General features: G+C 72.3%; 52 protein-coding genes (2 of these 52 only partly in view). 25 read left to right on the forward strand and 27 right to left on the reverse strand.

The genetic code is table 11. From position 1 onward, the window contains the following. Together ACLB9X_RS25215 and deoC are read right to left on the reverse strand one after the other, a co-directional pair. A protein-coding gene (locus ACLB9X_RS25215; RefSeq protein ID WP_410362672.1) for an aldehyde dehydrogenase family protein crosses the window boundary here: on the reverse strand, positions 1–1,144 show its 5' portion. The gene continues 293 nt to the left of window position 1, outside the view; only the first 1,144 of its 1,437 coding nucleotides appear in the window; the start codon lies at positions 1,142–1,144; its stop codon lies off the left edge, out of view. Between the two features lie 5 nt (positions 1,145–1,149). Then, the gene (gene deoC, locus ACLB9X_RS25220; RefSeq protein ID WP_410362792.1) at positions 1,150–2,097 is read right to left on the reverse strand and encodes a deoxyribose-phosphate aldolase; all 948 of its coding nucleotides are present in this window, start codon (positions 2,095–2,097) and stop codon (positions 1,150–1,152) included. 144 nt (positions 2,098–2,241) lie between these two features. On the opposite strand from deoC, the gene ACLB9X_RS25225 reads away from it, so the two are divergent. After that, positions 2,242–2,877 carry a PH domain-containing protein gene (locus tag ACLB9X_RS25225; RefSeq protein WP_410362673.1) on the forward strand — a complete coding sequence of 212 codons (636 nt, stop codon included), beginning with the start codon at positions 2,242–2,244 and terminating at the stop codon, positions 2,875–2,877. A 222-nt stretch (positions 2,878–3,099) separates the two neighbouring features. On the opposite strand, the gene ACLB9X_RS25230 is transcribed toward ACLB9X_RS25225, so the two are convergent. The 3 genes from ACLB9X_RS25230 to ACLB9X_RS25240 all read right to left on the reverse strand — a co-directional run bounded on the left by ACLB9X_RS25230 (position 3,100) and on the right by ACLB9X_RS25240 (position 6,970). After that, a complete protein-coding gene (locus ACLB9X_RS25230) occupies positions 3,100–4,776 on the reverse strand; it encodes a phospho-sugar mutase (protein ID WP_410362674.1) in 1,677 nt (558 codons plus the stop codon). A gap of 770 nt (positions 4,777–5,546) precedes the next feature. Continuing rightward, on the reverse strand, positions 5,547–6,377 hold the full coding sequence (locus tag ACLB9X_RS25235; RefSeq protein ID WP_410362675.1) for a purine-nucleoside phosphorylase: 831 nt from the start codon (positions 6,375–6,377) through the stop codon (positions 5,547–5,549). A 155-nt stretch (positions 6,378–6,532) separates the two neighbouring features. Further along, positions 6,533–6,970: a gamma-glutamylcyclotransferase gene (locus ACLB9X_RS25240; protein ID WP_410362676.1), complete on the reverse strand. Its 438-nt coding sequence runs from the start codon at positions 6,968–6,970 to the stop codon at positions 6,533–6,535. 239 nt (positions 6,971–7,209) lie between these two features. Here ACLB9X_RS25240 and ACLB9X_RS25245 point away from each other — a divergent pair, with 239 nt between their 5' ends. Together ACLB9X_RS25245 and ACLB9X_RS25250 are read left to right on the forward strand one after the other, a co-directional pair. After that, positions 7,210–8,649 (forward strand): NAD(P)H-quinone dehydrogenase, encoded by a 1,440-nt coding sequence (locus ACLB9X_RS25245; RefSeq protein WP_410362677.1) that lies wholly within the window; start codon positions 7,210–7,212, stop codon positions 8,647–8,649. A 164-nt stretch (positions 8,650–8,813) separates the two neighbouring features. After that, the gene (locus ACLB9X_RS25250) at positions 8,814–9,734 is read left to right on the forward strand and encodes a DeoR/GlpR family DNA-binding transcription regulator (RefSeq protein WP_410362678.1); all 921 of its coding nucleotides are present in this window, start codon (positions 8,814–8,816) and stop codon (positions 9,732–9,734) included. Between the two features lie 388 nt (positions 9,735–10,122). Here the strand turns inward: ACLB9X_RS25250 and ACLB9X_RS25255 are convergent, their stop codons facing one another. Beyond that, complete coding sequence (locus tag ACLB9X_RS25255; RefSeq protein WP_410362679.1) at positions 10,123–10,761, reverse strand: TetR/AcrR family transcriptional regulator; 639 nt, start codon at positions 10,759–10,761, stop codon at positions 10,123–10,125. Between the two features lie 139 nt (positions 10,762–10,900). Beyond that, positions 10,901–12,652 (reverse strand): acetyl/propionyl/methylcrotonyl-CoA carboxylase subunit alpha, encoded by a 1,752-nt coding sequence (locus ACLB9X_RS25260; protein ID WP_410362680.1) that lies wholly within the window; start codon positions 12,650–12,652, stop codon positions 10,901–10,903. 379 nt (positions 12,653–13,031) lie between these two features. On the opposite strand from ACLB9X_RS25260, the gene ACLB9X_RS25265 reads away from it, so the two are divergent. Continuing rightward, on the forward strand, positions 13,032–13,445 hold the full coding sequence (locus tag ACLB9X_RS25265; protein ID WP_410362681.1) for a hypothetical protein: 414 nt from the start codon (positions 13,032–13,034) through the stop codon (positions 13,443–13,445). A 3-nt stretch (positions 13,446–13,448) separates the two neighbouring features. Here the strand turns inward: ACLB9X_RS25265 and ACLB9X_RS25270 are convergent, their stop codons facing one another. The 4 genes from ACLB9X_RS25270 to ACLB9X_RS25285 form a co-directional block, all read right to left on the reverse strand. Further along, a complete protein-coding gene (locus tag ACLB9X_RS25270) occupies positions 13,449–14,054 on the reverse strand; it encodes a nucleoside triphosphate pyrophosphatase (protein ID WP_410362682.1) in 606 nt (201 codons plus the stop codon). A 111-nt stretch (positions 14,055–14,165) separates the two neighbouring features. Next, positions 14,166–14,294 (reverse strand): morphogenic membrane protein MmpB, encoded by a 129-nt coding sequence (mmpB, locus tag ACLB9X_RS25275; RefSeq protein WP_410362683.1) that lies wholly within the window; start codon positions 14,292–14,294, stop codon positions 14,166–14,168. 163 nt (positions 14,295–14,457) lie between these two features. Next, complete coding sequence (locus ACLB9X_RS25280) at positions 14,458–14,667, reverse strand: acyl-CoA carboxylase epsilon subunit (RefSeq protein ID WP_410362684.1); 210 nt, start codon at positions 14,665–14,667, stop codon at positions 14,458–14,460. A 12-nt stretch (positions 14,668–14,679) separates the two neighbouring features. Further along, positions 14,680–16,281, reverse strand: a complete 1,602-nt coding sequence (locus ACLB9X_RS25285) for an acyl-CoA carboxylase subunit beta (protein ID WP_410362685.1) — start codon at positions 16,279–16,281, stop codon at positions 14,680–14,682. A 135-nt stretch (positions 16,282–16,416) separates the two neighbouring features. On the opposite strand from ACLB9X_RS25285, the gene ACLB9X_RS25290 reads away from it, so the two are divergent. From ACLB9X_RS25290 to hutH, 5 genes are all read left to right on the forward strand, one after another. Then, positions 16,417–17,289 carry a biotin--[acetyl-CoA-carboxylase] ligase gene (locus tag ACLB9X_RS25290; protein WP_410362686.1) on the forward strand — a complete coding sequence of 291 codons (873 nt, stop codon included), beginning with the start codon at positions 16,417–16,419 and terminating at the stop codon, positions 17,287–17,289. Between the two features lie 203 nt (positions 17,290–17,492). Further along, positions 17,493–18,653: an adenylate/guanylate cyclase domain-containing protein gene (locus tag ACLB9X_RS25295; protein ID WP_410362687.1), complete on the forward strand. Its 1,161-nt coding sequence runs from the start codon at positions 17,493–17,495 to the stop codon at positions 18,651–18,653. Positions 18,654–19,020: 367 nt separating this feature from the next. After that, on the forward strand, positions 19,021–19,821 hold the full coding sequence (locus ACLB9X_RS25300) for an enoyl-CoA hydratase/isomerase family protein (protein ID WP_410362688.1): 801 nt from the start codon (positions 19,021–19,023) through the stop codon (positions 19,819–19,821). A gap of 47 nt (positions 19,822–19,868) precedes the next feature. Further along, the gene (locus ACLB9X_RS25305) at positions 19,869–21,041 is read left to right on the forward strand and encodes a diguanylate cyclase domain-containing protein (protein ID WP_410362689.1); all 1,173 of its coding nucleotides are present in this window, start codon (positions 19,869–19,871) and stop codon (positions 21,039–21,041) included. 96 nt (positions 21,042–21,137) lie between these two features. Beyond that, positions 21,138–22,679, forward strand: coding sequence for a histidine ammonia-lyase (gene hutH, locus ACLB9X_RS25310; protein ID WP_410362793.1), 1,542 nt, complete (start codon positions 21,138–21,140; stop codon positions 22,677–22,679). Between the two features lie 65 nt (positions 22,680–22,744). Here the strand turns inward: hutH and ACLB9X_RS25315 are convergent, their stop codons facing one another. Further along, positions 22,745–23,029, reverse strand: coding sequence for an LAETG motif-containing sortase-dependent surface protein (locus ACLB9X_RS25315; protein WP_410362690.1), 285 nt, complete (start codon positions 23,027–23,029; stop codon positions 22,745–22,747). 108 nt (positions 23,030–23,137) lie between these two features. On the opposite strand from ACLB9X_RS25315, the gene ACLB9X_RS25320 reads away from it, so the two are divergent. The 3 genes from ACLB9X_RS25320 to ACLB9X_RS25330 all read left to right on the forward strand — a co-directional run bounded on the left by ACLB9X_RS25320 (position 23,138) and on the right by ACLB9X_RS25330 (position 26,351). After that, positions 23,138–23,512: a hypothetical protein gene (locus tag ACLB9X_RS25320; protein WP_410362691.1), complete on the forward strand. Its 375-nt coding sequence runs from the start codon at positions 23,138–23,140 to the stop codon at positions 23,510–23,512. A gap of 352 nt (positions 23,513–23,864) precedes the next feature. Continuing rightward, positions 23,865–25,136: an Ig-like domain-containing protein gene (locus ACLB9X_RS25325; protein WP_410362692.1), complete on the forward strand. Its 1,272-nt coding sequence runs from the start codon at positions 23,865–23,867 to the stop codon at positions 25,134–25,136. 216 nt (positions 25,137–25,352) lie between these two features. Beyond that, positions 25,353–26,351 (forward strand): GNAT family N-acetyltransferase, encoded by a 999-nt coding sequence (locus ACLB9X_RS25330; protein ID WP_410362693.1) that lies wholly within the window; start codon positions 25,353–25,355, stop codon positions 26,349–26,351. 6 nt (positions 26,352–26,357) lie between these two features. On the opposite strand, the gene ACLB9X_RS25335 is transcribed toward ACLB9X_RS25330, so the two are convergent. After that, on the reverse strand, positions 26,358–27,221 hold the full coding sequence (locus ACLB9X_RS25335; protein ID WP_410362694.1) for a helix-turn-helix transcriptional regulator: 864 nt from the start codon (positions 27,219–27,221) through the stop codon (positions 26,358–26,360). A 128-nt stretch (positions 27,222–27,349) separates the two neighbouring features. Here ACLB9X_RS25335 and ACLB9X_RS25340 point away from each other — a divergent pair, with 128 nt between their 5' ends. Next, the gene (locus ACLB9X_RS25340; protein ID WP_410362695.1) at positions 27,350–28,402 is read left to right on the forward strand and encodes an NAD(P)-dependent alcohol dehydrogenase; all 1,053 of its coding nucleotides are present in this window, start codon (positions 27,350–27,352) and stop codon (positions 28,400–28,402) included. A gap of 145 nt (positions 28,403–28,547) precedes the next feature. Here the strand turns inward: ACLB9X_RS25340 and ACLB9X_RS25345 are convergent, their stop codons facing one another. Next, positions 28,548–28,784, reverse strand: a complete 237-nt coding sequence (locus ACLB9X_RS25345; RefSeq protein WP_410362696.1) for a hypothetical protein — start codon at positions 28,782–28,784, stop codon at positions 28,548–28,550. A 28-nt stretch (positions 28,785–28,812) separates the two neighbouring features. Further along, positions 28,813–30,339, reverse strand: a complete 1,527-nt coding sequence (locus tag ACLB9X_RS25350; protein ID WP_410362794.1) for a hypothetical protein — start codon at positions 30,337–30,339, stop codon at positions 28,813–28,815. Positions 30,340–30,752: 413 nt separating this feature from the next. Between ACLB9X_RS25350 and ACLB9X_RS25355 the strand changes: the two genes are divergently transcribed. Beyond that, positions 30,753–32,318 carry a serine/threonine-protein kinase gene (locus ACLB9X_RS25355; RefSeq protein WP_410362697.1) on the forward strand — a complete coding sequence of 522 codons (1,566 nt, stop codon included), beginning with the start codon at positions 30,753–30,755 and terminating at the stop codon, positions 32,316–32,318. Between the two features lie 223 nt (positions 32,319–32,541). Here the strand turns inward: ACLB9X_RS25355 and ACLB9X_RS25360 are convergent, their stop codons facing one another. Continuing rightward, positions 32,542–33,135 carry a DUF4291 domain-containing protein gene (locus ACLB9X_RS25360; protein WP_410362698.1) on the reverse strand — a complete coding sequence of 198 codons (594 nt, stop codon included), beginning with the start codon at positions 33,133–33,135 and terminating at the stop codon, positions 32,542–32,544. Positions 33,136–33,336: 201 nt separating this feature from the next. On the opposite strand from ACLB9X_RS25360, the gene msrA reads away from it, so the two are divergent. Continuing rightward, positions 33,337–33,849 carry a peptide-methionine (S)-S-oxide reductase MsrA gene (gene msrA / locus ACLB9X_RS25365; protein ID WP_033323708.1) on the forward strand — a complete coding sequence of 171 codons (513 nt, stop codon included), beginning with the start codon at positions 33,337–33,339 and terminating at the stop codon, positions 33,847–33,849. A gap of 106 nt (positions 33,850–33,955) precedes the next feature. Here the strand turns inward: msrA and ACLB9X_RS25370 are convergent, their stop codons facing one another. Further along, a complete protein-coding gene (locus ACLB9X_RS25370) occupies positions 33,956–35,059 on the reverse strand; it encodes a hypothetical protein (protein ID WP_410362699.1) in 1,104 nt (367 codons plus the stop codon). Between the two features lie 205 nt (positions 35,060–35,264). Between ACLB9X_RS25370 and ACLB9X_RS25375 the strand changes: the two genes are divergently transcribed. Next, positions 35,265–36,419 carry a cystathionine gamma-synthase gene (locus ACLB9X_RS25375; RefSeq protein ID WP_410362700.1) on the forward strand — a complete coding sequence of 385 codons (1,155 nt, stop codon included), beginning with the start codon at positions 35,265–35,267 and terminating at the stop codon, positions 36,417–36,419. 70 nt (positions 36,420–36,489) lie between these two features. Here ACLB9X_RS25375 and ACLB9X_RS25380 read toward each other — a convergent pair whose 3' ends face one another. The 4 genes from ACLB9X_RS25380 to ACLB9X_RS25395 form a co-directional block, all read right to left on the reverse strand. Further along, a complete protein-coding gene (locus tag ACLB9X_RS25380; protein ID WP_307713756.1) occupies positions 36,490–36,681 on the reverse strand; it encodes a DUF1059 domain-containing protein in 192 nt (63 codons plus the stop codon). Between the two features lie 109 nt (positions 36,682–36,790). Then, the gene (locus ACLB9X_RS25385; RefSeq protein ID WP_410362701.1) at positions 36,791–37,042 is read right to left on the reverse strand and encodes a hypothetical protein; all 252 of its coding nucleotides are present in this window, start codon (positions 37,040–37,042) and stop codon (positions 36,791–36,793) included. After that, positions 37,039–37,512 carry a sigma factor-like helix-turn-helix DNA-binding protein gene (locus ACLB9X_RS25390; protein ID WP_410362702.1) on the reverse strand — a complete coding sequence of 158 codons (474 nt, stop codon included), beginning with the start codon at positions 37,510–37,512 and terminating at the stop codon, positions 37,039–37,041. Before ACLB9X_RS25390 ends, ACLB9X_RS25385 begins: the two co-directional genes overlap by 4 nt. A 68-nt stretch (positions 37,513–37,580) precedes the next feature. Further along, positions 37,581–38,093, reverse strand: coding sequence for a MarR family winged helix-turn-helix transcriptional regulator (locus ACLB9X_RS25395; protein WP_410362703.1), 513 nt, complete (start codon positions 38,091–38,093; stop codon positions 37,581–37,583). A gap of 155 nt (positions 38,094–38,248) precedes the next feature. Here ACLB9X_RS25395 and ilvA point away from each other — a divergent pair, with 155 nt between their 5' ends. The 3 genes from ilvA (at position 38,249) to ACLB9X_RS25410 (ending at position 41,654) form a co-directional block, all read left to right on the forward strand. After that, positions 38,249–39,478: a threonine ammonia-lyase gene (gene ilvA, locus ACLB9X_RS25400; RefSeq protein ID WP_410362704.1), complete on the forward strand. Its 1,230-nt coding sequence runs from the start codon at positions 38,249–38,251 to the stop codon at positions 39,476–39,478. Positions 39,479–39,780: 302 nt separating this feature from the next. Continuing rightward, a complete protein-coding gene (locus ACLB9X_RS25405) occupies positions 39,781–40,806 on the forward strand; it encodes an ATP-binding cassette domain-containing protein (protein ID WP_410362705.1) in 1,026 nt (341 codons plus the stop codon). Next, complete coding sequence (locus ACLB9X_RS25410; protein WP_410362706.1) at positions 40,803–41,654, forward strand: ABC transporter permease; 852 nt, start codon at positions 40,803–40,805, stop codon at positions 41,652–41,654. Before ACLB9X_RS25405 ends, ACLB9X_RS25410 begins: the two co-directional genes overlap by 4 nt. A gap of 88 nt (positions 41,655–41,742) precedes the next feature. On the opposite strand, the gene greA is transcribed toward ACLB9X_RS25410, so the two are convergent. Both greA and ACLB9X_RS25420 read right to left on the reverse strand, forming a co-directional pair. Beyond that, positions 41,743–42,240, reverse strand: a complete 498-nt coding sequence (gene greA, locus ACLB9X_RS25415) for a transcription elongation factor GreA (protein WP_365993898.1) — start codon at positions 42,238–42,240, stop codon at positions 41,743–41,745. Between the two features lie 175 nt (positions 42,241–42,415). Beyond that, entirely contained in the window at positions 42,416–42,823 is a 408-nt protein-coding gene (locus tag ACLB9X_RS25420) for a DUF4307 domain-containing protein (RefSeq protein WP_410362707.1), read from the reverse strand. A 96-nt stretch (positions 42,824–42,919) separates the two neighbouring features. On the opposite strand from ACLB9X_RS25420, the gene mca reads away from it, so the two are divergent. Both mca and ACLB9X_RS25430 read left to right on the forward strand, forming a co-directional pair. Next, the gene (gene mca, locus ACLB9X_RS25425; protein WP_410362708.1) at positions 42,920–43,801 is read left to right on the forward strand and encodes a mycothiol conjugate amidase Mca; all 882 of its coding nucleotides are present in this window, start codon (positions 42,920–42,922) and stop codon (positions 43,799–43,801) included. Continuing rightward, a complete protein-coding gene (locus tag ACLB9X_RS25430; protein ID WP_410362709.1) occupies positions 43,794–44,033 on the forward strand; it encodes a hypothetical protein in 240 nt (79 codons plus the stop codon). Before mca ends, ACLB9X_RS25430 begins: the two co-directional genes overlap by 8 nt. Positions 44,034–44,349: 316 nt before the next feature. Here the strand turns inward: ACLB9X_RS25430 and ACLB9X_RS25435 are convergent, their stop codons facing one another. Then, positions 44,350–47,553 carry a tetratricopeptide repeat protein gene (locus ACLB9X_RS25435; protein WP_410362710.1) on the reverse strand — a complete coding sequence of 1,068 codons (3,204 nt, stop codon included), beginning with the start codon at positions 47,551–47,553 and terminating at the stop codon, positions 44,350–44,352. Positions 47,554–47,800: 247 nt separating this feature from the next. Here ACLB9X_RS25435 and ACLB9X_RS25440 point away from each other — a divergent pair, with 247 nt between their 5' ends. Further along, positions 47,801–49,819 (forward strand): thioredoxin domain-containing protein, encoded by a 2,019-nt coding sequence (locus ACLB9X_RS25440; RefSeq protein WP_410362711.1) that lies wholly within the window; start codon positions 47,801–47,803, stop codon positions 49,817–49,819. 58 nt (positions 49,820–49,877) lie between these two features. Here the strand turns inward: ACLB9X_RS25440 and ACLB9X_RS25445 are convergent, their stop codons facing one another. Further along, positions 49,878–50,510, reverse strand: coding sequence for a TetR/AcrR family transcriptional regulator (locus ACLB9X_RS25445; RefSeq protein WP_410362712.1), 633 nt, complete (start codon positions 50,508–50,510; stop codon positions 49,878–49,880). 64 nt (positions 50,511–50,574) lie between these two features. After that, the gene (gene trhA / locus ACLB9X_RS25450) at positions 50,575–51,252 is read right to left on the reverse strand and encodes a PAQR family membrane homeostasis protein TrhA (protein WP_410362713.1); all 678 of its coding nucleotides are present in this window, start codon (positions 51,250–51,252) and stop codon (positions 50,575–50,577) included. Between the two features lie 226 nt (positions 51,253–51,478). On the opposite strand from trhA, the gene ACLB9X_RS25455 reads away from it, so the two are divergent. The 3 genes from ACLB9X_RS25455 to rfbD all read left to right on the forward strand — a co-directional run bounded on the left by ACLB9X_RS25455 (position 51,479) and on the right by rfbD (position 55,813). Next, positions 51,479–53,296, forward strand: a complete 1,818-nt coding sequence (locus ACLB9X_RS25455) for a phosphoenolpyruvate carboxykinase (GTP) (protein WP_410362714.1) — start codon at positions 51,479–51,481, stop codon at positions 53,294–53,296. A gap of 451 nt (positions 53,297–53,747) precedes the next feature. Then, the gene (locus ACLB9X_RS25460; RefSeq protein ID WP_410362715.1) at positions 53,748–54,515 is read left to right on the forward strand and encodes a hypothetical protein; all 768 of its coding nucleotides are present in this window, start codon (positions 53,748–53,750) and stop codon (positions 54,513–54,515) included. A 392-nt stretch (positions 54,516–54,907) separates the two neighbouring features. After that, positions 54,908–55,813 carry a dTDP-4-dehydrorhamnose reductase gene (gene rfbD / locus ACLB9X_RS25465; RefSeq protein ID WP_410362716.1) on the forward strand — a complete coding sequence of 302 codons (906 nt, stop codon included), beginning with the start codon at positions 54,908–54,910 and terminating at the stop codon, positions 55,811–55,813. 77 nt (positions 55,814–55,890) lie between these two features. Here rfbD and ACLB9X_RS25470 read toward each other — a convergent pair whose 3' ends face one another. Next, positions 55,891–56,300, reverse strand: partial view of a glycosyltransferase gene (locus ACLB9X_RS25470; protein ID WP_410362717.1) — the 3' portion only. It continues 865 nt past the right edge of the window; the window shows 410 of its 1,275 coding nt (coding positions 866–1,275); the start codon falls outside the window, past its right edge — the gene reads right to left on this strand; its stop codon occupies positions 55,891–55,893.

Genomic DNA, 56,300 nt, shown 5'->3' on the forward strand with positions numbered 1-56,300 from the left:
CCTGCGTGACGTTCGTGAACAGCGTCGGCGCGAACCAGTAACCGGACGTCGGCAGCTCGCACGCCGGGGACCAGCGCTGGGCGCCTTCCGCCTCGCCCTGCTCCACGAGCGTGGTGATCCGGGACAGCTGCTCCTCGGAGTTGATCGCCCCGATGTCGGTGTTCTTGTCGAGCGGGTCGCCGAGGCGCAGCGTCGACAGGCGGCGCTTGAGCGACGCCAGCAGCTCGTCCTGGACCGACTCCTGGACCAGCAGGCGCGAGCCCGCGCAGCAGACCTGGCCCTGGTTGAAGAAGATGCCGTTGACGATGCCCTCGACGGCCTGGTCGATCGGGGCGTCGTCGAAGACGATGTTGGCGCCCTTGCCGCCCAGCTCCAGGGTGACCTTCTTGCGGGTGCCGGCGACCTGGCGGGCGATGGCCTTGCCGACCGCGGTCGAGCCGGTGAAGGCGACCTTGTCGACGCCCGGGTGCTCCACGAGCGCCGCACCGGTGTCCCCGTAACCCGGGAGGATGTTGACGACACCCTTGGGCAGGCCCGCCTGGCGGCAGATGTCGGCGAAGAACAGGGCGGACAGCGGGGTCGTCTCGGCGGGCTTCAGGACGACCGTGTTGCCGGTCGCGAGCGCCGGGGCGATCTTCCACGCGAGCATCAGCAGCGGGAAGTTCCACGGGATGACCTGGCCGGCGACGCCCAGCGGCTTCGGGTCCCGCCCGAAGCCGGCGTGGCCGAGCTTGTCGGCCCAGCCCGCGTAGTAGAAGAAGTGCGCCGCGACCAGGGGGAGGTCCGCGTCGCGGGTCTCCTTGATTGGCTTGCCGTTGTCCAGCGTCTCCAGCACGGCCAGCTCGCGGCTGCGCTCCTGGATGATCCGCGCGATGCGGAACAGGTACTTGGCGCGCTCCGAGCCGGGCAGCGCCGACCACTTCTCGAACGCCTTGCGGGCGGCCCGCACGGCGCGGTCGACGTCCTCCGCGCCGGCCTGGGCGACCTCGGAGAGGACCTCCTCGGTGGCGGGCGAGACGGTCTTGAAGACCCTGCCGTCGGCGGCGTCGGTGAACTCGCCGTCGATGAACAGGCCGTACGACGGCGCGATGTCGACGACCGACCGCGACTCGGGTGCGGGTGCGTAATCGAATGCGGAAGCCATGATGATCAGTCCACCGTCACGTAGTCGGGGCCGGAGTAGCGGCCGGTCGCCAGCTTCTGGCGCTGCATCAGCAGGTCGTTGAGCAGGCTCGACGCGCCGAAGCGGAACCAGTGGCTGTCCAGCCAGTCCGCGCCCGCGGTCTCGTTCACCAGCACGAGGAACTTGATCGCGTCCTTGCTGGTGCGGATGCCGCCGGCGGGCTTCACGCCCACCTGTACCCCAGTCTGCTCCCGGAAGTCGCGGACGGCCTCCAGCATGAGCAGGGTGTTGGCCGGGGTGGCGTTGACCGCGACCTTGCCGGTCGAGGTCTTGATGAAGTCGGCGCCGGCGATCATGCCGAGCCAGGAGGCGCGGCGGATGTTGTCGTACGTCGAGAGCTCGCCGGTCTCGAAGATGACCTTGAGCCGGGCGTCGCCGGACGCCTCCTTGACGGCCCGGATCTCCTCGAAGACCTTCAGGTAGTCGCCCGCGAGGAAGGCGCCGCGGTCGATCACCATGTCGATCTCGTCGGCCCCGGCGGCCACGGCGTCATGGACGTCCGCGAGCTTCACGTCGAGGGCGGCGCGCCCGGCCGGGAAGGCGGTCGCGACGGAGGCGACCTTGACGCCGGAGCCCGCGAGGGCGGCCTTGGCGGTCGCCACCATGTCGGGGTAGACGCAGACCGCCGCGGTGCGCGGGGTCGTGCGGTCGGTCGGGTCGGGGTTGACGGCCTTGGCGGCGAGCGCCCGGACCTTGCCCGGGGTGTCCGCGCCTTCCAGCGTCGTCAGGTCGATCATCGAGATGGCCAGGTCGATGGCGTACGCCTTCGCCGTGGTCTTGATCGAACGGGTGCCGAGGGACGCGGCGCGCGCTTCGAGGCCGACGGCGTCGACGCCGGGCAGCCCGTGCAGGAAGCGGCGCAGCGTGCTGTCGGACGCGGTCACGTCAGCGAATGCTGGTGCAATGGTGGGCATGGTCACCAGATGAGCATATCTACGCGCGTAGCGACCTGTACAGGGGGTGCGGCGCTCCAACAGGTCACGGGTCGGTCGCACCTCGGTCGCGACCGGGGGACCGGTCCCGGCCGACGCCCTTGGGCGTACGGCAGAATCGGACCCATGACGAGCCCCCAGCAGCCTGCCGAGCCCTCCTACGCCGACCGCGTCTTCCGGTCGCCCGCCGGGATCGCGGGCGGCGGACTGCTGCTCGCGCTGATCGGCTGGATGGTCGTGGACGCGCTGGTGCGCGGCGAGGGCCGCACGCCGTGGCTCGCCCTGGCGGCCGCGCTGCTCCTGGTGCCGCTGATCGTTGCCTTCAGCGTCCGCCCCGCCGTCTTCGTGAACGAGGAGCGGGTGCGGATCAGGAACCCGTTCCGGACGATCACGCTGCCCTGGGGCACGGTCGCCGACGTGCGGGCCGGGTACTCCAGCGAGCTGTTCACCACGGAGGGTGTGAAGTACCAGTTGTGGGCCATCCCCGTCTCGCTGCGCCAGCGCAAGCGGGCGGCCCGGCGGCAGATGCAGCGTGCGGCGGACGACCCGCACGGCACCACCTCCGTCACGGCGGACGTGTCCGACGCGCAGGCGCGCAGGGCGCCCGCGGACCAGACGATCGCGGACCTGCGCGAGATGGCCGAGCGCCTGGGCCCGCGCTCGTCCGCACAGGGCGGGCCCCGGGTGCGCTGGGCGTACGAGGTCCTCGCGCCGGTGGCGGCGGGCGCGGTGCTGTTGGTGGTGCTGCTGGCGGTGGGCTGACGGGTCACGCGCGCCGGTGGCGGCGGGCGCGGTGCTGCCGGCGGTGGGCTGACGGGTCAGGCGCGCGGTGCTGCTGGGCGGTGGGCGCGGTGTTGCCGGCAGTGGGCTGACGGGCCGGGCGCGCGGTACTGCTGGCGGTGGGCTGACGGGCCGGGCGCGCCGTTGCCTCCGCCCTGAGTTCGGCGGAGGCACCGGCTTCAGCCCGATGCGGCGGGGTGGGTCTCAGATTCCGGCGGCGGCCGAGAGGTCCCGCTTGATGTCCGCGAGGACGCCCGCCGCGCGCTCGCGGGCCGTGCCCAGCTCGCTCGCGTCGGCGACCGGCACCACCACTTCCAGGTAGCACTTGAGCTTGGGCTCGGTGCCGCTCGGCCGGACGATCACGCGCGCGGCGAACTCGCCGTCGAGGTAGTACCGCAGCCCGTCCGTCGGCGGCAGCTTCTCCGTGCCCCGCGTCAGGTCCTCGGCGCTCGTGACCCGCAGCCCCGCGAGCATCACCGGCGGCCGCTCGCGCAGCGTGCGCATGGCGTCGGCGATCACGCCGAGGTCCTCGACCCGCACCGACAGCTGGTCGGTGGCGTGCAGGCCGTGCTCGACGGCCAGGTCGTCGAGGAGGTCGGACAGCGTACGGCCCTGCTCCTTGAGCTCCGACACCAGCTCGGCGACGAGCAGGGCGGCAGTGATGCCGTCCTTGTCGCGCACGCCGCCGGGGTCGACGCAGTAGCCGAGCGCCTCCTCGTAGCCGTAGCGCAGCCCGTCGACGCGCGCGATCCACTTGAAGCCCGTCAGCGTCTCCTCGTGGCCGAGGCCCGCCGCCCGGGCGATGCGGCCCAGCAGGGACGAGGACACGATCGACTCGGCGAAGACACCGGTGGCGCCCTTGTGGACGAGGTGCGCGGCGAGCAGCGCGCCGACCTCGTCGCCGCGCAGCATGCGCCACCCGGCCTCGGCCGAGTCGTCGGGGACGGCGACCGCGCAGCGGTCCGCGTCCGGGTCGTTCGCGATGACGACGTCCGGCCCGACCCGGCGGGCGGTCTCGAAGGCGAGATCCATCGCGCCGGGCTCCTCCGGGTTGGGGAACGCGACGGTCGGGAACGCGGGGTCGGGCTCGGCCTGCGCCTCCACGAGCGCGGGCGCGGGGAAACCGGCCCGCGCGAAGGCGCTGAGCACGACGTCCTTGCCGACACCGTGCATGGCCGTGTAGACGACGCGGGCGGTACGCGGCGAGGCGGCGGTCAGGACGGCGTCCGTACGCTCCAGGTACGCCTCCAGGACCTCGTCGCCGAGGGTCTCCCAGCCTCCCCCGGAGCTTCGCCCGGGAGGTGCCCCCACGGCACGCGGCACGTCGTCGATGCTCGCGATCGCACCGATCTCGGCGGCGATCTCCGCGTCGGCGGGCGGCACGATCTGCGAGCCGTCGCCGAGGTAGACCTTGTAGCCGTTGTCGCGGGGCGGGTTGTGACTCGCGGTGACCTCGACGCCCGCGACGGCACCCAGCTTCCTTATGGCGAAGGCGAGTACGGGCGTGGGCAGCGGCCGCGGCAGCACGGCGGCGCGCAGGCCGGCGGCGACCATGACGGCGGCGGTGTCGCGCGCGAAGTCGGCGGACTTGTAGCGGGCGTCGTAGCCGATGACGACGAGGCCGTCGCCCTGGCCCTTGGCCCTGAGGTACGCCGCGAGTCCGGCGGCGGCCCGGATGACGACGACGCGGTTCATCCGCATCGGGCCGGCGCCCAGCTCCCCGCGCAGGCCGGCGGTCCCGAACTGCAGCGTTCCGCTGAACCGGTCGCCCAGTTCGGCGAGGTCACCCGCCTCGATGAGCTTGCCGAGCTCGTCCCGGGTCTCGCTGTCCGGGTCCTCCGCGAGCCACGCCCGGGCCCGCGCGATGAGGTCCTGCTGCACGGTAGGTCCGCCTCTCGTGTGTGCGTACGTCGAGTGTGCGCGCCGTGCGGCGGCGCGCGATGCTTTTCCGCCCCGGCGGCGTCGCCTGTCGGGGCTGCGCCCCGCCCCGGGCGGCGCCGGTTGGAGCGGTGCCCTTGTCGGGGCTCCGCCCCGAGCCCCGCGCCTCAATCGCCGGCGGGGCTGGTTTTCCTGGCGGTCTTCCTGGACGCGGCGCGCTTGTCGGGGCTCCGCCCCGAACCCCGCGCCTCAAACGCCGGCGAGGCTGGAGTGGCCTTGCGAGGCCGGGCGGGCCCCCGCGCCCCAAGCGCAAGCGGCGGACGCCCGGGAGCTCCCGGTCCCGTGGAACTCCGGAGCCGGCGCCTGTCCAGGCGGGGAGCCACCGGGCCAGGCCCGCGTTCGCGCCCGTGAGGACGCAAAGCCGGCCACCCATGGGCCCTGGGCGAACCGGAGCGTCCGCCAGGACGCACAGTCCACGGGCCCGTGGTGCGGGCCCTTGCCCGGTGCTTGTCCGGGTGGGGAGCCCCCGAAAACCAGGGGCCCCAGGCGAACCGGAGCGTCGCCAGAACGCCCAGCTCACGGACCCGTGGTGCCCGCGCTTGTCCGGGTGGGGAATCCCCGGACCCACGCGCCTCGGGCGAACCGGAGCCGGCGTCCCCCAGGACGCGCAGCGAACCCTGGGGCAGCCAGGAGTCCGGGGCAGCCGAGGAAGCCCACGCGACCGGGCGCAGCGTCCGCCGGGTCCGGGGCAGCGCCCCGGGACGCCGGGTGGGTCAGATGCGCGCGAGTACCCGCGTCAGCAGCTCGCCCATGCGCGCCGCCGAGTCGCGCCCCGCCTGCAGGACCTCTTCGTGGTTCAGCGGCTCGCCCGTCAGGCCCGCCGCCAGGTTCGTCACCAGCGAGATGCCGAGCACCTCCGCCCCGGCCTCGCGCGCCGCGATCGCCTCGAGGACCGTGGACATGCCGACCAGGTCGCCGCCCAGCACACGGACCATGTTGATCTCGGCCGGGGTCTCGTAGTGCGGGCCGGGGAACTGGACGTACACGCCCTCCTCCAGCGTCTCGTCCACCTCCTTGCACAGCGCCCGCAGCCGCGGCGAGTACAGGTCCGTCAGGTCCACGAAGTTCGCGCCGATGATCGGCGACGTGGCCGTCAGGTTGATGTGGTCGCTGATCAGCACCGGCTGCCCGGGGCGCATGCCCTCGCGCAGGCCGCCGCAGCCGTTCGTCAGCACGACGGTCTTGCAGCCGGCGGCGACGGCGGTGCGCACGCCGTGCGAGACGGCGGCGACGCCACGGCCCTCGTAGAAGTGCGTGCGGCCCAGGAAGACCAGCGCGCGCTTGTCGCCGATGCGGTAGGAGCGGATCGTGCCGCCGTGGCCCGCGACCGCCGGCGGGGGGAAGCCGGGCAGTTCGGTGACGGGGAACTCGGCCTCGGGCGCGCCGAGCGCGTCGACCGCGGGGGCCCAACCGGAGCCCATCACCAGCGCGACGTCATGGGTCTCGGTGCCGGTCAGCTCGCGCAGCCGCGCGGCGGCGGCGTCGGCCGCGGCATGGGGGTCGGCGAGAGAGCCGACGAGGTCCGGATTCACAGATGCGTTCACGCCGACGAGGGTAACCCGACAATCCCTACGCGCGTAGATGCCGCAGCTCACGGTCTTCGGATCGTTGCCTTGTCGTTTCCGACGAAGAGCCGCGGAGTCACCGTGCAGACGCGTACGTTGCACTCCGCGACCGTCCGGAATCCGCCGCCACCGCTTCAGCAGGGGCGCTTGCGCAGCTCCATCACGTAGTCGTGGGGTGCGCCGGCGGACTCGGCCGCGTCGGCGATCTCACCGAGGTAGCGGGCGGACGGCAGCCCGCCCTCGTAGGCGTTCAGCACGTACACCCAGGCGGCCTCCTCGCCGTCCAGTGTGTGCACCCGCACGCGCATGCGCCGGTATATGTCGAGGCCGACGCCCTCCCAGCGGTCCATCGAGTCCTCGTCCATCGGCGCGATGTCGTACAGCGCGACGAAGACCTGGGAGCGCGGAGCCTCCACGATGGTGGCCAGCGCCCCATCCCAGCCCATCTGCTCGCCGCCGAAGGTCAGCCGCCAGCCGTTGAGCCAGCCGGTGCCGCGCAGCGGCGAGTGCGGTGCGCGGCGGGTCATCAGCCGCGCGTCGAGGTTGCCGGCGTACGCGGCGTAGAGCGACATGAGATCGAGGGTACGGGAGGGCGGGGAGGGACCGGAGACGCGTCCGGGGGCCGCGACCTGCCGGGCGGCCCCTCGCGAGCGGCAAGTGCCGTGGTCGTGGCCGTATCTCGCCCCCGTGGCGAGAACCGGGACACGGTGCGGGACAATGAAGTACGTACTGCATTCCCCCGGGGGCACCCCCGGACCCCCGGCAGAGCGGGCAGGCGGGCCGGGAACGACAATGCGAGGCGGACTTTTTCGTGACCCGGATCGTGATCATCGGTGGCGGACCCGGCGGCTATGAGGCGGCGCTCGTCGCCGCCCAGCTCGGTGCGGAGGTGACCGTCGTCGACTGCGACGGTCTGGGCGGGGCGTCGGTGCTGACCGATTGCGTACCGTCGAAGACCCTGATCGCCACAGCCGAGGTCATGACGACCTTCGACTCCTCCTACGAGGAGCTCGGGATCATCGTGGCCGACGACACCCCGCACATCGAGCACGCGGCCCGCGTCGTCGGCGTCGACCTCGGCAAGGTCAACCGGCGTGTCAAGCGCCTCGCGCTCGCCCAGTCGCACGACATCACCGCCTCCGTCACCCGCGCCGGCGCCCGCGTCATGCGCGGCCGCGGCCGCCTCGACGGCCAGCAGGCGATGGACGGCTCCCGCAAGGTGGTCGTGCGCGCGGCCGACGGCAGCGAGGAGACGCTCGTCGCGGACGCCGTCCTGATCGCGACCGGCGGTCACCCGCGCGAGATCCCCGACGCACTGCCCGACGGCGAGCGCATCCTGAACTGGACGCAGGTCTACGACCTGAACGAGCTCCCCGAGGAGCTCATCGTGGTCGGTTCCGGTGTCACGGGCGCCGAGTTCGCCGGCGCCTACCAGGCCCTCGGCTCGCGCGTCACCCTCGTCTCCTCCCGCGACCGCGTCCTGCCGGGCGAGGACCCGGACGCCGCCGCCGTCCTGGAGGAGGTCTTCCGCCGCCGGGGCATGAACGTCATGGCCCGCTCCCGTGCCGAGTCCGCCAAGCGGGTCGGCGACCGGGTCGAGGTCACCCTCTCCGACGGCCGGGTCATTTCGGGCACCCACTGCCTGATGGCCGTCGGCGCCGTCCCGAACACGGCGGGCATGGGCCTGGAGGAGGCCGGCGTCCGGCTGAAGGAGTCGGGCCACATCCGGACCGACAAGGTCTCGCGCACCTCCGCCCCCGGCGTCTACGCGGCCGGCGATGTCACCGGCGTGTTCGCGCTCGCCTCGGTGGCGGCGATGCAGGGCCGCATCGCCATGTACCACTTCCTCGGCGACGCGGTCGCCCCGCTGAACCTGAAGACCGTCTCGTCGAACGTGTTCACCGACCCGGAGATCGCGACCGTCGGCTACACGCAGGCGGACATCGACGCGGGCAAGATCGACGCCCGGGTCGTCAAGCTGCCGCTGCTGCGCAACCCGCGCGCCAAGATGCAGGGCATCCGGGACGGCTTCGTCAAGATCTTCTGCCGGCCGGGCACCGGCATCGTGGTCGGCGGCGTGGTCGTGTCGCCCCGCGCTTCGGAACTGATCCATCCCATCTCGATCGCCGTCGACAACAACCTGACGGTGGAACAGATCGCAAACGCGTTCACCGTGTACCCGTCTCTGTCGGGCTCGATCGCCGAGGTGGCACGCCAGCTGCACACCCGTAAGGCCACCGCGGAGAGCTGACGGCGGCCCGCGAGGGACGAAACCCGGCGAAGTACGGGCACTCCACGCGGCGCGCGATCAACTGGGAGGCCGCCTATACCACTTGGCGGCCTCCCAAACGCGCATTTTCCGTTATCCGGCGCATAGAGCTGAAACTGACGGGCGGTGGGGTTACTGTCAGTTTCGTGTTCGCTGCAGAACGTCGTCAGTTGATCCTCGAAATGGTGCGCGCCAACGGAGCCGTGTCGCTCCGGGAGCTCGCCCGCGTCGTCCAGACCTCCGAAGTGACCGTACGGCGGGACGTGCGGGCACTGGAGGCAGAAGGACTCCTCGACCGCCGGCACGGCGGTGCGGTACTGCCGGGCGGCTTCACCCGCGAGTCCGGCTTTCCGCAGAAATCCCTGTCGGCGACCGCCGAGAAGACGGCCATCGCCGACCTCGCCGCCGGACTCGTCGGCGAGGGCGAGGCCATCGTGGTCGGCGCCGGGACGACGACGCAGGAGCTGGCGCGCCGGCTCGCCCGCGTGCCCGGGCTGACCGTGGTCACCAACTCCCTGCTCGTCGCGCAGGCACTGGCCCACGCCAACCGGGTCGAGGTCGTCATGACCGGGGGCACGCTGCGCGGCTCCAACTACGCCCTGGTGGGCAGCGGGGCCGAGCAGTCGCTCCAGGGGCTGCGGGTCTCGCGGGCCTTCCTCTCGGGGAGCGGGCTCACGGCCGAGCGCGGCCTCTCCACGTCCAACATGCTGTCGGCCAGCGTGGACCGGGCGCTGGTGCAGGCCGCCGCGGAGGTCGTCGTGCTGGCGGACCACACCAAGCTCGGCACCGACACGATGTTCCAGACGGTGCCGACGGACGTGATCACCCGCCTGGTGACGGACGAGCCCCCGCCCCACGACGACCGGGCCACGACGGAGCTGCAGGCGCTGGCGGACCAGGGCGTGCAGATCGCCGTGGCGGGCCCGGCCGCGGGTCCCGGCCGCCACGACGTCCCCCTCCCCGGCCAGCGCCGTACCCGCGCCCAACTGCGCAATGCGAGCAACTCGTTGACGCCGGAGCAGCTGCAGGACCGGACCCCGCGGGTCGCGGACCTCCGCCGCCGCTGAGCCCTCCACGCGGCGCCCACCCACGGCGCGATGCCGTGCGCCCGGACCAGCTCGCGGATGCGGCCCACGCCCTCGTCGGCGGGCCGTGCCTCGAGACGCCGGCCGTCGCGCACACGCAGCGCGACCAGGTCGCCGACCGCCTTCCCGGGACCTGTCACCGCCTGGTACGGCACGAGCCGCGCGGCCCGCACCCGGGCACCCAGAGTGCCCTCTTCCGGACCGGTGAGCCGAGCCCGCACCCCCAGGTCGAGGCAGTGCGCCACGAGCCGTCCCGCCGGATCCGGCTCGCGTCCGAGGCGCGTGCCTCGTCGGCGACCTGGCCGAGGGTGCAGCCCACGCGGGTGTCGGCTGCTGCGGCGAGGCGGTTGCGCATCGTCGCGTCAGGCGCTCATGCGTCCGCCGGCGCGCCGTCCGGTCGGTCCGCCTTCAGGCCGCGCAGCGTCAGCGTCAGCAGCCGGTCCGCCAACTGGCCATCGTCGGGGCTCTCTTCGGCCGCCAGCGCGATCGCGTTCGTCAGCTGCATCAGATCGCCGATCGAGACATCGGTCCGCACGGTGCCGCTCTCCTGCGCCCGCGCCAGCAGGCGTTCGCCCGCCGCGCGCAGGGGCACGCTGCACGACGCCAGCGCCGAACCCTTGTCGGCGGACGCCGACATGAGCGCGCGGGCCAGCCCCCGGTACTCACCCGCATGAGTGATCAGGGCGCGCAGCCACTCCACGAGTGCTCCGCAGGGCTGCTCGGCGCCGGCCAGGGCACGGGAGCGGTCCAGCAGGTCCGCCAGGGCCTCCTGGAAGACCGCGCTCATCATCGCGTGGCGGTTGGGGAAGTGCCGGTACAGGGTGCCGATGCCCACGCCCGAGCGGCGGGCGATCTCCTCGAGAGACGCGTCGGTGCCGTGCTCGGCGAAGACGGTGCGCGCCTCGGTCAGCAGACGTTCGTAGTTGCGGCGGGCGTCGGCCCGCATGGGCCGCGGTGCGGACATGCCCGGTGCCGTGCCCGCCGCCGTGCCGGCCGTACTCGTTGCCATCGCCTCATCCTTCCGGAGTCCGCCCCCGGTTCCAGGATGCCATTGCCGGACCGGCGTCCCGCCGCGGCATGGACACGAATGTGGGGCCCGCCGGTCCGCTCCGGGCGGACGGGCAGGCCCCACATACCGGTGTGCCGGTTCAGTCCTTGATCTCGCAGATCGTCGCGCCCGAGGTCAGCGAGGCGCCGACCTCCGCGGTCAGCCCCTTGACGGTGCCGGAGCGGTGGGCGTTCAGCGGCTGCTCCATCTTCATGGCCTCGAGGACGACGATGAGGTCGCCCTCGGTGACCTCCTGGCCCTCCTCGACCGCGACCTTGACGATCGTGCCCTGCATGGGCGAGGTGAGCGTGTCGCCGGAGGCGGCCGACGTGGACTTCTTGGCCGCGCGGCGCTTGGGCTTCGCGCCGGCGGCGAGGCCGGTGCGTGCCAGCGTCATGCCGAGCGACGAGGGGAGGGAGACCTCCAGGCGCTTGCCGCCGACCTCGACCACGATCGTCTCGCGGCCGGCCTCGTCCTCCTCGGCCTCCGCGGGGACGGCGAACGGCTTGATCTCGTTGACGAACTCGGTCTCGATCCAGCGGGTGTGGACCCGGAAGGGGTCCGCGGTGAACGCCGGGTCGGCCACGACCGCGCGGTGGAACGGAATGGCGGTGGCCATGCCCTCCACCTCGAACTCCGCGAGCGCGCGGGCAGCACGCTGCAGGGCCTGCTCACGGCTGGCGCCGGTGACGATCAGCTTGGCGAGCAGGGAGTCCCAGGCGGGGCCGATGACGCTGCCGGACTCGACGCCCGCGTCGAGGCGGACGCCGGGGCCGGTGGGCGGGCGGAAGCTGGTGACGGTGCCGGGCGCGGGCAGGAAGCCCCGGCCGGGGTCCTCGCCGTTGATGCGGAACTCGAAGGAGTGGCCGCGCACGGCCGGGTCGCCGTAGCCGAGCTCCTCGCCGTCGGCGATGCGGAACATCTCGCGCACCAGGTCGATGCCGGTGACTTCTTCGGTGACCGGGTGCTCGACCTGGAGACGGGTGTTGACCTCCAGGAAGGAGATCGTGCCGTCGAGGCCGACCAGGAACTCGACGGTGCCGGCGCCGGCGTAACCGGCCTCCTTGAGGATGGCCTTGGACGCGCGGTACAGCTCGGCGTTCTGCTCGTCCGTCAGGAACGGCGCCGGGGCCTCCTCCACCAGCTTCTGGTGGCGGCGCTGGAGCGAGCAGTCACGGGTGGACACGACGACGACGTTGCCGTGCTTGTCCGCCAGGCACTGGGTCTCGACGTGACGCGGCTTGTCGAGGTAGCGCTCGACGAAGCACTCGCCGCGTCCGAAGGCGGCGACGGCCTCGCGGACGGCGGAGTCGTAGAGCTCGGGGACCTCTTCCAGCGTGCGGGCGACCTTCAGACCGCGGCCGCCACCGCCGAACGCGGCCTTGATGGCGATCGGCAGCCCGTGCTCCTGCGCGAACGCGACGACCTCGTCGGCCCCGGAGACCGGGTCGGGCGTGCCCGCGACGAGCGGGGCGCCGGCGCGCTGGGCGATGTGCCTCGCTGCGACCTTGTCGCCGAGGTCGCGGATGGCCTGCGGCGGCGGGCCGATCCAGGTCAGGCCCGCGTCGATGACGGCCTGGGCGAACTCCGCGTTCTCGGACAGGAAGCCGTAGCCGGGGTGGACGGCGTCCGCTCCCGAATCGGCCGCGGCCTGGAGCACCTTGGCCATGTCCAGATAACTGGCGGCCGGGGTGTCACCGCCCAGGGCGAACGCTTCGTCGGCTGCGCGGACGTGCAGAGCGTCCCGGTCCGGATCGGCGTAGACGGCTACGGATCCGATCCCGGCGTCCCGGCAGGCACGGGCAACGCGGACAGCGATTTCGCCACGGTTGGCGATGAGCACCTTGCGCACGATGGCTCCCTCCTTGAAACAAGCTGAGTTTAGGGACTGCCGACACGGCCTTTCGACCCGTCCCCAATGGTGAGCTTGCCCACACGGAGCGTGATTCGAGGCTCGCTCGATCGCGAAAATCCCTTGTCGCACCACGGTACGACGGGTTCCTCCCTCGCACAGTAGCCCTCCGGTGTGGTCAAGGTCTCTGTTCGGGTGGCCAGCGGCCGAATGGGTTTCTTTGTCGAGTCCCTACGAATGGCCCAATCATTCTTTGCCGCGTGACGGAGCGTGTCGCCCCTCTTGTCCCTGCGTTTACCGGTCAGTAGCCTCGCGCTGTCGTACGTACGTCCGGTAACTGAGGGTTGGGGGCGCCGTGGTGCGCAGACCGGTGGCCGTCGTGGCTGCGATCGTCCTGTGGGTGGAGGCCGTCGGCATCGTCGTGCTCAACGGGATCATGGCCCGGTTCGTCGACGCGCAGAGCATGTCGCTGGACGGCCTGGACCCGGACGCCATGGTGGCCGGCACGTGGGGGATGGGGATCGGCTCCGGACTCTTCCTCGCGCTGTGCGGCGTCCTGTTGCTGGCGACCGGCGTACGCGACCGGGCGCCGGGCCGCTTCGCCCGCATCGTGCTGATCGGCTGCGCGGTGGTGCACGGGGTGCTGGGCGCGCTCACGGTGGGCCTGGTCGGGTGGCCGGCGTTCGCGTACATGATGGTCGTGCTCGGCCTGCTGGTGCTGTCGCTGATCGCGTACGGCAAGGAGGACGGGCCCGGACGCGAGGCGGCCCCGTCCGAGGCCGCGCCCGCGTGACGGTCAGACCCAGAGGTCGGTGATCGAGATCCCCAACTTGCCCAGCAGCGACCGCAGCAGGGGCAGCGACAGGCCGATCACATTGCCCGGGTCGCCGTCGACGCCCTCGATGAAGGGGGCCGAGCGGCCGTCGAGGGTGAATGCGCCCGCCACGTGAAGAGGTTCGCCGGAGGCGACGTACGCGGCGATCTCGGCGTCCGTCGGGTCGCCGAACCGGACCAGGGTGGACGCGGTGGCGGAGGCGTACCGCTTGGCCGACGTGTCGTACACGCAGTGCCCCGTCTGCAGGACGCCCACCCGGCCGCGCATGCTCTTCCAGCGGGCGGTGGCCTCCTCGGCGTCGGCGGGCTTGCCCAGGGCCTGCTTGTCGAGCTCCAGGACGGAGTCGCAGCCGATCACCAGCGCGCCGAAGACCTCGGGCCGGGCGGCCACATGGGCGGCCTTGGCCTCGGCGAGGGCGAGGGCGAGCTCGGCGGGGGTCGGCGCGGTGATCTTGTTCTCGTCGACGCCGCTGACGATCACCTCGGGAGCGAGTCCGGCCTGCCGCAGCAGTCCGAGACGGGCGGGCGAGGCGGAGGCGAGCACGACACGGCGGCGATCAGCAGTCATGCACACATCGTAGGGCGATCGGGGGTGATCGCCCGCGAGTCCGGGTGCAATCCTCCTGGGCACTCGGGGTCCGGGGGCGAGTGCGCCGCGGCACCGGAGTGCGCGGAGCCCCTACCGGATGCCCGCCACGAGCATCCCCACGACCATGGCCAGCGCCAGCAGCACTCCCGCGCGGCGGAGCATCGCTTGCATGTCGCGCAGTTCCTTCGGCGGCTCGTTCTTCGGGTCGGACCAGAGCATGCCTTCGATCCTGCGGGCGGGAGCGGCCCTGGCGCCTGAGTACGCGTACTCAACCGTTCTTGGCGTGTCGGCCGTTACCGGCCCGGATCGCTTTCTTTCGGACCGGGCCCACGGAAAGAGCCGGGCCCCCGCGACGCGGGCCCGGCGCCTTCCGTTCGGGGCCTCAGACGGGCCAGTAGCTGCGCGCCCACGACCGCGGGCCGGGCATCGGCCTGCGGGTGCGCGCGATCCGCGCCGGGTCCGACCAGCCCTCGGGCACCGGCGCCGGCGCCCCGGCCGCGGCCTGCGCGGTGGCCGCGGCCCGGGCCTGGACCACCGCCAGTGCGGCGGCCAGCTCCTCCGGGGTGGGGTTTCCGCGTACGACCTTGATCATCTCGGGGGCCTCCTAGAGGGGGATGTTGCCGTGCTTCTTCGGCGGCAGGCTCTCCCGCTTGGTGCGCAGCTGGCGCAGGCCCTTCACGATCTGCGCCCGCGTCTCCGACGGCATGATCACCGCGTCGATGTAGCCGCGCTCGGCCGCCGTGTACGGGTTCAGCAGCGTGTCCTCGTACTCCTGGATCAGCCGGGCCCGGGTGGCCTCCTGTTCCTCGGCGGCCGCGATCGTGCGGCGGTGCAGGATGTTCACCGCGCCCTGCGCGCCCATGACCGCGATCTGCGCGGTGGGCCAGGCCAGGTTCAGGTCGGCGCCCAGGTGCTTGGAGCCCATGACGTCGTACGCGCCGCCGAACGCCTTGCGCGTGATGACGGTGATGAGCGGGACGGTCGCCTCGGCGTACGCGTAGATCAGCTTCGCGCCGCGCCGGATGATGCCGCCGTACTCCTGGTCCACGCCCGGCAGGAAGCCCGGCACGTCCACGAAGGTCAGCACCGGCACGTTGAACGCGTCGCAGGTGCGCACGAAACGGGCCGCCTTCTCCGAGGCGTTGATGTCGAGGCAGCCGGCGAACTGCATCGGCTGGTTGGCCACGATGCCGACCGGGAAGCCCTCCACCCGCCCGAAGCCGGTGACGATGTTCGGCGCGAACAGCGCCTGCGTCTCCAGGAACTCGCCCTCGTCCAGCACGTGCTCGATCACCGTGTGGATGTCGTACGGCTGGTTCGCCGAGTCCGGGATGAGCGTGTCCAGTTCCCGGTCCTCGTCGCTGACCGCCGTGTCGGAGGTCTCGGGGAACGCCGGGGGCTCGGAGAGGTTGTTGGACGGCAGGTACGACAGCAACTGCTTGACGTACTCGATCGCGTCCTTCTCGTCGCCCGACATGTGGTGCGCCACGCCGGACGTGGTGTTGTGGGTGCGCGCGCCGCCGAGCTCCTCGAAGCCGACGTCCTCGCCGGTGACCGTCTTGATGACGTCGGGGCCGGTGATGAACATGTGCGAGGTCTGGTCCACCATCACCGTGAAGTCGGTGATCGCGGGGGAGTAGACGGCACCGCCCGCGCACGGGCCGACGACCAGCGAGATCTGCGGGATGACGCCCGATGCATGGGTGTTGCGGCGGAAGATCTCGCCGTACATGCCGAGCGCGCTGACGCCTTCCTGGATGCGCGCGCCGCCCGAGTCGTTGATGCCGATGACCGGGCAGCCGGTCTTCAGCGCGAAGTCCATCACCTTGATGATCTTCTGGCCGAAGACCTCGCCGAGGGCGCCGCCGAAGACGGTGAAGTCCTGCGAGAAGACGGCCACGGGCCGGCCGTCGACCGTGCCGTAACCGGTGACGACGCCGTCGCCGTACGGGCGGGTCTTCTCCAGACCGAAATTGGTCGAGCGGTGGCGCGCGAACTCGTCCAGCTCGACGAACGAGTCCTCGTCCAGCAGCAGAGCGATCCGCTCGCGGGCGGTCAACTTGCCCTTCGCGTGCTGCTTTTCCACGGCGCGCGCGGAGCCGGCGTGCGTCGCCTCGTCGATACGGCGCTGGAGGTCCGCGATCTTTCCCGCGGTGGTGTGGCTGGTCGGATCGTGAGAAAGGGCGATCTGTTCCGGCTCGGACATCGGGATGCGGCTCCCTGGCTGGTCACGGGGACGGTAACGGAAGTCGATGAGTGTGTTCCGTTGCTACTGACTCGTAGCGTATCGGCGCGGATACCGTTCGGCAGTGCGGCGTTTACCACACCTAACCTGGCTTGCATGACGCCAGACAATGCGCCTGACGGCGCGCCCGCAAGCCGCTGGTCCGACCTCGACCGGCCCCCACTCAACGTCCCCGCGCTGCGCCGTGGCCTGCTGGTCCCCGGCTCCCTGTGGACCTCACTGGACGTGGTCGCGGCCACCGGCTCGACAAACTCCGACCTCGCGGCGCGCGCCGCGTCGCTGCCGGAGGGCGCGGTGCTGGTCGCCGAGGAGCAGACGGCGGGCCGCGGGCGCCTGGACCGCACCTGGAGCGCGCCGGCGCGCTCGGGCCTGTTCTTCTCCGTACTCCTGCGGCCCGGCCAGGGCGTGCCCCCCGAGAGCTGGGGCTGGCTGCCGCTGCTCGCCGGAGTCGCCGCCGCGACCGGCCTCGCCCGGGCCGCGGGCACCGACATGTCCCTCAAATGGCCCAACGACCTGCTGGTCACCGTCGGTGGCGAGGAGCGCAAGACCGGCGGCATCCTCGCCGAGCGTGCCGGGGACGACGCCGTGGTCCTCGGCATGGGCATCAACGTGACGCTGCGCGCCGACGAACTGCCCGTCCCCACCGCGGGCTCCCTCGCACTCGCGAACGCGGTGTCCACCGACCGCGACCCGCTGCTGCGGGCCGTGCTGCGTTCGCTGGAGCACTGGTACGGCGAGTGGCGCGCGGCGGGCGGCGACCCCGCCGCGTCCGGGGTCCAGGAGGCGTACGCGGCGGGTTGCGCGACCCTCGGGCGCACGGTGCGCGCGGACCTGCCCGGCGGGCGCTCGGTGACCGGGGAGGCCGTGGCCGTGGACGGGCAGGGCCGGGTGGTGCTGGTGGCGGCCGGGGACGGCGAGCGGATCGCGGTGAGCGCGGGCGACATCGTGCATCTGCGGGCAGCGGACTGAGCGGCCGCCGCGGTGGCCCGTGCGGGCGCGGCGGCAGCCCGGCGGCGGCTCGCCGGAGGTCCCGCAGCGGCTCGGCGGAGTGTCCGCGTCCGCGAATCGGGTCCGTCGCCGGGACGTGAGCTGGGGCACACCTGCCGTATCGTTGAGGCGATCGAGCGACAGATCGGCAGGGCAGTGCGCAGGGAACGGGCAGGAGGCGGGTGGTGACCGTCGACGACACCACTTCCGGCGCGGGCGATCGGGGCCCCGGCTCCGGTGCGGGCTCCGGCTCCGGGTCGGTGCATCCGACACCGCACCACGAGGTCGACCACACGGCGGAGCCGACCGACGACCCGCTGGCCATCCGCCTGGAGCAGCTCATCCTCGGCGCGGAGCGGCGCTACACCGCCTTCCAGGCGGCCCGGACCGCGGGCGTCTCCATGGACCTGGCCTCCCGCTTCTGGCGGGCGATGGGCTTCGCCGACATCGGCCAGGCCAAGGCGCTCACCGAGGCCGACGTACTGGCCCTGCGACGGCTCGCCGGTCTGGTCGAGGCGGGCCTGCTGAGCGAGCCGATGGCCGTGCAGGTGGCCCGGTCGACCGGGCAGACCACCGCCCGGCTGGCGGAATGGCAGATCGACTCCTTCCTGGAGGGGCTGACGGAGCCGCCCGAGCCCGGCATGACCCGCACGGAGGTCACGTACCCGCTGGTCGAGCTGCTTCTGCCCGAGCTGGAGGAGTTCCTCGTCTACGTCTGGCGGCGGCAGCTCGCCGCGGCGACCGGCCGGGTCGTGCAGGCCGCCGACGACGAGGAGATGGTCGACCGCCGTCTCGCCGTCGGCTTCGCGGACCTCGTGGGCTTCACCCGGCTGACGCGCCGCCTGGAGGAGGAGGAACTGGGCGAGCTCGTCGAGTCCTTCGAGACGACCTGCGCGGACCTGGTCGCGGCGCACGGCGGCCGCCTCATCAAGACCCTCGGCGACGAGGTCCTGTACGCGGCGGACGAGGCCCGCACGGCGGCGGAGATCGCGCTCCGGCTGATCGACGCGATGACCCAGGACGAGACGATGCCGGCGCTGCGGGTGGGCATCGCGTTCGGGACGGTGACGACGCGGATGGGCGACGTGTTCGGTACGACAGTGAACCTGGCGAGCCGGCTGACGTCGATAGCGCCGAAGGACGCGGTGCTGGTGGACGGCGCGTTCGCGGAGGAGCTGATCAGGACGGGCGACGCGCCGCGGTCGGAGGCGGAGGCGGCGGCGGCGGAGAAGGAGAGCGACGAGCCCCTTCCTTACCGCTACGGCCTCCAGCCGATGTGGCAACGCCCGGTGCGCGGCCTGGGCGTCGTGGAACCCTGGCTCCTCTCCCGCCGCCCCACACCCTGACGCTCGGGCGCGTGGCCTCCGGGGCGGTCGGCCCTGGTCGGGCGCGGGGTGCGCTTGGGGCTCGGCCCCGGAGTGCGCCCGCTTCGCGGGGTGCCCTTTGGGCTCGGCCACGTGTGCGGAGCGCTTCGCGACCCACCGGGGCGCGTGTCGGTGTTGGGGCTCGGCCCCGTGGTGCGCCCGCTTCGAGGCGCGGGCCGGCGACTCCGGAGGCGCCTGCGGGCGGCCCGCTCTTGGCGTGACCGGCCCTCCGGGCGCGGGTACGCGCCCCTGCGCGGCGAAGCCGCAACCTGCACGCCCCCGTGGGCAGGGGGTCGGAGGGCGTTAGGCTGCGCGCAGTGAACCATCGTTAACCGGGAGGGTGGCTGTCATGTCGGAGTTCGAGCAGCGCTTCGGGGAGTTCGTCGTCGTCCGCACGCACGAGCAGGGGCACGTCGCCGAGCTCGTGCTCGACCGGCCCAAGGCCATGAACGCCGTGTCCACCGACATGGCCCGTTCCATCGGCGTCGCCTGCGACGCGCTCGCCGCTGACCGGGACGTGCGCGTCACCGTGCTGACCTCCAGCAACGACCGCGCCTTCTGCGTCGGCGCCGACCTCAAGGAGCGCAACTCCTTCTCCGACGCCGACCTCGTGCGCCAGCGGCCCACCGCCCGCGGGGCGTACACCGGCGTGCTGGAGCTGCCCATGCCCACCGTCGCCGCCGTGCACGGCTTCGCCCTCGGCGGCGGGTTCGAACTCGCGCTCTCCTGTGACGTGATCGTCGCCGACGACACCGCCGTGGTGGGCCTGCCCGAGGTCTCCGTCGGCGTCATCCCCGGCGGCGGCGGGACCCAGTTGCTGCCCCGCCGGGTCGGGGCCGCGCGCGCCGCCGAGCTGGTGTTCACCGCGCGGCGCGTGGCGGCGGCCGAGGCAAGGGAGTTGGGGCTCGTCGACGTGCTCGCGGAGGACGCCCGCACCGAGGCCCTCGCGCTCGCGGCCCGGATCGCGGTCAACTCGCCCGTGGGCCTGCGCAACGCCAAGAAGGCCATGCGGCTCGGGCAGGGGCTCGACCTGCGCGCGGGGCTCGAGGTCGAGGACGCGGCCTGGCGGGCGACGGCCTTCTCCGGCGACCGAGCCGAGGGCGTCGCCGCGTTCAACGAGAAGCGGAAGCCCGCCTGGCCCGGCGAGTGACCCGCGTCAAGGGATCAAATCGGCCGAAACCTCCCTAAGCTGGGGAGATGGCTGAGGATCAGCGGTTGCGGGCCGTGGTGGCACTGGCGCAGGCGATGGCGGCTGCCCACACACCGCGTGAGTCCTGGCGGGCGGCGGCCCTGGGCGCCTGCGTCGCGCTGGACGGCACCTTCGCCGCGATCTCCGTGTGGGAGCGCGAGCAGGGACGGCTCAAGGTGCTGGTCAACGCCGGGCAACGGGCCGAGGGCGAGGAGGAGTTCCCGGAGTCGGAGACGTATCCGGTGAACTGCTTTCCGGAGATCACCGAGTTCCTGCACGAGCAGTGGGCGGGTGGCGGAGAGCCCGGCGCCTGGGTGGAGACGGCCGAGGGGCCGGCCACCGACGGGCATGGCTACTGCCACCAGAGGGTCGCCGCGCTGCGCCGGCGCCGGCGCGGCTGCTGCGTCGTGGCCCCGATCGTGCTGCACGGCCGGGCCTGGGGCGAGCTGTACGTGGCGCGGCCGCTCGGCGTGCCCGTATTCGACCGGGAGGATGCCGACTTCGCCACCGTGCTCGCCTCGGTCGTGGCCGCGGGCATCGCGCAGACCGAGCGGCTGGAGGAGGTGCGCAGGCTCGCGTTCACCGACCCGCTGACCGGCCTCGCCAACCGCCGAGCCGTGGACACCCGCCTGGACGAGGCGCTGGAGCGGCACCGCAAGGACGACTCGGTGGTGAGCCTCGTGGTGTGCGACCTCAACGGCCTCAAGCAGGTCAACGACACCCTCGGGCACGCCGTCGGCGACCGTCTGCTGGAGCGCTTCGGCTCGGTGCTCTCGCGGTGCGGCGCGATGCTGCCGGGTGCGCTCGCGGCGCGCCTGGGCGGTGACGAGTTCTGTCTGGTCAGCGTGGGCCCCTCCGCCGACGAGGTGATCAAGGCCGCCGACGAACTGTGCACGAGAGCGGGCGAGTTGGAGCTGGGGGCGGGGGTCGCGTGCGGGGTCGCGTCCACCGGCGACCCGATCGGCCAGGTCCGCTCGGGCCGGCGGCTGTTCCGGCTGGCGGACGCCGCCCAGTACCGGGCGAAGGCGGCCCGGTCGCCCCGGCCCGTGGTCGCCGGCCGGGACGGCGCCGTCATGCGGCTCGCCGACAGCCCGCCGCGCTTCCCGCAGGACCGCCGCCGCTTCCGCGACGCCCGCCCGGAGGAGCGCGCCGAGGCGCAGGAGCCCTGGAGCGAGCCGTGAGGCGGTAAGGGGCGCATCGCGGCCGACTGGTGACGGGCGGTCCGGAGCCGACTGGTGACAGGTTGGGATTCAGTCCGTAGGGTGCTGAATATGGATATGCAAACTGTCGTGGTGGGGACGTCCGGTACCACCGCCGATGACGTCGTCGCCGTGGCCCGCGACGGCGCCCGCGTCGAGCTCTCCGCCGAAGCCCGCACCGCCCTCGCCGAGGCCCGCTCCATCGTGGACGCCCTGGCCGCCAAGCCCGAGCCCGTCTACGGGGTCTCCACCGGATTCGGCGCCCTCGCCACCCGGCACATCAGCCCCGAGCTCCGTGCCCAGCTCCAGCGCAACATCGTCCGCTCGCACGCCGCCGGCATGGGCCCGCGCGTCGAGCGCGAGGTCGTGCGCGCCCTGATGTTCCTGCGCCTCAAGACCGTGTGCTCGGGGTACACCGGCGTACGCCCCGAGGTCGCGCAGACCATGGCCGACGTGCTGAACGCGGGCATCACGCCCGTCGTCCACGAGTACGGCTCCCTCGGCTGCTCCGGCGACCTCGCGCCGCTGTCCCACTGCGCGCTCACCCTCATGGGCGAGGGCGACGCGGAGGGCCCCGACGGCACCGTGCGGCCCGCCGGCGAGCTGCTCGCCGAGCACGGCATCGAGCCCGTCGAGCTGCGCGAGAAGGAGGGCCTCGCCCTCCTCAACGGCACCGACGGCATGCTCGGCATGCTGATCATGGCCCTCGCCGACCTCGGCCGCCTCTACAAGTCGGCCGACATCACCGCCGCGCTGACCCTGGAGGCGCTGCTCGGCACCGAGAAGGTCCTCGCGCCCGAGCTGCACACCGTCCGCCCGCACCCCGGCCAGGGCGCCGCCGCGGCCAACATGCTCGCCGTCCTCAAGGGCTCGGGCCTCACCGGCCACTTCCAGGAGGAGGAGGCGCCCCGCGTCCAGGACGCGTACTCGGTGCGCTGCGCCCCGCAGGTCGCCGGCGCCGGCCGCGACACCATGGCGCACGCCCGCCTGGTCGCCGACCGCGAGCTCGCCTCCGCCGTCGACAATCCCATCGTGCTGCGCGACGGCCGGGTGGAGTCCAACGGCAACTTCCACGGCGCGCCCGTCGCCTACGTCCTGGACTTCCTCGCCGTCGCCGTCGCCGACCTCGGCTCGATCTCCGAGCGCCGCACCGACCGGCTTCTGGACAAGAACCGCTCGCACGGCCTGCCGCCGTTCCTCGCCGACGACGCCGGCGTCGACTCGGGCCTGATGATCGCCCAGTACACCCAGGCCGCCCTGGTCAGCGAGATGAAGCGGCTCGCCGTTCCGGCCTCCGCCGACTCCATCCCGTCCTCCGCCATGCAGGAGGACCACGTCTCCATGGGCTGGTCCGCCGCCCGCAAGCTGCGCACCGCCGTCGGCAACCTGGCGCGCGTCATCGCCGTCGAGCTGTACGCGGCGACCCGCGCCATCGAGCTGCGCCGCCACCTGACCCCGGCCCCCGCCTCGCAGGCCGCCATCGCCGCCCTGCGTGCGGCCGGTGTCGAAGGCCCCGGCCCGGACCGCTTCCTCGCGCCCGACCTGGACGCCGCGGAGGCGTTCGTACGGGACGGGAAGCTCGTCGCGGCCGTGGAGCCGGTGACCGGCCCGCTGGCCTGACACCCGCGCGCAAGGGCCGCCCCGCCGTTCGCGGCGGGGCGGCCTCGCGGCGCGTCAGGTGGGCGTCAGACGGCGTACTCGCCGTGCCGGCGCACGGAGTACGCCACGAAGCCGGCACCGACGGCCAGGAAGGCGGTCCCGCCGATCACATACGGGGTGGTGTCCACGCTGCCGGTCTCCGCGAGCCGCAACTCCTGCGCGCCCGGCCCCGCGTCGGCCGCCGAGCCGATGCCGGAGTGCTGCGCGCCCTGTCTCTCGGCAGTGGCGTTCGCCGAGGGGACGAACCACAGCGCACACAGCAGGGTCCCTGCGGCAGTGGCGGTGAGCAACGGTCGACGTGCGACGGACACGGACTCGATCCCCCTTGAGGCATCCTCGAATTGGCCGGGTGACCTGATGCTAGTGAAAGCAGCGGGTCCCGGGAAAGCCGGGAGTCCGGGCACCCTACGCTCCGCTCCATGACGACTTCTGAGACATCACGGTTTGTGCGGCTGCGGGTGGAACTGGTGCTGGAGATCGAGGACTCCGAGGCCCTGACCGGCGCGGCGCTGGAGCGCATCGCCGCCGACGAGTTCATGCCGGACGAGGAGCGCACCCACGCGCAGTCCGCGGTGCGCGAGGACGCGGCGGAGGCCCTCGCGTACCTCGTCGACCCCTTCGACCTGGTCACCGAGGTGCCCGGGGTGGAGCTGGCGCAGGCGTCCTGGAGCAGCGAGCCGGTCGACTACGACCCCGAGGCGCAGGAGTGGGACCTCGACGACGACCTCGACGGTTTCCACGGCGACGACGAGGATGGCGAGGACGACGAGCCGGACCGGGACGAGCGGAGGTAGGAGCGGGCGGGGCCCGGGACGGCCGGCGTGTGCGGGGGCGGACCCGGCGAGGGGGATGATGGGAGGGGGACGGACGCCCGCCGTGGCACGCGCGGCGGCCGGCTCTCCGTGAGAGACGACATGCTTCGGGTCCCGGTCCGCCGGGCAGGCGCACCGGGACCCGGAAATTTCCGCAGCGAATCATGGGGAACGGTGCAACCGTCGGGACGCGAGCAGCGTCGATCACTTCGGTGAGTTGGGTGTCGGGGGTCACGCCACCAGGCAGTGGTTTTTCCCACATCCCTTGCGGATGGGGAACCGGATGCCCCGAAATGGGGTTGTCCATGGGAGAGGGTCAGGGGAATCGGCAACGATGGAGAAGCGTGTGATCACGGACGGCAAGCGGCGCAAGGGCCTGATGGCCGCATCCGCGGTGCTCGGCGGCGTGCTGGTGCTTTCCGCATGCAATGACGGGGGCGGGGACAAGGGCGCGGTCAGCGCCGACAGCTCGAAGGCGTCGCAGGCCGAGGTCGACGAGGCGGCGGCCAAGGAGGTCTCCAAGGCCCGAATAGAGATCTCGCCGAAGAACGGCTCGACGAACGCCAGCATCAACAACGCCGCCAAGGTCACCGTCAGCGACGGCACCCTGACCGAGGTCACCATGACCACGGCGGACGGCGCGGCCGTCCAGGGCACCCTCTCCTCCGACGGCAAGAGCTGGAAACCCGACGTCCAGCTGCAGCGCTCCACGACGTACAAGATCGCCGCGACGGCCAAGGACGCCGAGGGCCTGGAGGCCCACGAGAACGCGTCCTTCACCACCGTCTCGCCGGCGAACAGCTTCATCGGGAACTTCACACCCGAGGACGGCTCCACCGTCGGCGTCGGCATGCCGGTCTCGATCAACTTCAACAAGCCGATCACCGACCGCAAGGCCGTCCAGTCCGGCATCACCGTCACGTCCAGCAGCGGCCAGGAGGTCGTCGGGCACTGGTTCAACAGCCAGCGCCTGGACTTCCGCCCCGAGCAGTACTGGGCCGAGGGCTCGACCGTCACCATGAAGCTCGCGCTGGACGGCGTCGAGGGCTCCGACGGCGTCTACGGCGTCCAGCAGAAGACCGTCACGTTCACGATCGGCCGCAACCAGGTCTCCATCGTCGACGCGGCGGCCAAGACCATGACGGTCACGCAGGACGGCAAGACGGTCAAGACCATCCCGATCTCCGCCGGCTCCCCGGAGACCCCGACCTACAACGGTCAGATGGTGATCTCCGAGAAGTTCAAGGAGACCCGGATGAACGGCGCCACCGTCGGCTTCACCGACGACGACGGCAAGGGCGAGTACGACATCAAGGACGTCCCGCACGCCATGCGGCTGTCCACGTCGGGCACGTTCATCCACGGCAACTACTGGGGCGCCGACTCCGTCTTCGGCAACGCCAACACCAGCCACGGCTGCGTCGGCCTCAACGACGTCAAGGGTGCGAACGACCCCAAGCAGCCCGGCGCCTGGTTCTACAACAACTCGATCATCGGCGACGTCGTGATCGTGAAGAACTCCAAGGACACCACCATCAAGCCGGACAACGGCCTGAACGGCTGGAACATGGACTGGGCACAGTGGAAGGCCAGCTCCGCCGTCTGACCCACGCCCTGTAGGACCACCAGCGAAGCGGCGGCGCCCGGAGACCGGGGGCCGCCGCTTCGTCGTGCGGAGCCGGGGCCGGAGCCAGCCACTTCCGTGCACGGAGCCGGAGCCGGCCCCGAGTCGGCGCTTCCGTGGGCGGAGCCACCCCCAGGCCCCGGCCCGGCGGCGCAAATTCGCCTGCGGCGGCCCGCTGCGACCCGTAGCGTCCACCGGATGACCGTCATACGCCTGCCCGTTGCACCCGCCGACCGCTCCGTCGACGCCTGGCACGAGGTCGTACGGGCCGCCCATACGCACGACCTGCCCGCCACCGTGCCCCCGCCCGGCCGGGTCGAGAGCGCGGGCAAGCTCCGCCATCCGACGCCCCGCAACCGCGCCGTCCACCTCGCCGCCGTCGCCGACGACGGCTCGTACGACGGCGTGGCCACGCTCGTACTGTTCGACGACGACGCCAACCGGCACACCGCCTTCCTCGACGTCCTCGCCGTGCACCCGCACGCCAGGGACCGGGGCACCGGCGCCGCGCTGTGGGCGGCCGCCCGCGCGGAACTCACGGGGGACGGGCGGACCTCGGTGTCGACCGTCGTCGAACGCGGCGGCCGGGGCGAGGCGTTCGCCCGCGGCCTCGGCTTCGAGAACGTGCTCCCGCTCGCCTGGTACGTGCAGAACGTCTCCGACGCGCTCGCCGCCCGCCCCGCGGAGCCGGCCCTGCCCGGCGGGTACGCCTGTGCGCACTGGACCGGCGTGGTGCCCGACACGCTGGCCGACGCCTTGGCCGAGGCCCACGACGCCATGCGGGACGCGCCCAGCGGGGACATGGACCTGGCCCCCCGCGCCTGGGACGCGGCGCGCGTGCGCGCGTCGGCCCGGGTCGTGGAGGACCGCGGCGGCGTCATCCTGACGTCGGCGGTCCTCCACCGGGCGAACGGAGCCGAGACCGTCGCCGCCTACACCGAGCTCGTCCTGCGCGATCCCGCCGACACCAGGGCGCTCCAGTACGACACCGTCGTCGTCCCCGCCCACCGCGGGCGCGGCCTCGGCACCGCCGTCAAGCGCCACATGATGGGCGTCGTCGCCGCGGCGTGCCCCGGCGTGCGGGAGATCGGCACGACCGTCGCCGACGACAACGGGCCGATGCTGGCCGTCAACGAACGCCTCGGCTACCGGCGCGAGCGGACGGCCGGGTACTTCCAGACCACGCTCCAGGGCTGACGCGGCTCACCGCGCGTCCGCGTCCACCACCTCGTCCACGCCCCAGCCGGCCAGCAGCCGCAACGACTCCTCCGAGCGGCTGCCCGGCTCGGCGTGGTACGTGACCAGCGACAGGTCGTGGTCGTCGGGGAACCTCAGCGTCTCGTACGCCACCGTCAACTCGCCCACCAGCGGATGGTGCAGCCGCTTGACGCCGTGGCCCTTGTCCTGCACCGTGTGCGCCGCCCACAGCGAGCGGAACTCCTCGCTCTTCACCGACAGTTCGCCCACCAGCGCCGACAGCCGCGGATCGTCCGGGTAGCACCCCGCGCACAGCCGCAGCACACTCACCACCTCGGTCGCCTTGCACTGCCAGTCGACGTACAGCGAGCGGGCGTTCGGATCGAGGAAGATCAGCCGGGCCATGTTGCGCTCCTCCGGCGCCATCGCCGCGAAGTCGCCCAGCAGCGCGCGGGCCATGCGGTTCCACCCCAGGATGTCCAGCCGCCGCCCGAGGAACAGCGCGGGCACCGTCTCCATCGCGTCGATCAGCTGCTGGAGCTGGGGCCGCAGCTTCTGCGGCCGGGCCGCGGCCGCCCGCTTCTTCTTCGCCTTCGGCTTCGCCAGGTGAGTCAGATGCGCGTGCTCCGTGTCCGTCAGGCGCAGCGCACGCGCGATCGCGTCCAGCACCTCCGTGGACACGTTCTGCCCGTTGCCCTGCTCCAGGCGCGTGTAGTACGCGACGGACACCCCGGCCAGCTGTGCCAGCTCCTCGCGGCGCAGTCCCGGCACCCGCCGGTGACGCCCGAAGTCGGGCAGCCCGACGTCCTCCGGCTTCAGCCGGGCCCGCCGGGACCGGAGGAATTCGCTGAGTTCGGCACGCTGGTCCATACATCAAGTATTCAGGGTCGCGCGGCGGTGCGGCCGTACGGTCCTGACCCTGCCAGTAGTAGGCACAGCGGACGTAGGCACAACAGGGGGCTGGGTGGCCCGTTCCGGATCGGACAGGCTGCTGTGCCATGACCACGAACGTTTCCGCCGTACCCGCCTACGCCGCTCCCGCAGCGGGCGCGCCCCTGGAGCGCACGACCATCCCCCGCCGCCCCGTCGGCGAGCACGACGTCCTGATCGAGATCAAGTACGCCGGCATCTGCCACTCCGACATCCACCAGGCCCACGACGGCTGGGGCCAGGGCATCTACCCCATGGTCCCCGGCCACGAGATCGCCGGCGTGGTCACCGAGGTGGGACCCGGCGTCACCAGGTTCGCGGTGGGCGACCGCGTCGGCGTCGGCTGCTTCGTCGACTCCTGCCGCGAGTGCGTGTACTGCCGGCAGGGCCTGGAGCAGTACTGCACCCAGGGCGGGACCGCCACGTACAACGCGCTCGACAAGAACGGGGAGCCCACCTACGGCGGCTACTCCACGCACATCGTCGTCGACGAGAACTACACCGTCCGCATCCCCGAGGGGCTGTCCCTCGACGAGGCCGCGCCGCTGCTGTGCGCCGGCATCACCCTGTACTCGCCGCTGCGCCACTGGAACGCCGGCCCCGGCAAGAAGGTCGCCATCGTCGGACTCGGCGGCCTCGGCCACATGGGCGTCAAGATCGCGCACGCCCTCGGCGCCGAGGTGACCGTGCTGTCCCAGACGCTGCGCAAGAAGGACGACGGCCTCGCGCTGGGCGCCGACCACTACTACGCCACCAGCGACGACGCGACGTTCGAGGCGCTCGCCGGCACCTTCGACCTGATCGTGTCGACCGTGTCCGCGCCGCTGCCCTTCGACGAGTACCTGAGCCTGCTGAAGACCGACGGCGCGCTCGTCAACGTCGGCGCCCCCGAGGAACCGGTCTCCCTCAACCTGTTCTCCGTCATCGGCGGCCGCAAGACTCTCGCGGGCTCCATGATCGGCGGCATCCGCGAGACGCAGGAGATGCTCGACTTCTGCGCCGAGCACGGCTTCGGCGCGGAGATCGAGCTGATCCGGGCCGACCAGATCAACGAGGCGTACGAGCGGGTGCTCGCGAGCGACGTCCGCTACCGCTTCGTGATCGACACGGCGACGATCTGACACACGCGGGCCGGCGCCCGGTGCCCGGTGCCGGCGGTCACCCCACGGGGGACCGCCGGGCACCGCCGTTCCGGGCAGGGCCCCGGGCCCTAACCAGCGGCCTCGCACCGTCGGGGTGACCGCCGAGGACGCGCCCCCGCACCCGCTACGGCTGTTCCGGCACGTGGCACACCGCCTCCACGTTGTCGCCGTCCGGGCCGCGGACGTACGCCCCGTAGTACGCCGGGTGGTACGCGGGCCACACCCGCGGCTCGTGCAGCACCTCGGCGCCCGCGTCCACCGCGGCCGCGAAGAAGCCCCGCACGGCGGCGCGGTCGGGCGCGGAGAACGCCAGATGCGCCTCGCGCGCCTGCCCGCCCGTCGTCACCGGGCCGCGACACACGCCACTGACAGTCCCCGCCCCACCGGGCTCAGTCGCAGTGGCCGCCCGCCGAACGGTCCAGCCGGTACGCCGAGTCCAGCCGGTACTCACCGGCGCGCGGCACGGTCAGGCGCGTCCACGCGCCGTCCGGCCCCACACACGCCCCCTTCGCCCGCAGCCACGGCGAGTGCGCCACCCGCACCGTCACCGACCCCGCGCGGGGCATCCGGACGACCAGCCGCGCGTCGTCGCCGTCCACCACGTTCGCCGGGGCCTCGGCGAGCGGCACCGCGTCCCGTACGCGGTAGACCGTCCAGTGGGCGTCCCGCCACACCCGCTCCAGCCATGGCGGTTCGCCGCGCACGATCGCCGACTCGCCCTCGGCCGGGCCGTCGGGCGTCCCGTGGTGCAGGACCACCAGGCCCACCGCCCAGTGGTCCAGCCACGCGCGGTACGTCGCCGGGGACAGCGACCCGTCGTAGAACAACCGCCCCCGCGCCACGTCCAGTTGGCGGTTCCAGCCGCGCGCCGTGTTGACGTGCGGCGCGAGCGCGGTCGCCTCGCGGTGGTTGCGGGCGGGCACCACCTCGACCCGCGTAGGGTCGGCGCCCAGCCGCTCCAACGCGGCCACGACACCGTCCGTGTGCGCCGCCCACGCCGGCACGTCGGTCGAGACGACGAGGTCGTCCTCCGTCTTGTCCGCCAGCCAGTACGCGTTGAACACCAGCGCGGCGGCGAGCAGCGTGCGCAGGACCCGCGCCACGCCACGCGCGAGCACCGCCGCCAGCAGCACGGGCGGACCGGCGAGGCCCAGCAGCCGCTCCACGTTCGTACCGATCGGCGAGGCGATCAGGTACGTGAGCACGACGCCCACGCCGTAGACCCCGGCGCCGTACCGCACCACCCGCCACTCGCGCGGCGCCGCGACGGCCGTCACCGCGGACAGCACGACCGGAAGCCACACCTTGCCCGCGGCCATGGGCTGTTCGCCCTCGAAGGGGAACAGCAGCGTCACCGCGCTCACCACCGCCACCGGCGGCAGCGCCAGCACCGCCGCCTCGCGCCACCGCCGGTCCAGCCCGTACGCCGCGCCCACGACGAGCAGGAACAGCCCCGCCACCGGGCTCGCCGCCGTCGCCAGGGCCGCGCACACCGCCGCGAGCGCCGTACGGCGCACGTACAGCACGGCAGCGAGTCCGATCGCGACCCCCACGGCGAACGTCGTACGGCCCGACGCGACGTTGCACCACAGCGCGAGCGCTCCCGCGAGCGCCGGCCACAGCGGATGCCGCACGCCGCGCCGCACGCACAGCAGCGCCAGCAGCCACGTCGCCGCGAGGCCGGCGGCGACCGACACGGTGCGCACACCGAGGACCGCCATCAGCGGCGGCGTCAGCAGGCTGTAGTTCGCGGTGTGCGTGCCGCCGTACCAGGAGAGGTTGTACGCGGAGCCGGGGTGCCGCTCGAAGAACCCGGCCCAGGCCACCTGCGCCGCCAGGTCGCCCCCGCCGGTCGCGAGCACGTGGGCCCACAGCACGTAGAGCGGCACGACGACGCCTGTCGCGACCAGCGGCACCCGCCACCACGCCGCCGCCTCCCGCCCCCCGGCGGCCGGCCTTGTGACGACGCGCTCACTGATCCCCACGGCGCACACCCTAACGGGCACACATGCGCAGCCCGCCGCGCCGGTTGACACCGCCCGTCCCTCGACCTGCCGCCGAGTCGGTGTCGCATCCACCCGTGCCCCAGGGCTCCCGCCGCCGCACGGGCTGTCTACTGGCGCTGCCGGCCGCAGGCAGGGCTCATCAGGGCCGCCAGCGTACGATGGCTGCGACCACGACACCTCCACCGGCTACCCACCCGGCGCGGCCGCACCGGGCTGGACGGAGAACGAGCAGGTGTCGCCACCCGTGGTGATGAAGGGCAGTAGGGCGCCACAAGGGGGATACGGCGCGCGGCACCCTCCGGTACGCGCTGAAGGATGTGTGCATGTCGATCAACAAGCCGGTGTCGGAGAAGCCGACGAGCCCCGGGCTGAGACAGCCTGAGGCGGCAACGATGCCGGTACCGGTGCCGGTGGCACGTGACGCCATGGCCGTCGATCCTCGCGGGAGCCGGTTGATCGGCGGCCGCTACCGGCTTCTGGAGCGACTCGGCTTCGGTGGTATGGGCACTGTCTGGCGTGCTCACGACGAGGTCGTGGGGCGGGATGTGGCGATCAAGGAGCCTCGGGTCCAGGATCACCTGACAGCGGAGGAGCGGGCCACGGCTTACCTGCGGATGCAGCGCGAAGCGCGGGCCGCCGCTCGTATCGACCATCCTTCGGTGGTCACGGTGCACGATGTGGTCCTGCAGGACGAGCGACCCTGGATCGTCATGGAGCTCGTGCGCGGCCCGTCGCTTGCCGAGCTGCTCGATGAGGGCACCCTGCCGCCGGAGGAGGCGGCCCGGATCGGTGAGGCGGTGGCCGGCGCACTGGCGGCCGCGCACGAGGCAGGGGTGCTGCACCGCGACGTCAAGCCCGCCAACGTCCTGATCGGACGGTATGACCGGGTGGTGCTCACCGACTTCGGCGTCGCGCAGGTCGAGGGGGAGCAGAAGCTCACCGAGACCGGGACGTTCATCGGCTCTCCCGAGTACATCGCCCCCGAGAGAGTGCTGGGGCACCGCCCGGGACCCGAGTCGGATCTGTGGTCGCTCGGTGTGGTGCTCTATGAAGCGGTGGAGGGCGCATCGCCCTTCCGACGGCAGACCACCCCGTCCACGCTGCAGGCCATCCTGCTCGCCGATCCCGCTCGTCCTTCCCGGGCGGGCGAGCTGGCCGACGTCATCGCGACGATGCTCCGGAAGGACCCGTCGGCCCGGCCCCCGGCGGCCGAGATCATCCACGGCCTGCGTGCCGTGTCCCAGCCGCCACCGAAGACCCAGCTGATGCCGGTGCCCATCCCGGAGGGCGGCGGGGATGCCACGGCACCGCGTCCGGGCCGCTTCCGACGGTTCATACGCAGGGGCAAGGCGCGCTACTGGCTCGCGGCGGTCGGTGTCCTGATCGTGGCCTTGGTCCTGCTGTCCCCGCCGGGGCTGCCGGAGGGGTGGAAGACCTTCCAGGAGGCCAAGCTGCACACGTCCTTCGGTGTTCCGCGCGACTACCAGCAGAGCCTGGACAACGAGAGCGTCGCGTTCACCGACCCGCGCGGTGTGTTCTCCATCACGCTGCAACGCGAGAAGGGCAGGAAGACCAACGGTCTGGGCTGGGCCAACGAATGGAAGGCCTGGTACGAGGCGGGCGCGGACGCCACCATGCAGGATGCCCGCCCCCTGGTCGCCAAAGCTGAGCAGCAGGGCAGAGAAGGCGGTCAGATGAGTACGACCTTCCGCTACGCCGCCGGCGACGACACCACCACCGTCTACCGGCGCCACGAACTCTTCGTGGTCACCGGCGAAGGGTACGGCTACCACCTCACGGTGGAGATGCCCGATGCGAAGAACCAGCGCGCCCACGGCGAATGGATCTACCGGGAGATCCAGAAGAGCCTGCAGATCGACGACCTGTGATCATCGCGTCGTGGCGCGTGAACAGCGAGCCAGGACGAGTGGTCCCTCATGACATGGGTGGGGCTGCGTCGTGTCGCCAGGCGGAGCGGCCGGGCTCGTGACGACGCGCTCACTGATCCCCACGGCGCACACCCTGACGGGCAGCCTCGCCGGTTGCGGCAGAGTGCTGATGGGCCGTCACCATGTGACCGACCGGCCGTAACCGGCTGGTGGATCGGCCCCGTCATCCCCGTAGACGGGCAAGGAGTTCGTCTGCAAGGGGATAGGGGCGTTCCTGGGGCAGCAGTCGGGCGGCGGAGTCCGGGTCGCCACCGTTGACGAGGGCGTGGATCTCGTGGGCGAGTGGCGTCACGTCGCGGATGGCGACCGTCCACTCGTCCGCGTAGCGTCGTGCGGCCTCACCGGAGAGGCCGAGTTGCAGCGACCGATACGGCAGCGGCCGCAGGTGCAGATCCCGCTCGGGGTCCCACTGCACGCGGGCGGGCGCGCGCTTCAACTGACGCTGCCAGGTGGCACGGTCGGGGTGTACCCCGTGGGCGTAGCTCGACAGGCACGCGTGGCGCAGCGCCCACTCGAAGCCGTCGCGGGTGATCTCCACCGCGAGGACGGTCTCCTGACCTGCCTTGGCGCCCCAGCCGCAGCGGTACATCATCCACAGGAACGACGGCTTGATCCACGTCATCCTGTCGCGCTTCCACGCGGCGGTGAAACGACCCTCGCGCGCGCTGGGCAGGCCGATTTCCGGGGAGTACGCCTGGTAGACGGTGATCGTGGAGTCCGCATAGGCCGCACGGATCCCGCGTTGCGGTTGTTCCATGGGGTACAGCGTGGAGTCGGCCGGGTCAGGCGGCCACTGATTTTCGACTGCCGCTCGCTGCGACGGAGAACCGCAGGGCGGGGTGGGCGGGCGCGGAATCGCTTGGAGGCCTCGTGCGTTGAGGGCAGTGGGCAGGGGATGCCGGTGGTGTGCGAGCCGAGTAGCCCGAGTGACCGAGCCGACTGACATTGGAGGGCCGTGATGGCTGCGCAGACGCAGAGGGCCGTGCTGGCCGGCGGATGCTTCTGGGGGATGGAGGAGCTGATCCGCCGGCTCCCGGGCGTGACGGCGACCCGGGTCGGATACACGGGGGGTGACGTGCCGAACGCGACGTACCGGAACCATGGCACGCACGCGGAGGCCATTGAGATCCTCTTCGACCCCGCGAAGACCGACTTCCGCGCGATCCTGGAGTTCTTCTTCCAGATCCACGACCCGAGCACCAAGAACCGCCAGGGCAACGACATCGGCCTCAGCTACCGTTCGGCGATCTACTACGTGGACGACGAGCAGAAGCGGATCGCCGAGGACACGATCGCGGATGTGGACGCCTCCGGACTGTGGCCCGGGAAGGTCGTCACCGAGGTGGAGCCGGTCGGCCCCTTCTGGGAGGCCGAGCCCGAGCACCAGGACTACCTGCAGCGTTACCCGGACGGTTACACCTGCCACTTCCCGCGCCCGGGATGGCGGCTGCCCGCCCGCGCGGAGGGCTGACCGCGAAGGCGGCCCGGCGGTGGGCGGAGGCCGGCCGACGCTCCGCAGCCGGGCCGCGCCTGCGTCCGGCGATCCCGCATTCCGTCCGACCGGGCGGCGCGCCGCGTCAGTGCGGAAGCGTCGCCGGGCTGCCGCCGTTCGCCTCGTAGCCCGCCACCGCGAGGGCGCGGTAGACCGCGTACTCGGCCGCCGGGTCGCTGCTGTGCGTCCACGGCAGCGCGCCGACGTGGCCGTCCACGTGGACCAGCTGGTTCATCGCCTCGGCCCAGCGCTCGGAACGGACCAGGAACATCACGAGCAGGTGGCGCACGTGCGCGAGCATCGGGTCGTCGGGGCGGGCCGAGTGGACCGCGTACAGCGCGCCCCCCAGCGCCTTGGTGACCACCGCGCTCTGGTAGAAGCCGGCGACCAGATTGAGCTCAGGCAGGTGCTCGTACACCGCGAACAGCGGCAGGGCCGCGAGCAGCGAGCCCTGCGGCGCCCTCGCGGCGGCGGTCGTCGCGAAGTGGTCGGCCTCCTCCCGGGAGCCGTGCCACTTCTCGCACAGGTAGTGGAGGGCGGCGAGGTGGGCGCCCATGTGGTTGGGCGCCCGGTCGATGACCTTCGCCCACAACTGGTCGAACTGCTCCTGGGAGTCGCCGAGCCCACGGGCGACGGCCAGTTCGACGATGTACGGGACCGGGTCGCCGGGCGCCAGCAGCGCGGCCTCGCCGCACACGGACCTGGCCTCCTCCAGGATGATCCGGAAGTCGTCCGTACCGGCGGCCGACGAACGCCACGCCTGCTGGACGAGGAACTCGGCGTGCACCTGGGCGCCGCCCGCGTCCTTCGGCGACTCCGCGCGCCAGGCGCGCAGCCACGCGCCACCGGTGCCGGGCTGCTGCTGGAGCTCCAGCGACGCGGCGCCGGCGAAGGCCTGGACGCGCTGCCAGCGCACCTCGCCCTCCTTCGGCGTGCCGGCGAGCAGCTGGGAGGCGGCGCGCCAGTCCTGGGTGCGCTGGACGACGTCGAGCACGTCGAGGAGGTCCTGGTCCGGTCCGGGCAGGCGCACGTCCAGCTCTTCCTGGCGCAGGAAGCCGTAGTTGTCCGGGTCGGCGGCGTCGGGCGAGCCGGGGCGGGCGAGCCGGATGCCCGTGCTGCGGCGCCTGATGACGGGGACGACCACCGCGGCCAGCATGCACATCGCGATCAGGAACCAGAGAATCTCCATGGCTCCATTGTCCCGGACACGGACCAGCTCCCCGGCGGCAGGTCGACGCGCACCCACGTCCCCGGCGGCAGGTCGACGCGCACCCACGTCCCCGGCGGCAGGTCGACGCGCACCCACGTCCCCGGCGGCAGGTCGACGCGCACCCACGCCCCCGGCGGCAGGTCCGGGCCGCGAACCGCCCGGCGCGGGACTACGCTCGGGCCTCATGAGCGACGACCACACCATGCACAGCTTCGAGACCCGCGCCATCCATGCGGGCAACACCGCGGACCCGCTGACCGGCGCCGTCGTGCCGCCGATCTACCAGGTCTCCACCTACAAGCAGGACGGCGTGGGCGGGCTGCGGGGCGGTTACGAGTACAGCCGCAGCGCCAACCCGACCCGGACCGCCCTGGAGGAGAACCTGGCCGCGATCGAGGGCGGCCGGCGCGGTCTGGCCTTCGCGTCCGGTCTCGCGGCGGAGGACTGCCTGCTGCGGACGCTGCTGAAGCCGGGTGCGCACGTGGTGATCCCCAACGACGCGTACGGCGGCACGTTCCGGCTGTTCGCCAAGGTGGTCGAGCGGTGGGGCGTGGACTTCTCCGTGGCCGACACCTCGGACCCGGCGGCCGTGCGGGCGGCGGTCAACGACCGTACGCAGCTGATCTGGGTCGAGACCCCGTCGAACCCGCTCCTCGGGATCACGGACATCGCGGCGGTCGCGGACGTGGCGCGCACGGCGGGCGCGAAGCTCGTCGTCGACAACACGTTCGCGAGCCCCTACCTCCAGCAGCCGATCTCCCTCGGCGCCGACGTCGTCGTGCACTCGCTGACCAAGTACATGGGCGGTCACTCGGACGTCGTGGGCGGTGCGCTGATCGCGGCCGACGCGGAGCTGGGCGAGGAGCTGGCGTACCACCAGAACGCGATGGGCGCGGTGGCCGGCCCGTTCGACGCGTGGCTGGTGCTGCGGGGCATCAAGACGCTCCCGGTGCGCATGGACCGCCACAGCGAGAACGCCACCCGCGTCGCGGAGATGCTGACCAAGCACCCGAAGGTCACCTCGGTGCTCTACCCGGGGCTGCCGGAGCACCCGGGGCACGAGGTCGCGGCGAAGCAGATGAAGGCGTTCGGCGGGATGGTGTCGTTCCGGGTCCAGGGCGGCGAGGCAGCGGCGGTCGAGGTCTGCAACCGCGCCAGGCTGTTCACGCTGGGCGAGTCGCTCGGCGGCGTCGAGTCGCTGATCGAGCACCCGGGGCGGATGACCCACGCGTCGGTGGTCGGGTCGGCGCTGGAGGTGCCGGGCGACCTGGTGCGGCTGTCGGTGGGCATCGAGGCGGCCGACGACCTGCTGGCCGACCTCAAGCAGGCGCTCGGCTGAGGGAGTTGACCCGCTCGGACGACATCGGGCCCCGGCCGCTACGGCCGGGGCCCGATGCGCGAGTACCGGGTCAGGCAGTCACCTTCTCGTCCTCGAGGGAGTCACGGATCATCTGCCGCAGCTCGGGGCCGTCGGTGTGCTCGTGGACGGATACGGCGTGCTCGGCGGCCGCCCGTATGACTTCGTCCTCCTCACCGGAGATGGTGAGGGTGCACCCCGAGACGCTCGGGGACTTGCGGCAGTCGACGACTTTCCTGGTCATGAGGGCCTCCTCGGCTTGCTCGGTGCCGCTCGTTCTCAGGATAGATCCGGACGGGCCGGGCGGACGCGGCACGACGGACGCGCTCGCGTCACGCGGCGTGCGCCGCCCCTCAGAAGCCTTCGAGCGGTGGTGTCGTCTGCGACGGCGGCACCAGCCACGGCTGGTTCACCGTCGCCCACACCACGAAGGCGACGGCCGCGGCGACGATCACCAGCCAGGCCGCCCGGCGCAGGGCGCGCCTGCGGCGCAGCAGCCGGCCGCCGTGGGCCGCGGCGCGCACCCCGAGGTCGGCCGGCACGGAGGGCAGCGGGCCCTCCATCATGCGGCGGACCTCGCTCTCCTTGCGGTCGGCGCCGCTCATGACGCCGCCCGCAGCCGGGCCGCCGGAGGCCGCGGCGGTGCGCCGCGCATGGCCGCGACGGCCCGCGTGCAGATCGCGCGCACCCGGTCGGCGGGGATGCCGAGCAGTGCGGCGGTCTGCTCCTCGGCGACCCCCTCGTACAGCCGCAGCACCAGGATCAGGCGCTCCTGCGGGCTGAGCCGGGCGAGCACCCCGCCGTACGACCGGTGATGACGCCAGGCGCCGCGCGCGAAGCGGGTGGCGAGCACCTGGCGGGTGCGGTCGTACGGGTCCTCTCCGCGCAACCGGTCCCAGTCGGCGTAGGTGCGGGCAAGCGCGGCGGTGAGCAGGTGCTGTGCGTACGGGTTGGCGTGGGCGGGCTCGGCCGTGAGCAGGGTCGCGGCGTGCAGCAGCCGGCCGGCCGCGCCCGCCACGAAGGCGTCGAACTCCCGGGCACGGCGGCGGTTCCTGGCCGGATTCCGCTCGCTCACGTCCTCATATAGGGCCCAAGCCGCGTCCCTGGTCAAGGGGTCGGCGGGGGCCTTCGGACCCGTCCTGGTCAGGAGGCCGGCGGAGTCTCCGCCTCCGCCGGGGGCAGCCCGGCCTGGCGGGCGGACAGGGCGGTGTTGAAGCGGGTGAGCAGGGTGCAGAACGACTCGCGTTCGCTCTCCGTCCAGCCCTCCGTGACCTGCCGCATCAGTTCGCGCCGCGAGGCGCGCACCTCGTCGAGGCGGGCCTGGCCGCGGGGCGAGAGCTGCAGGACGACGGCGCGGCCGTCCTCCGGGTGGGAGGTGCGCTTGACCAGGCCGGTGTCGACGAGCGGCGCGACCTGGCGGGTCACGGTCGACGAGTCGATCCCCATGCCCGCCGCGAGCGCCTTGACGCCCATGGGGCCTTCCTGGTCGAGGCGGTTGAGCAGCAGGTAGGCGGCGCGGTCCATGGAGTTGCGGACCTGGCCCACGCCACCGAGCCGGGTCTGTTCCGCGCGCCGGGCGAAGACGGCCACCTGGTGCTGGAGGGCATCGAGGAGGCCGGGAGCGAGATCTGTCGTCATGTCCTGTGAAGTGGGCATGGCAGTTGGGGGGCTCTCTCGTGCGGTGGTCGGTTGGTGGGGGACAGAGTACGCGGCCGGGCCGTGGTGCGTACGGGCGCTGCACAATCCTGCGGCAGACCGCCCGCGATTCGGACGGCGGCCCGGTCGGCGGGGCGAACTGCGAGACTTGTGCCATGAGCTTCCGCACGCCCGAGATCCTGCGCTCCGTCATCCTCGACGACATCCGCGGAGCCCAGAAGATGCTGGCCGGGGTGGCGCGGATGACGCCGATGGAGGGCAGCAGGCACCTGTCGCGGCTGGTGGGGGCGCCGGTCCACCTGAAGTGCGAGAACTTGCAGCGCACGGGCTCGTTCAAGCTGCGCGGCGCCTATGTGCGCATCGCCGGCCTGCGGCCGGAGGAGCGCGCGGCGGGCGTGGTCGCCGCGTCCGCGGGCAACCACGCGCAGGGCGTCGCCCTGGCGTCGTCGCTGCTAGGGGTGCGTTCCACCGTCTTCATGCCGGTCGGCGCCCCGCTGCCGAAGGTGGCCGCGACGCGGGAGTACGGCGCCGACGTGCGGCTCGTGGGACACGTGGTCGACGAGACCCTGGCAGCGGCCGAGGAGTACGCGCGCGAGACGGGCGCGGTGTTCATCCACCCCTTCGACCACCCCGACATCGTGGCAGGCCAGGGCACGGTGGGGCTGGAAATCCTGGAACAGTGCCCCGAGGTGCGGACGATCCTCGTCGGTGTCGGCGGCGGCGGTCTCGTGGCCGGCATCGCCGTGGCGGTGAAGGCGCTGCGGCCCGACGTGAAGATCATCGGCGTGCAGGCCGAGGGCGCGGCGGCGTATCCGCCCTCATTGGCGGCGGGGCGGCCGGTGTCGATCGAGGCGCCGGCGACGATGGCGGACGGGATCAAGGTCGGCCGGCCCGGGGACGTGCCGTTCAAAATCATTGGCGATCTGGTGGACGACGTCCGTACGGTCTCCGAGGACGAGCTCTCCAGCGCGCTGTTGCTGTGTCTGGAGCGGGCCAAGATGGTCGTCGAGCCGGCCGGGGCGAGCACGGTGGCGGCGCTGCTGAGCGATCCGGCGTCGTTCGAGGGCCCGGTGGTCGCACTGCTGTCGGGCGGCAACGTGGATCCGCTGCTGATGCAGCGCATCCTGCGCCATGGCATGGCGGCGGCGGGACGGTATCTGTCGCTGCGGCTGCGCCTGACCGACCGGCCGGGCGCGCTGGCGGGGTTGTTGGGGGCGCTGTCCGTGGCGGACGCCAATGTCCTCGACGTGAGCCATGTGCGGACCGATCCGCGACTCGGGCTCACGGAGGTCGAGGTCGAACTGCACCTGGAGACGAAGGGGCCGGAACATTGCGAGGAGGTCGCGTCGGCCCTGCGCGCCACGGGTTACACCATCCTCGACTGAGGCCCGTCCTTCGACCGGGGCCCGTTCCACGATCGAGGCCAGTCCATCGGCTGACGACCGTTCCTCGACCGAGGCCAGTCCATCGGCTGACGACCGTCCTTCGACTGCAGCCCGCCCGGTCGGCGGGCGCTCCCGCAGCCAACTCGCGGCATCCGCACTCTCGGGATGCCGTGAATCGCTTGATGAGACGCGATGTATCGCGATACTCTCATCATGTGACCGCATCCACCTGCGTGGGTTCGCGGCCCTATGCATGCTCTCGTCCAGAAGTGACCCATCCACCTGTTCCCTGGGAGACCCCCATGCCAGGCGCCATCCACGCCGAAGGTCTGGTGAAGACCTTCGGCGATGTCAGGGCACTCGACGGCGTCGATCTCGACGTCCCGGAAGGCACGGTTCTCGGACTTCTCGGCCCGAACGGCGCCGGCAAGACCACCACCGTGCGCGTGCTGACCACCCTTCTGCGCCCCGACAGCGGCTCCGCCGTCGTCGCCGGGATCGACGTGCTCAAGCACCCCAACGAGGTGCGCAGGTCCATCGGCCTGTCCGGCCAGTTCGCCGCCGTCGACGAATACCTGACCGGCCGGGAGAACCTCCAGATGGTCGGTCGGCTCTACCAGATGAACGCGCGCGACGCGAAGATCCGCGCCGGCGAGTTGCTGGACCGCTTCAACCTCGCCGAGGCCGCCGACCGCCCCGCCAAGACCTACTCCGGCGGCATGCGCAGGCGGCTCGACCTGGCCGCCGCACTGGTCGTCTCGCCGCCCGTGATGTTCATGGACGAGCCGACGACCGGCCTCGACCCGCGCAACCGTCAGCAGCTGTGGGAGGTCATCCAGGAGCTCGTGAGGGGCGGTACGACCCTGCTGCTCACGACGCAGTACCTGGAGGAGGCCGACCACCTCGCCGACACCATCTGCGTCGTCGACCACGGCAAGGTCATCGCCCGCGGCACCGCCGACCAGCTCAAGGCGCGTACCGGCGGCGAACGCGTGGAGGTCGTCGTGCACGAGCCCGACGAGATCGGCCCCGCCCGCGAGGTCCTCGCCGGCTACGGCAAGGGCGAGGTCACGATCGCCGAGCACACCCGCAAGCTGACCGTCCCGGTCACCGGCGGCGCCAAGCTGCTCGCCGAGGTCATCCGTGACCTCGACTCCCGCGGCGTGGAGATCGACGACATCGGTCTGCGCCGGCCCACCCTCGACGACGTGTTCATCTCGCTGACCGGCCACGCGGCCGAGGTCACCGACGAGACCGACGACGAGGTGCCCGACGCCCGGCCCCGTCAGGCCCAGGGCCGCAAGAACCGGAAGGAGAACGCGAAGTGAGCACCTCAGTGGACGCCGCCACCGCCGTGGCCCCCCGGCCGCGCGGCGGCATCGGGCAGTCGGTCAGCGACTCGCTCGTCGTCGCCAAGCGGAACCTGATCCGGATGACCCGGATCCCCGAGATGATCATCTTCGGCATGATCCAGCCGGTCATGTTCGTGGTGCTGTTCAGCTACGTCTTCGGCGGCTCCATGCAGATCGGCCAGTCGACCTCCCCGGGGATCTACCGCGAGTTCCTGATGGCCGGCATCTTCGCCCAGACCGTCACCTTCGCCACGGCGGGCGCCGGCGCGGGCATCGCCGACGACATGCACAAGGGACTCATCGACCGGTTCCGCTCGCTGCCGATGGCCCGCGGCGCGGTCCTCACCGGCCGTACGCTCGCCGACCTCGTGCAGACCGCGCTGACCGTCGTCGTCCTCGTGGTCGTCGCCCTGCTCGTCGGCTGGCGGGCCCACGAAGGCGTCGTCAAGGCCCTCGGCGCCTTCGCCCTGCTGCTGCTCCTCGGCTACGCCTTCTCGTGGATCGGCGCCCTGATCGGACTGTCGGTGCGTACGCCCGAGGCGGCCACCTCCGGCGGCCTGATCTGGCTCTTCCCGGTGACGTTCATCTCGACCGCCTTCGTGGACTCCAGCAAGCTCGCCTCCTGGCTGCAGCCCATCGCCGAGTGGAACCCGTTCAGCGCCACCGTCCAGGCATGCCGTGAACTCTTCGGCAACCCCGGCGCGTCGCAGTCCGACGCCTGGCCGATGGAGCACCCCGTGATCGCCTCGCTCCTCTGGTCGCTCCTGATCATCGTGGTCTTCCGGACCCTGGCGGTGCGCAAGTACCGCTCGGCGACCGCCTGAGCGGCCCCGGCCCGGGACGAGCGGACAACGGGAAGGGGCCGGACCGCGCCTGGCGCGGTCCGGCCCCTTCGCCGTGCGATGCGGGGGCTCAGCCGGTGTACGGCTTGGCGTCCAGGATCTTCACCATGGCCTTCTTGCCGTTCGGCAGCTCGTACTCGGCCTCGTCGCCGACCTTCTTGCCGTTCACACCGACGCCCAGCGGCGACTGCGGCGAGTAGGTCTCGATGTCCGAGCTCGCGTACTCCCGCGACGCCATGAGGAAGGTCAGGGTGTCGTCCTCGTCGCCGTCGAAGGCGATCGTGACGACCATCCCGGGCTCGACGATGCCGTCGTCCGCGGGGGCCTCGCCGACCTTCGCGTTGTCCAGGAGCTGGGTCAGCTGGCGCACACGGAGCTCCTGCTTGCCCTGCTCCTCCTTGGCCGCGTGGTACCCGCCGTTCTCCCGCAGGTCGCCCTCCTCACGGGCCGCCTCGATCTTCTTGGCGATCTCCGTGCGCGCGGGACCAGACAGGTACTCCAGCTCGGCCTTGAGCTGGTTGTACGCCTCCTGGGTGAGCCAGGTGACGTTGTCGCTGGTCTGGGTCACAGGTGCTCCTCGTAGGTACTGGGAATACAAAGCATCGCCCTACTCAGAAGGATTGTCCGTCCCGAGCGGGCGAAACCACGAGCCTAACAATTCCGGGGCGAAAGGGGGAGGACAAAAACGATCAGGACGAAAAAGGCCTGGTCACACGGGTGACGCGCCCGGTGGCACCGCCCGGTCAGGCGGCGCTGCAGCCCACCAGCTGGGCGCTGGTCGCCTGCTCGGTCGTACGGATCTTCACGACCTGGTCGATCCGGCTCTCGCCCGTACGGCCGATCCGCACGTCCAGGCGGCCCACCTCGGCGCCCGCCTCCGAGAGCGAGCGCAGGGTGCAGGTGCCGGTGGCATCCTCGTCCTTGCGCACCTCCAGGTGCACCTGGACCTCGTTCGCGCCCTCGACGACGTCGAACTTGATCACCTCGGCGCTGATCTTCTGGCCGGCGATGTAGTCGTAGCCGAACCAGCCGATCATCGCGAGCAGCCAGGCACCCAGCACGGCACCCAGGATCTTGAGCCTGCGGTCCGCACGCTCGTCCGCGGAGCGGCCGTAACGCCCCTGCGGTAGCTCCTCGCGCACAGCCGCCATGATCGTCCTCTCGAGTGCCGGTGGCAGGAATTTTCCGTCCGCCGATTCGGTCACTATAGAAGCCGCACGACGCGACGAATCATTGAGGATCGAGTCTTGACTGAGCAGCTTCGACTGATGGCCGTGCACGCCCACCCCGACGACGAGTCGAGCAAAGGCGCGGCCACGATGGCCAAGTATGTGTCCGAGGGGGTGGACGTGCTGGTCGTGACCTGCACGGGGGGCGAGCGCGGCTCCATCCTCAACCCCAAGCTCCAGGGCGACCCCTACATCGAGGAGAACATCCACGAGATCCGCAGGAAGGAGATGGACGAGGCCCGGGAGATCCTCGGCGTCAAGCAGGAGTGGCTCGGCTTCGTCGACTCCGGCCTGCCGGAGGGCGACCCGCTGCCGCCGCTGCCCGAGGGCTGCTTCGCGCTGGAGGACATCGACAAGGCGGCGGGTGAACTGGTGCGCAAGATCCGCGCGTTCCGTCCGCAGGTCATCACGACCTACGACGAGAACGGCGGTTACCCGCACCCCGACCACATCATGACCCACAAGATCTCGATGGTGGCGTTCGAGGGCGCGGCGGACACCGAGAAGTTTCCCGAGTCCGAGTACGGAACGGCCTACCAGCCGCAGAAGCTCTACTACAACCAGGGCTTCAACCGCCCGCGCACGGTCGCCCTGCACGAGGCGCTGCTCTCGCGCGGCCTGGAGTCCCCGTACGGGGAGTGGCTGGAGCGCTGGAAGGAGTTCCAGCGCGCCGAGCGCACGCTGACCACGCACGTGCCGTGCGCCGAGTACTTCGAGGTCCGCGACAGGGCTCTGATCGCGCACGCCACGCAGATCGACCCGGAGGGCGGCTGGTTCCGCGTGCCGATGGAGATCCAGAAGGAGGTCTGGCCGACGGAGGAGTACGAGCTGGCGAAGTCGCTCGTCGCCACGTCCCTCCCCGAGGACGACCTCTTCACGGGCATCCGGGACAATGCCTGACATGAGCGCAAGCGCAAACCTCGCCATGACGCACGTCGCCACCCTCGCCAAGGAACTCGACGAGAACAAGGTCACCCCTGGTGTCCTGGGCTTTCTCGTGTTCGCGGCGCTGGCGGTCGGTGTGTGGGCCCTGATGAAGTCGATGAACCGGCACATGGGCCGCGTGAACTTCGAGGAGGAGCCGGAGGCGCCCGAGGGCACCTCCCGCAAGCAGGCCCCCGGCTCGGCCTGACCCCCGTCCCGGCTGCGCCCCACTCCAGCCCGTCCGGCGCTTGAGGACACGCCCGCAGGGCGTGCCGCATCCGGCGGCGGAAAGCCGCCGACGAAGCGGCCCCCGGCGCAGCCGGGCCCGGCACCGGAACCCCCGCTCGCCCCGGGGCGTCAGGTCTGTGTTTCCCGTGCCGGACGGGCTGGGGTGGAGTCCCGGCCGCGCGGTGCCGGGCGGCCGGGTGGGACCGGGTCCGCGTTCCCGTGCCGGACGAGCCTGTGGGGCCCGCGGCCCCGATCAGCGCGACGGCGGGCGGCGACGCGGTCGCGCCCCCCGTCGCCTACTTCCGTTCCACCGGGACCCCCATCACCTCCCGCGCGTGCCTGGTCGGGGCCAGGCCCAGGTGCCAGGCCTGCCAGCCGTCCTCCAGGCGGACGCCGCGGTCGAGCATCACCGCCAGCGCCTCCGCGCAGTCCTCCAGCTTCGCGTCCCGGAAGGCGTGCGGGGACGCCATCAGTTCGGCCAGCTCCTCCTGCGCCACCACCGTGCCCACCTCCGTCCCGCCGGGAGACGCGTACGGCAGCAGCGTGCAGCGCAGGAACGCCGCCCAGTCCGCGCCGCGGCGGTCCTCGTACGACGCGAACAGCTCCGCCGCCTCGTCGCACTGCGCCAGCGCCTGCGGGGCCCGGTCGTTGCCCGCGTCGATCACGGCCAGCTCCAGGCACGTCCACGCCTCGCCGTGAGCCACCTTGATGCGCGCGAAGTCCGCGCGGGCGTCCATCAGCAGCTGCCGGGCGAAGCCCGAGTTGCGCAGGTTGCCCGTCTGGGCGGCGCGCTGGTCGCGCGTGACCCGGCCCGAGTGGTGGCGCGCGCAGGCCAGCCCGTACACGTCCCGCATCCGCGAGAACATCGTCCGCGACCGCTCCAGCTCGCGCACCGCCTCGTCCCGGTCGCCGCGTTCCTCCAGGGCCTGGCCCAGGTAGTACAGCGTCCACGCCTCGCCGCGGGCGTCCTCGTTGTCCCGGTGACGGGACAGCGCCGCGCGGAGCTGGTCGACCGCCGCGCCCGGATCGCCGTCCACCAGCCGGGCCCGCGCCAGCTGGGTCAGCGCCCATGCCTCGCCGCGGTCGTCGCGGGTGCGGCCGTACAGGTCGAGGGCCGTACGCAGCGCCGACTCTGCGTCGGCGACGTCCCCCATGCGCAGGCACACCTGCCCCAGCTGGAACCGCGTCCACGCCTCGCCGTGCAGCGACTCCCCCTCGCGGTGCAGCCGCAGCGCCGTCTCCAGCAGCCGCAGCGCCTCCGCCAGGTTGGCCCGGTCGCGTTCCACCGCGGCCAGGGCGTGCAGCGACCACGCCCGGTCCTCGGCCTGCTCGGGCGAGGACTGCAGCTCGATCGCCTCGTGCAGCTTCGCCGCCGCCTCCGTCAGGTTGCCCTGGTGGTGCAGCGTGATGCCGAGCGAGCACAGCGCGAGGGCCGCGCCCGCGTCGTGCTGCGCCTCCCGGTACAGGCCGACGACGGACGACAGCGTCGTCCGCGCCTTGTCCAGCTCGCCGAGCTGGCGGGCCGCGATACCGGTACGCCAGCGCACCGAACGCTCCAGCAGCCCCTGGTCCACCGCCTGTGACAGCTCCGTGAGCTCGCCCAGCCGGTACAGGTCGCCGCGCAGCAGGCAGTAGTCGCACAGCGCGCCGAGGAGTCCGAGCACGGCCTGCTGGTCGACGCCCTCGGCGTGCCGCAGCGCGGAGGTGATGAAGCTCGACTCGTCGTCGAGCCAGCGCAGCGCGGCGTCCAGCGACGTGAAGCCGTGCGCGCCGAACCGGCCGGCCCGGGTCGACATCTTCCCGTCGACCATGCGGATCACCGCACCCGCGAGGTCCGCGTAGTTCCCGATCAGCCGCTCCTGCGCGGCCGTACGCTCCTTGGCGTCCTCCTCGTCCAGCAGCCGGGCGCGGGCGAAGGCCCGCACGACGTCGTGGAGCCGGTAACGGCTCGCCCGTACATGGTCGACGAGACCCGCCCGCGCCAGCGTCACGAGCAGCCGCTGCGCTTCCTGCTCGTCCGCGCCGAGCAGCGCCGCCGCGGCCGCCGCCCCGAGCGAGGCGCGCCCGGCCAGCGCCAGGCGGCGCAGCAGTCGCCGGGCCTGCTCGGACTGGTCGGTGTACCGCAGCCACACGGCGCGCTCCACCGGGTCCACCGGCCCGTAGGCCCCCAGGTCCGCGGCCAGCCGGTCCGGGCTGCGCTCGCCGAGGGACGAGCCCGCGATCCGCAGCGCCAGCGGCAGCCCGCCGCACAGCTCACGGACCGCGTCGGCGGCCTGGGCGTCGTACGGTGCCGCCGAGGACTCCGCGGCGGCGGCCCTCAGCAGCTCGTCGGCGCCCGCCGCGTCCAGGGCGTCCACCGGGAGCCGGTGGATCCAGGCGGGGATGTCGTCCGGGAGCTCCAGCGGGCGGCGCGACGTCACCAGCACCAGGCTGTCCGAACGCTCCGGCAGCAGCGTCCGCACCTGCTCGGCGTCGCTCGCGTCGTCGAGGACGACCGTCACGGGCAGGCCCGTCAGATGCTGGTGGTACAGCTCGCCGAGCCGCCGCACCTGCTGCTCCGGCGACGACCGCTTCCGGAACAGCAGCTGTTCGCGCGGCGCGCCGAGGCGGTTCAGCAGATGCAGCAGCGCGTCCCGCGTCGACAGCGGATGTCCGCTCTCGCCGCGCAGATCCACCACGCACGCGCCCCGGAACTGGTCCTTGAGATGGTGCGCCGCCCGCACCGCCAGGGTCGTACGCCCCGAGCCGGGCTCGCCGTGGAGCACGACGACCGTCGGCCGTGTCCGCGTCGACGCGCGCGCCGCGTGCACCCACTGGGCGATCTGCGTCAGTTCCTCGCGCCGTCCCGCGAACGGCCCGTCGGGCTGGGGGAGATGAGCGAACGACTGCTCCAGCACCGACCGGCGGCGTGCCGCCGCACTGCGGTCGGCGCCGCGCAACTGCGGTGCCGCCGCGGCCTTCTTCGCGGGCCGTGCCGCGGACGCCAGCATCCGCTGGTGGTCCAGGAACGGCCGGATGCCGCGTACCTCCAGCGCCGTCAGCCACTGCAGGCGCAGCTGCTCCACGCCGCCCGGCTGCCCGGCCGCGCCCGCCCTGCGGTGCGCCGCCGGCCAGTGCGACGCGGTGACCTTGGCGACGGTGGTCGCGGCCCCCGCGACCGCGACGACCGCCCCGGCGCCGAGTGCCGTGCCGGTCGCGGTGCCCAGCGCGACGTCCGCGCCGATCGCCGCGACGGCCGCGACCGCCGTCACCAGCGCGGGCGTCGACAGATTCCGCCTGCTGAACCGCTCGGACAGCGCCGGCTGCCCCGCCTCGGCCTCCGCGAGAGCCCGCTCGTACGCGGCGTACTCCTCGGCGGCGGCCGCGGCCATGCCGTCCAGTGCGGCCTGCCCGCGACCGAGCAGGATCCGGCCGTCCGTCCGCCCGCCGGTCCGCCGCACCTCTTCCTCGACGGCGCGCCCCAACAGCCGCTCCGCTTCCGCCCGGTGGCTCTCCCGCATGTACGTCCCCCTAGAAGTGCGCCAATTCCGTTCGTCTACCCACTTGTTGCGGCGTCAAGTGTGCTGCGGACGGGAGGGGAGGGGGAGGGCTGCGGGGCGGGAGCCGTCGTCGGAGCGCCCCGAGGTCCGCCTCGGGCCGGGCTTCGGCACCCCGCCGCCTGATCGGTGGCGTCGCCTTCGCCGCCACGGGCGCCCGGAGCCCCGTGCCGTGCGGGCGCGACCCCGTCGCGTGCGCGAGGATGGAGGTATGCCGAACCGACTTGCGCAGGCCACCTCCCCCTACCTGCTCCAGCACGCCGAGAACCCCGTGGACTGGTGGCCCTGGTCGGACGAGGCGTTCGACGAGGCGCGCAGGCGGGAGGTGCCGGTGCTGCTGAGCGTCGGGTACTCGAGCTGCCACTGGTGCCACGTCATGGCGCACGAGTCGTTCGAGGACGACACGACGGCTGCGGTGATGAACGAGCACTTCGTGGCCGTGAAGGTCGACCGCGAGGAGCGGCCCGACGTCGACGCCGTCTACATGGAGGCCGTACAGGCCGCGACCGGCCAGGGCGGCTGGCCCATGACCGTGTTCATGACCCCGGACGGGGAGCCGTTCTACTTCGGTACGTACTTCCCGCCCGCGCCCCGGCACGGCATGCCCTCCTTCCAGCAGGTGCTGGAGGGCGTCACGGCCGCCTGGCGGGACCGGAGGGCCGAGGTGACCGAGGTCGCGGAGAGGATCACCCGCGACCTCGCGGGGCGCTCGCTCGCCCACGGCGGCCAGGGTGTGCCCGGCGAGGAGGAGCTCGCCCAGGCGCTGCTCGGACTGACCCGGGAGTACGACGAGCGGCACGGCGGGTTCGGCGGCGCGCCGAAGTTCCCGCCGTCGATGGCGGTGGAGTTCCTGCTGCGCCACCACGCCCGCACCGGCGCCGAAGGAGCGCTGCAGATGGCGGCCGACACCTGCGAGGCGATGGCGCGCGGCGGGATCTACGACCAGCTCGGCGGCGGGTTCGCCCGGTACTCGGTGGACCGCGAGTGGGTGGTGCCCCACTTCGAGAAGATGCTCTATGACAACGCGCTGCTCTGCCGGGTCTACGCCCACCTGTGGCGGGCCACGGGCAGCGACCTCGCCAAGAGGGTGGCGCTGGAGACCGCCGACTTCATGGTGCGCGAACTGCGCACGGCCGAGGGCGGGTTCGCCTCCGCGCTCGACGCGGACAGCGACACACCCGAGGGCGGACACGCCGAGGGCGCGTTCTACGTCTGGACGCCCGCGCAGCTGCGCGAGGTGCTGGGGGAGGAGGACGCCGGGCGGGCGATCGAGCTGTACGCGGTGACCGAGGAGGGCACCTTCGAGGAGGGCGCGTCCGTGCTGCAGCTGCCCGGTGCCGAGGCCGACCCCGGCCTCAGGGCCCGGTTGCTGGCGGCACGGGAGGAGCGGCCCCGGCCCGGCCGGGACGACAAGGTGGTGGCCGCCTGGAACGGGCTCGCGATCGCCGCGCTCGCCGAGACGGGCGCGTACTTCGACCGCCCGGACCTGGTGGAGCGTGCTACGGAGGCCGCCGACCTGCTCGTGCGGCTGCACATGGACTTCTCGGCCGGCGGCGTACGCCTGCACCGCACGTCCAAGGACGGCCGCGCCGGCGCGAACGCGGGTGTCCTGGAGGACTACGCGGACGTCGCCGAGGGCTTCCTCGCGCTCGCCGCGGTCAGCGGCGAGGGGACGTGGCTGGAGTTCGCCGGATTCCTGCTGGACATGGTCATCGACCGGTTCCGGGGCGAGGGCGGGGCGTTCTACGACACCGCTCACGACGCCGAGCAGCTGATCCGCCGGCCCCAGGACCCCACCGACGGCGCGACCCCCTCCGGCTGGTCAGCGGCGGCCGGGGCCCTGCTGTCGTACGCCGCCCACACCGGCTCCGAGGTCCATCGCACCGTCGCCGAAGGCGCGTTGGGCGTGGTCAAGGCGCTGGGGCCCCGGGCGCCACGCTTCATCGGGTGGGGGCTGGCAGTGGCGGAGGCGCTGCTGGACGGGCCACGCGAGGTGGCGGTCGTGGGCGCGCAGGACGACCCGCGCCGCCGCGAACTGCACCGGGTGGCGCTGCTGTCGACGGCCCCGGGCGCGGTCGTGGCGGCGGGCGAGGCGGACGGGGACGAGTTCCCGCTCCTGCGGGACCGCCCGCTGGTGAACGGCAGTCCGGCCGCCTACGTCTGCCGCGCCTTCGTGTGCGACGCACCCACCACGGACGCGTCGGAACTGGGCCGCAAGCTTACCGGCTGAACATCGCCCGCCACCCGCACGGCCTGTGAGCGGGCCGGGGGCAGGCCGGCCGCCGGGCTCACAGCCGCAGGCCGCGCTCCAGCGCGTCCAGCGTGCGGTCGACGAGCCCGACCAGGTCGTCCTTCTGGCCGTGCTCGGCCCAGTACAGCACGGCTTCGCGCAGGGCCCCCGTCACCGCGGCGGTGACGACCCGCACCTCCAGGTCGTCGGACGCGCGTCCGGCCCGGTCGGCGATCGGTGCCGCGAGCGCGTGCGAGGTCTCGGCCAGCGTCTCGGTCATCCGGGCCCGCAGGGCCGGGACCTCCGTCATGAGCCGGGCCTGCAGGCGCAGCTCCTCGGGCTCCAGCTCGGCGGTCGAGGCGACGGCCTCGGTGAGGACGGCGCGCAGGGAGGCGATCGGCGTCTCGTCGGCGGGCCTGGCGCGCAGGGCGGCCACCATCGCCGGGTCGTACGCGTCGGTGAGGACGATGTCCTCTTTGGCGGGGAAGTAGCGGAAGACGGTGGAGGGGGAGACCTCCGCGGCCGCGGCGATCTGCTCCACGGTGGTGGCCTCGTACCCCTGCTCGCAGATCAGCCGGTAGGCGGCCTTGCGGATCGCGATCCGGGTCCTGATCTTTTTCCGCTCCCGCAGCCCGAGCTGCCGTCCGTGCTGGTCCAGCGGGGTACGTGCGGTGGCGGCCATGGGCGTCATTGTCGGGCATGCGCCGCGGCCCCGGCCATGTCCGGACCGGGGCCGCGTACGACGGGCTTCCGCCTCAGGAGTGCTGATACGCCACCAGGGAGATCCCGACGTAGTGGACGATGAACGCCGCGAGCGTCAGGGAGTGGAAGACCTCGTGGAAGCCGAACCAGCGCGGCGAGGGGTTCGGCCGCTTCATCCCGTAGATCACGCCGCCCGCGCTGTAGAGCAGCCCGCCGACGATGACCAGCACCAGGACGGCGATCCCGCCCTCGCGCAGGAAGTCCGGCAGGAAGAACACGGCGGCCCAGCCCATCGCGATGTAGCAGGGCGTGTACAGCCAGCGCGGGGCGCCGACCCAGAACACCCGGAAGACGATGCCCGCCACTGCCGCCGCCCACACCGCGCACAGCAGGACCCGGCCGGTGGTGTGGGGGAGGAGGAGCAGGGTGAGGGGCGTGTAGGTGCCCGCGATGATCAGGAAGATGTTCGCGTGGTCGAGCCGGCGCAGTACGGCGGTGGCCCGCGGTCCCCAGGTGCCCCGGTGGTAGAGGGCGCTGACGCCGAACAGCAGGCAGGCGGTCAGGACGTAGATCGCGCAGGCGATGCGTCCGCGGGTGGAGTCGGCGAGCGCGGTGAGGACGACTCCGGCGATCAGGACAGCGGGGAACATACCGGCGTGCAGCCAGCCTCGCAGCCGGGGCTTCACCGGCGGGGGGTCGATCTCCGTCACTTCGGGCGAGGCTGCAGTCATGCCGGGCATGTTACCTACGCGACCGTAACCAGCAGGGCGGAGTGGCCATGCTCACGCGTCCGTGGTGATGCTCACGTGAGAGGTCCTCTGGACATATGGGCACTGGACGCCGATGATCAGATGAGTGCCGTCGGCACCGGATGAGCGCCAGCCACAAGTAGGCCGAAGCATCCGGGTCGCAGCCCCCACGGGGCAACAACCCATAACCCCTCATTTAGGAGCGATCGTGGCGCGCGACATCGCGGCTCCCCTGCCCACCAACCACCAGAAGCTGATCGCCTGGGTCGACGAGATCGCGGCGATCACGCAGCCGGACGAGATCGTCTGGTGCGACGGCTCCGAAGCCGAGTACGAGCGGCTGTGCGAGGAGCTGGTGGCCAAGGGGACCTTCAGGAAACTGGACCCGATCAAGCGCCCGAATTCGTACTACGCGGCATCCGACCCCACCGACGTCGCCCGCGTCGAGGACCGCACCTTCATCTGCTCCGAGCAGGAGGCGGACGCCGGCCCCACGAACCACTGGAAGGCCCCGGCGGAGATGAAAGAGATCTTCGCCGGTGACAAGGGGATCTTCCGCGGCTCGATGAAGGGCCGGACGATGTACGTCGTCCCGTTCTGCATGGGCCCCCTCGGCTCGCCGCTGTCCGCGATCGGCGTCGAGATCACCGACTCCGCCTACGTCGCCGTCTCCATGCGCACCATGACCCGCATGGGACAGCCGGTCCTCGAGGAGCTCGGCACCGACGGCTTCTTCGTCAAGGCCGTCCACACGCTGGGCGCGCCGCTGAAGGAGGGCCAGGCGGACGTTCCGTGGCCGTGCAACTCCACCAAGTACATCTCGCACTTCCCCGAGACCCGTGAGATCTGGTCGTACGGCTCCGGCTACGGCGGCAACGCCCTGCTCGGCAAGAAGTGCTACGCCCTGCGCATCGCCTCCGTCATGGCCCGCGACGAGGGCTGGCTGGCCGAGCACATGCTGATCCTCAAGCTCACCCCGCCGCAGGGCGAGGCCAAGTACGTCGCCGCCGCGTTCCCGTCCGCCTGCGGCAAGACCAACCTCGCCATGCTGGAGCCCACGATCTCCGGCTGGAGCGTGGAGACCATCGGCGACGACATCGCCTGGATGCGCTTCGGCGAGGACGGCCGGCTCTACGCGATCAACCCCGAGGCCGGCTTCTTCGGCGTCGCGCCCGGCACCGGCGAGCACACGAACGCCAACGCCATGAAGACCCTGTGGGGCAACGCGGTCTTCACCAACGTCGCGCTCACCGACGACAACGACGTGTGGTGGGAGGGCATGACCGAGGAGGAGCCGAAGCACCTCACGGACTGGAAGGGCAACGACTGGACCCCGGACACGGAGACTCCGGCCGCCCACCCCAACGCGCGCTTCACCGTCCCCGCCTCGCAGTGCCCGATCATCGCGCCCGAGTGGGAGGACCCCAAGGGCGTGCCGATCTCGGCGATCCTCTTCGGCGGCCGCCGCGCCTCCGCCGTCCCGCTGGTGACCGAGTCCTTCGACTGGCAGCACGGCGTCTTCCTCGGCGCGAACGTCGCCTCGGAGAAGACCGCCGCCGCCGAGGGCAAGGTCGGCGAGCTGCGCCGCGACCCCTTCGCCATGCTGCCCTTCTGCGGCTACAACATGGGCGACTACATGGCCCACTGGATCAAGGTCGGCAAGAGCGCGGACCAGTCCAAGCTGCCGAAGATCTACTACGTGAACTGGTTCCGCAAGAACGACGCGGGCAAGTTCGTCTGGCCCGGCTTCGGCGAGAACAGCCGTGTCCTGAAGTGGATCGTGGAGCGCCTGGAGGGCAAGGCCGAGGGCGTCGAGACCCCCATCGGCATCCTGCCGACGCGTGACGCGCTCGACACCGAGGGCCTGGACCTGCCCGAGGAGGACCTCGACTTCCTGCTCAAGGTCGACGCCGACGTGTGGCGCGAGGAGGCGGCCCTGGTCCCCGAGCACCTCAACACGTTCGGCGACCACACGCCCAAGGAGCTGTGGGACGAGTACCGCGCCCTGGTCTCCCGCCTGGGCTGACCCGCTCCCGGCCGGGGCCCCCGTACAACGGCGTACGGGGCCCCGGCCTTTTCGCGCCCGCACTGCTGGATGAGGACCGGATTCCGGCGGCATACCGTGTCCGCGCCATGAGTAATTCACCGGTGGGGATGCCATGCGGAAAATTCTCCTGGCTGGGGCGGGCGCCCGCCTGTCGGGTCGCCAATCCGTCAGTCAACAAGCGCAAGGAAAGCCGAGCCTGACGGGTCATTTCTGCATGACGGCCGCCCGAGTGATCTTCGTCCGCAACGCGGGGCGATTCCGCCGGAATTCGGTCCCGCGAGAGAAGAATCCCCCTGTCCGTGGCCATCGGCGACGTGACACGCATGCGTACCGAGCGCGCTTTCTCGAGTGCGCGCGCCTGCGGATTGGTCACTTCAAGTCTCATGAGAAAGGTTCTCTGGTGAGCCGTAGAACGATCCGAAGTTCCCGCGTGAAGTCCGTCACCATGGTCTCCGCGGGTGCGCTTGCCGTGGTGCTCAACGTGGTCCCGAGCACGCAGGCCATCGCCGACGCGATCCACAGGTCCGGCACCGAGCACAGCGTGGGGCTGCCGGGCCCGAACGGTGCCCTGAGTGCCGACCGCGACAAGGACAAGGACAAGGACAAGGACAAGGGGAAGGGCGAGAAGGGCGACAGGGGCCAGCGGGGTCCCCGGGGCTTCCAGGGTCACCAGGGTCACCAGGGTCCCCAGGGCTTCCAGGGCGTCCCGGGGGCCACGGGCGCTCAGGGCCCCCAGGGCGAGCAGGGAGACCCGGGCGCGACCGGCGCCCAGGGTGCCCAGGGCGAGCAGGGAGACGTGGGCGCGACGGGTGCCCAGGGAGACCCGGGCGTCCAGGGTCCGCAGGGAGACGCGGGTGCCCAAGGTTTCCAGGGTGACGCGGGTGCCCAGGGTCCGCAGGGCGACACGGGTGCCCAGGGTCCGCAGGGCTTCCAGGGCGAGACCGGCGCTCAGGGCGACCCGGGCACGCTCGACACCTATGTGGTGGCCGGCGAGGCCGACGTCGCCACGTCGACGGCCCTGTGCTTCGACAACGACGTGGCCACCGGCGGTGGATACCAAGCGGCCGACGGCACCACCGTCGACCGGAACAGCCCGGTCTTCGCCGCGATCGGGGCCCCCGCCACCGGGTGGCAGGCCCACACGGTCGCCCCCCCTGAGGGCTTCCAGGCGTTCGCCGTCTGCGCTGTCGTGCCGTAACTCCGACTGACCGGTGCTGCGGTCAGTTGTCCGCCTCATCCGGAATGAGCGACGGTGCCCCCGAGGCTTCGGCCTCGCGGGCACCGTCCGCATTCCGCCCGCCGCGTCGCCTCACGGCATGTGGTGCCTGCTCATCGCCCGCGATCCGAGCGTCGGAAGAGAATCCACCCCCCCGGCCGGCGAACGCCGGGGCAGCAAGAGCATCGGAGAACCATGCGCGAGACGGCCGCACCATCCGCGACGGGCTGCACGTCTCCGACCACTGCCGGGGCATCGAACTCGTTCCGCACGGCAGGGCGGCGGAGAATCACGGAAGGCCAGGCCGCCGCGGCCCCCCGGTACCGCGAACCGCGGTCCTGGTGGGAGCCGCTCACGGCGAGGGCGGCGCGGCGATGACCACACGCTGGCTGGTGACCGGTGCGGGAGGGATGCTCGGCCGGGACGTGCTGGCGGAGCTCGCCGCCGATCCTGACGCCGTGGTGACGGGAGTGGGGCGTGACCAGTTCGACCTCACCCGACCGGCGGCCGCGCACGCGGCCGTCGCCGGTCACCATGTGGTCGTCGACTGCGCTGCCTGGCCGGACGTCGACCGCGCCGAGGAGGTCGAGGCGGCGGCCGCGGCAGCGAACGGCCCAGGCGTCCGCCACCTGGCACGTGCCTGCGCGGGCAGCGGAACGATCCTGCTGCACGTGTCCACCGACGACGTGTTCTCGGGTGACACCGGCGAGCCGTACCCCGAGGACGCGCCGACCAGACCCGTCGACGCGCACGGGCGGGACACGGTGGCAGGGGAGCAGGCAGTCGCCGAGCTGCTGCCGCGCAGCGGCTACGTCGTGCGCACCGCCTGGCTCTACGGCGTGCACGGACCCAACTTCGTGACCACCATGCTCGAACTCGCCGCGCGCCGCGAGACCCTGGACGTGGTGGCCGACCAGTACGGCCGGCCCACCTGGTCCCGCGCGCTCGCCCGGCAGCTGGCCGCCCTCGGCCGTGCCGCCCTGGCCGGACGGGCCCCGGCAGGCGTCTACCACGGCACGGCGGCCGGCCGCACGACCTGGTACGGCCTGGCCCGGGAGACCTTCCGGCTGAGCGGCCTCGATCCCGAGCGGATCCGCCCGGTCGGCTCGGCGGTGCTCCCGCGCCCCGCCACCCGCCCGGCGTTCGGTGTCCTCGGGGAGCACGGCAGCTGGTCGCGTACCGGCCTTGTGCCCCTCCCGCCGTGGGACGCCCTACTGGCCGCGGCCCTGGACACGCCCGTCTTCGCCGCCATGGCCGCCGCAGCGCGTACGGGTGGCTGATGTTCTGCTGACTGCCGTGCAGCACAAAGCGCCCGGCGGGACCATCCGGTCCCGCCGGGCACCTTGCCGTGCGTCGCCTACACCAGCAGCGGTCCGCCGCACCGCTCGGCACCGTCCTTCATGGCGATGAGGTTCGCCACCACGTAGGAGATGTCGTTCTTGGAGTGCCAGTCGGTCGGGTAGTAGGTGACCAGCCGCGACTTCTGGAACCGGGCCTCGATCTCCGGCACGAAGGCGCGGTACTGGTTGTCCGTGTAGTACCAGAAGGAGTTCTCGTTGTAGAAGGCGACGTGCGTCGGGTCCTGGTAGGCGCCCCGGCCGTCGGAGCTGGGAGTCATGGTGAGGAGCATGCCCCCGGGTGCCAGCAGCCGGTACAGCTCGTTGATCAGCGGCACCTTCGCGGGCACGTGCTCCAGGAAGTCCACGGCCCGCATGAGACCGACGGAGTTGTCGGGCAGGTCCAGCTTGTCGGGCAGGGTCGCGACGA

The sequence above is a fragment of the Streptomyces sp. 5K101 genome, assembly GCF_046506645.1.
GTDB lineage: Bacteria > Actinomycetota > Actinomycetes > Streptomycetales > Streptomycetaceae > Streptomyces.

Coding starts and splice junctions, on each gene's coding strand:
- deoC (WP_410362792.1), bottom strand. CDS start 2,097: ATGCCCACCATTGCACCAGCATTCGCTGACGTGACCGCGTCCGACAGC.
- ACLB9X_RS25225 (WP_410362673.1), top strand. CDS start 2,242: ATGACGAGCCCCCAGCAGCCTGCCGAGCCCTCCTACGCCGACCGCGTC.
- ACLB9X_RS25240 (WP_410362676.1), bottom strand. CDS start 6,970: ATGTCGCTCTACGCCGCGTACGCCGGCAACCTCGACGCGCGGCTGATG.
- ACLB9X_RS25255 (WP_410362679.1), bottom strand. CDS start 10,761: ATGGCAACGAGTACGGCCGGCACGGCGGCGGGCACGGCACCGGGCATG.
- ACLB9X_RS25270 (WP_410362682.1), bottom strand. CDS start 14,054: ATGACTGCTGATCGCCGCCGTGTCGTGCTCGCCTCCGCCTCGCCCGCC.
- mmpB (WP_410362683.1), bottom strand. CDS start 14,294: ATGCTCTGGTCCGACCCGAAGAACGAGCCGCCGAAGGAACTGCGCGAC.
- ACLB9X_RS25280 (WP_410362684.1), bottom strand. CDS start 14,667: ATGATCAAGGTCGTACGCGGAAACCCCACCCCGGAGGAGCTGGCCGCC.
- ACLB9X_RS25285 (WP_410362685.1), bottom strand. CDS start 16,281: ATGTCCGAGCCGGAACAGATCGCCCTTTCTCACGATCCGACCAGCCAC.
- ACLB9X_RS25290 (WP_410362686.1), top strand. CDS start 16,417: ATGACGCCAGACAATGCGCCTGACGGCGCGCCCGCAAGCCGCTGGTCC.
- ACLB9X_RS25300 (WP_410362688.1), top strand. CDS start 19,021: ATGTCGGAGTTCGAGCAGCGCTTCGGGGAGTTCGTCGTCGTCCGCACG.
- ACLB9X_RS25305 (WP_410362689.1), top strand. CDS start 19,869: ATGGCTGAGGATCAGCGGTTGCGGGCCGTGGTGGCACTGGCGCAGGCG.
- hutH (WP_410362793.1), top strand. CDS start 21,138: ATGCAAACTGTCGTGGTGGGGACGTCCGGTACCACCGCCGATGACGTC.
- ACLB9X_RS25320 (WP_410362691.1), top strand. CDS start 23,138: ATGACGACTTCTGAGACATCACGGTTTGTGCGGCTGCGGGTGGAACTG.
- ACLB9X_RS25325 (WP_410362692.1), top strand. CDS start 23,865: ATGGAGAAGCGTGTGATCACGGACGGCAAGCGGCGCAAGGGCCTGATG.
- ACLB9X_RS25330 (WP_410362693.1), top strand. CDS start 25,353: ATGACCGTCATACGCCTGCCCGTTGCACCCGCCGACCGCTCCGTCGAC.
- ACLB9X_RS25335 (WP_410362694.1), bottom strand. CDS start 27,221: ATGGACCAGCGTGCCGAACTCAGCGAATTCCTCCGGTCCCGGCGGGCC.
- ACLB9X_RS25340 (WP_410362695.1), top strand. CDS start 27,350: ATGACCACGAACGTTTCCGCCGTACCCGCCTACGCCGCTCCCGCAGCG.
- ACLB9X_RS25355 (WP_410362697.1), top strand. CDS start 30,753: ATGTCGATCAACAAGCCGGTGTCGGAGAAGCCGACGAGCCCCGGGCTG.
- ACLB9X_RS25360 (WP_410362698.1), bottom strand. CDS start 33,135: ATGGAACAACCGCAACGCGGGATCCGTGCGGCCTATGCGGACTCCACG.
- msrA (WP_033323708.1), top strand. CDS start 33,337: ATGGCTGCGCAGACGCAGAGGGCCGTGCTGGCCGGCGGATGCTTCTGG.
- ACLB9X_RS25370 (WP_410362699.1), bottom strand. CDS start 35,059: ATGGAGATTCTCTGGTTCCTGATCGCGATGTGCATGCTGGCCGCGGTG.
- ACLB9X_RS25375 (WP_410362700.1), top strand. CDS start 35,265: ATGAGCGACGACCACACCATGCACAGCTTCGAGACCCGCGCCATCCAT.
- ACLB9X_RS25380 (WP_307713756.1), bottom strand. CDS start 36,681: ATGACCAGGAAAGTCGTCGACTGCCGCAAGTCCCCGAGCGTCTCGGGG.
- ACLB9X_RS25385 (WP_410362701.1), bottom strand. CDS start 37,042: ATGAGCGGCGCCGACCGCAAGGAGAGCGAGGTCCGCCGCATGATGGAG.
- ACLB9X_RS25395 (WP_410362703.1), bottom strand. CDS start 38,093: ATGCCCACTTCACAGGACATGACGACAGATCTCGCTCCCGGCCTCCTC.
- ilvA (WP_410362704.1), top strand. CDS start 38,249: ATGAGCTTCCGCACGCCCGAGATCCTGCGCTCCGTCATCCTCGACGAC.
- ACLB9X_RS25405 (WP_410362705.1), top strand. CDS start 39,781: ATGCCAGGCGCCATCCACGCCGAAGGTCTGGTGAAGACCTTCGGCGAT.
- ACLB9X_RS25420 (WP_410362707.1), bottom strand. CDS start 42,823: ATGGCGGCTGTGCGCGAGGAGCTACCGCAGGGGCGTTACGGCCGCTCC.
- ACLB9X_RS25430 (WP_410362709.1), top strand. CDS start 43,794: ATGCCTGACATGAGCGCAAGCGCAAACCTCGCCATGACGCACGTCGCC.
- ACLB9X_RS25435 (WP_410362710.1), bottom strand. CDS start 47,553: ATGCGGGAGAGCCACCGGGCGGAAGCGGAGCGGCTGTTGGGGCGCGCC.
- ACLB9X_RS25440 (WP_410362711.1), top strand. CDS start 47,801: ATGCCGAACCGACTTGCGCAGGCCACCTCCCCCTACCTGCTCCAGCAC.
- ACLB9X_RS25445 (WP_410362712.1), bottom strand. CDS start 50,510: ATGACGCCCATGGCCGCCACCGCACGTACCCCGCTGGACCAGCACGGA.
- trhA (WP_410362713.1), bottom strand. CDS start 51,252: ATGACTGCAGCCTCGCCCGAAGTGACGGAGATCGACCCCCCGCCGGTG.
- rfbD (WP_410362716.1), top strand. CDS start 54,908: ATGACCACACGCTGGCTGGTGACCGGTGCGGGAGGGATGCTCGGCCGG.